Annotated in this window: 33 protein-coding genes and 4 tRNA genes; 24 read left to right on the top strand and 13 right to left on the bottom strand. The window is 38.4% G+C overall.

Going from position 1 to position 42,546, the window contains the following annotated elements; all coding sequences use genetic code 11:
* Nucleotides 1-1,249 precede the first annotated feature (1,249 nt).
* The 3 genes from tadA to K0B81_07050 form a co-directional block, all read right to left on the bottom strand.
* Nucleotides 1,250-2,797: a Flp pilus assembly complex ATPase component TadA gene (gene tadA / locus K0B81_07060; GenBank protein ID MBW6516355.1), complete on the bottom strand. Its 1,548-nt coding sequence runs from the start codon at nt 2,795-2,797 to the stop codon at nt 1,250-1,252.
* Between the two features lie 368 nt (nt 2,798-3,165).
* Complete coding sequence (locus K0B81_07055) at nt 3,166-4,953, bottom strand: GspE/PulE family protein (GenBank protein MBW6516354.1); 1,788 nt, start codon at nt 4,951-4,953, stop codon at nt 3,166-3,168.
* 6 nt (nt 4,954-4,959) lie between these two features.
* Nucleotides 4,960-6,306, bottom strand: a complete 1,347-nt coding sequence (locus tag K0B81_07050; protein MBW6516353.1) for a type II secretion system F family protein — start codon at nt 6,304-6,306, stop codon at nt 4,960-4,962.
* A gap of 1,589 nt (nt 6,307-7,895) precedes the next feature.
* Between K0B81_07050 and K0B81_07045 the strand changes: the two genes are divergently transcribed.
* Nucleotides 7,896-8,309: a hypothetical protein gene (locus K0B81_07045; GenBank protein ID MBW6516352.1), complete on the top strand. Its 414-nt coding sequence runs from the start codon at nt 7,896-7,898 to the stop codon at nt 8,307-8,309.
* A gap of 462 nt (nt 8,310-8,771) precedes the next feature.
* Complete coding sequence (locus K0B81_07040) at nt 8,772-9,221, top strand: hypothetical protein (protein MBW6516351.1); 450 nt, start codon at nt 8,772-8,774, stop codon at nt 9,219-9,221.
* Between the two features lie 1,114 nt (nt 9,222-10,335).
* Here K0B81_07040 and K0B81_07035 read toward each other — a convergent pair.
* Complete coding sequence (locus K0B81_07035) at nt 10,336-10,779, bottom strand: hypothetical protein (protein ID MBW6516350.1); 444 nt, start codon at nt 10,777-10,779, stop codon at nt 10,336-10,338.
* Between the two features lie 794 nt (nt 10,780-11,573).
* A complete protein-coding gene (locus K0B81_07030; protein MBW6516349.1) occupies nt 11,574-11,795 on the bottom strand; it encodes a hypothetical protein in 222 nt (73 codons plus the stop codon).
* A 129-nt stretch (nt 11,796-11,924) separates the two neighbouring features.
* Here K0B81_07030 and K0B81_07025 point away from each other — a divergent pair, with 129 nt between their 5' ends.
* The 5 genes from K0B81_07025 (at nt 11,925) to K0B81_07005 (ending at nt 17,581) form a co-directional block, all read left to right on the top strand.
* A complete protein-coding gene (locus K0B81_07025; GenBank protein ID MBW6516348.1) occupies nt 11,925-12,116 on the top strand; it encodes a hypothetical protein in 192 nt (63 codons plus the stop codon).
* Between the two features lie 329 nt (nt 12,117-12,445).
* Nucleotides 12,446-13,666, top strand: coding sequence for a type IV pilus twitching motility protein PilT (locus tag K0B81_07020; GenBank protein MBW6516347.1), 1,221 nt, complete (start codon nt 12,446-12,448; stop codon nt 13,664-13,666).
* Between the two features lie 9 nt (nt 13,667-13,675).
* A complete protein-coding gene (locus K0B81_07015) occupies nt 13,676-15,424 on the top strand; it encodes a hypothetical protein (GenBank protein ID MBW6516346.1) in 1,749 nt (582 codons plus the stop codon).
* A gap of 4 nt (nt 15,425-15,428) precedes the next feature.
* A complete protein-coding gene (locus tag K0B81_07010) occupies nt 15,429-16,343 on the top strand; it encodes a hypothetical protein (protein MBW6516345.1) in 915 nt (304 codons plus the stop codon).
* Between the two features lie 50 nt (nt 16,344-16,393).
* Nucleotides 16,394-17,581: a type II and III secretion system protein gene (locus K0B81_07005; GenBank protein MBW6516344.1), complete on the top strand. Its 1,188-nt coding sequence runs from the start codon at nt 16,394-16,396 to the stop codon at nt 17,579-17,581.
* 726 nt (nt 17,582-18,307) lie between these two features.
* Here the strand turns inward: K0B81_07005 and K0B81_07000 are convergent.
* Nucleotides 18,308-21,358 (bottom strand): PAS domain S-box protein, encoded by a 3,051-nt coding sequence (locus K0B81_07000; GenBank protein ID MBW6516343.1) that lies wholly within the window; start codon nt 21,356-21,358, stop codon nt 18,308-18,310.
* Between the two features lie 845 nt (nt 21,359-22,203).
* Between K0B81_07000 and K0B81_06995 the strand changes: the two genes are divergently transcribed.
* Nucleotides 22,204-22,280 (top strand) — tRNA-Arg (locus K0B81_06995).
* A 100-nt stretch (nt 22,281-22,380) separates the two neighbouring features.
* Nucleotides 22,381-23,157, top strand: coding sequence for an EFR1 family ferrodoxin (locus K0B81_06990; protein MBW6516342.1), 777 nt, complete (start codon nt 22,381-22,383; stop codon nt 23,155-23,157).
* A gap of 221 nt (nt 23,158-23,378) precedes the next feature.
* Here the strand turns inward: K0B81_06990 and K0B81_06985 are convergent, their stop codons facing one another.
* Nucleotides 23,379-26,588: a PDZ domain-containing protein gene (locus K0B81_06985; protein MBW6516341.1), complete on the bottom strand. Its 3,210-nt coding sequence runs from the start codon at nt 26,586-26,588 to the stop codon at nt 23,379-23,381.
* Nucleotides 26,589-26,717: 129 nt separating this feature from the next.
* The gene (locus tag K0B81_06980; protein MBW6516340.1) at nt 26,718-26,915 is read right to left on the bottom strand and encodes a hypothetical protein; all 198 of its coding nucleotides are present in this window, start codon (nt 26,913-26,915) and stop codon (nt 26,718-26,720) included.
* A 339-nt stretch (nt 26,916-27,254) separates the two neighbouring features.
* On the opposite strand from K0B81_06980, the gene K0B81_06975 reads away from it, so the two are divergent.
* From K0B81_06975 to K0B81_06935, 9 genes are all read left to right on the top strand, one after another.
* The gene (locus K0B81_06975; GenBank protein MBW6516339.1) at nt 27,255-27,620 is read left to right on the top strand and encodes a (2Fe-2S) ferredoxin domain-containing protein; all 366 of its coding nucleotides are present in this window, start codon (nt 27,255-27,257) and stop codon (nt 27,618-27,620) included.
* Nucleotides 27,621-27,680: 60 nt separating this feature from the next.
* Nucleotides 27,681-28,139: an NADH-quinone oxidoreductase subunit NuoE gene (nuoE, locus tag K0B81_06970; GenBank protein ID MBW6516338.1), complete on the top strand. Its 459-nt coding sequence runs from the start codon at nt 27,681-27,683 to the stop codon at nt 28,137-28,139.
* Entirely contained in the window at nt 28,136-29,719 is a 1,584-nt protein-coding gene (nuoF, locus tag K0B81_06965; GenBank protein MBW6516337.1) for an NADH-quinone oxidoreductase subunit NuoF, read from the top strand. Before nuoE ends, nuoF begins: the two co-directional genes overlap by 4 nt.
* A 14-nt stretch (nt 29,720-29,733) precedes the next feature.
* Entirely contained in the window at nt 29,734-31,515 is a 1,782-nt protein-coding gene (locus tag K0B81_06960; GenBank protein MBW6516336.1) for a [FeFe] hydrogenase, group A, read from the top strand.
* Between the two features lie 127 nt (nt 31,516-31,642).
* On the top strand, nt 31,643-33,046 hold the full coding sequence (gene hydG, locus K0B81_06955) for a [FeFe] hydrogenase H-cluster radical SAM maturase HydG (protein MBW6516335.1): 1,404 nt from the start codon (nt 31,643-31,645) through the stop codon (nt 33,044-33,046).
* 4 nt (nt 33,047-33,050) lie between these two features.
* Nucleotides 33,051-34,292 carry a [FeFe] hydrogenase H-cluster maturation GTPase HydF gene (gene hydF / locus K0B81_06950; protein ID MBW6516334.1) on the top strand — a complete coding sequence of 414 codons (1,242 nt, stop codon included), beginning with the start codon at nt 33,051-33,053 and terminating at the stop codon, nt 34,290-34,292.
* Between the two features lie 163 nt (nt 34,293-34,455).
* On the top strand, nt 34,456-35,013 hold the full coding sequence (locus K0B81_06945) for a sigma-70 family RNA polymerase sigma factor (protein ID MBW6516333.1): 558 nt from the start codon (nt 34,456-34,458) through the stop codon (nt 35,011-35,013).
* Nucleotides 34,991-35,500, top strand: a complete 510-nt coding sequence (locus tag K0B81_06940; GenBank protein ID MBW6516332.1) for a hypothetical protein — start codon at nt 34,991-34,993, stop codon at nt 35,498-35,500. The genes K0B81_06945 and K0B81_06940 overlap by 23 nt, the downstream gene beginning before the upstream one ends.
* 16 nt (nt 35,501-35,516) lie before the next feature.
* On the top strand, nt 35,517-36,386 hold the full coding sequence (locus tag K0B81_06935) for a PDZ domain-containing protein (protein MBW6516331.1): 870 nt from the start codon (nt 35,517-35,519) through the stop codon (nt 36,384-36,386).
* Between the two features lie 14 nt (nt 36,387-36,400).
* Here K0B81_06935 and K0B81_06930 read toward each other — a convergent pair whose 3' ends face one another.
* The 3 genes from K0B81_06930 to K0B81_06920 are packed head-to-tail and all read right to left on the bottom strand — an operon-like array spanning nt 36,401 to nt 39,001.
* Nucleotides 36,401-37,294, bottom strand: a complete 894-nt coding sequence (locus tag K0B81_06930) for a hypothetical protein (GenBank protein ID MBW6516330.1) — start codon at nt 37,292-37,294, stop codon at nt 36,401-36,403.
* On the bottom strand, nt 37,278-38,249 hold the full coding sequence (gene dusB / locus K0B81_06925) for a tRNA dihydrouridine synthase DusB (protein MBW6516329.1): 972 nt from the start codon (nt 38,247-38,249) through the stop codon (nt 37,278-37,280). Before dusB ends, K0B81_06930 begins: the two co-directional genes overlap by 17 nt.
* A complete protein-coding gene (locus K0B81_06920) occupies nt 38,249-39,001 on the bottom strand; it encodes an RNA methyltransferase (protein MBW6516328.1) in 753 nt (250 codons plus the stop codon). Before K0B81_06920 ends, dusB begins: the two co-directional genes overlap by 1 nt.
* A 116-nt stretch (nt 39,002-39,117) precedes the next feature.
* Between K0B81_06920 and K0B81_06915 the strand changes: the two genes are divergently transcribed.
* The 6 genes from K0B81_06915 (at nt 39,118) to K0B81_06890 (ending at nt 41,411) form a co-directional block, all read left to right on the top strand.
* Nucleotides 39,118-39,663 carry an isochorismatase family protein gene (locus K0B81_06915; GenBank protein ID MBW6516327.1) on the top strand — a complete coding sequence of 182 codons (546 nt, stop codon included), beginning with the start codon at nt 39,118-39,120 and terminating at the stop codon, nt 39,661-39,663.
* 37 nt (nt 39,664-39,700) lie between these two features.
* A complete protein-coding gene (gene amrB, locus K0B81_06910) occupies nt 39,701-40,531 on the top strand; it encodes an AmmeMemoRadiSam system protein B (GenBank protein MBW6516326.1) in 831 nt (276 codons plus the stop codon).
* 21 nt (nt 40,532-40,552) lie between these two features.
* A complete protein-coding gene (amrA, locus tag K0B81_06905) occupies nt 40,553-41,104 on the top strand; it encodes an AmmeMemoRadiSam system protein A (GenBank protein MBW6516325.1) in 552 nt (183 codons plus the stop codon).
* A gap of 53 nt (nt 41,105-41,157) precedes the next feature.
* A tRNA-Gly gene (locus tag K0B81_06900) sits at nt 41,158-41,232 on the top strand.
* An 8-nt stretch (nt 41,233-41,240) separates the two neighbouring features.
* A tRNA-Cys gene (locus tag K0B81_06895) sits at nt 41,241-41,314 on the top strand.
* A gap of 9 nt (nt 41,315-41,323) precedes the next feature.
* A tRNA-Leu gene (locus K0B81_06890) sits at nt 41,324-41,411 on the top strand.
* Between the two features lie 23 nt (nt 41,412-41,434).
* Here K0B81_06890 and K0B81_06885 read toward each other — a convergent pair.
* Entirely contained in the window at nt 41,435-42,121 is a 687-nt protein-coding gene (locus K0B81_06885; protein MBW6516324.1) for an endonuclease III domain-containing protein, read from the bottom strand.
* On the bottom strand, nt 42,114-42,546 hold a 433-nt coding region (locus K0B81_06880), incomplete at its 5' end, for an SIS domain-containing protein (GenBank protein ID MBW6516323.1). The genes K0B81_06880 and K0B81_06885, both read right to left, overlap by 8 nt.

Raw genomic sequence — 42,546 nt, 5'->3', positions numbered from 1 at the left:
TTTTTATTTGATGTGTTTCCTATTCCCAGACATTGAAATGTCTGGCTATTATATTTCATACCCCTATCGGGGCATGATCTTATATTGATGGGGATAGAAGTAAGTCGGTGATGAGATCTCTCCATTACGCTTCGCTCCAGTCGAGATGACAAAGAGGAAGGATGCTCCAGTCGAGATGACAATGAAAAGGAAGCTTCAATCCGGATGACAAAAATAATATCTTGCTTTACTCCGACAGCACCCTTTATGGGTGCTATATAATAGCCTGCGACTTCAGTCGCAGGTATGGAGCTACACTCCATTTGGGTGGTGGGCGGGAATAGATCATCCGGCATTACAGTTAACGGTGTGAAGAAAACCGTACGAGGATCTGCTTCGCAGCTACTGTTAGACGAGCGGAGCGAGGAGTTTAGCGAAGAAGCAGAGACGAGAAGGTTTTTAACCGTTAATTGTAGAGCCGGGAGGTTTTCTTTGTTACTTTCTTTTTCCGATGAAAAAGAAAGTAATTTAAAGTAAGTCGGGAGGTTTTCTTTGTTACGTTGGCTTCGCCGCTCTCGGAAGCAGCCACGAAGAAGTCAATTCCTCGGGTCTTTTGTCGGTACAAAAGAAAGTAGTTTAATATAACTAAGTCTGTTATGAGATCTCTCCATTACGCTTCGCTCCAGTCGAGATGACAAAGAGGAAGGATGCTCCAGTCGAGATGACAAAGAGGAAGGATACTTCAGTCGAGATGACAAAGAGGAAGGATACTTCAGTCGAGATGACAAAAGGCTTGTATAATATTTGTCGACCCTTCGATACATTCTGCAGGGTTGAGCAAGTAGTAATTGCAGAACACTCAGGGTGACAGTACTAGAGGGAGAGATGATGAGACAGAGAGACTGAGAGAGGGAGAGATTAGGAGTCTGAGCGAAAAAGAAAAATTTAAGTAGTAGATAGTATGTAGTAAGTATAAAAAACCTGAGGAATGATAGCAAGTCCATTGGATGCAAATCAAGAAGAAAAAATATTTCACCACGGAGACACGGAGAACACAGAGGAAAAAAAACAATATGACGCTTCGGCGGAAGAAAAGTAAGTCCATTGGAAGGTTAACAAGCCGGAACGCTGGCTTTAGCCGGCTGGATCACCGGCTTCAGCCGGTTTTTGGATATGAAAAAACATTGACTCTCATTGCTACAAACAAAGAAAAAACCCCGTCGAAAGACGGGGTTTTAACACTAACTAATTCTATTGATATATCAAATCATCATTCCGATGATGTATATTGCATCAAGTCCTTCAAGAGTTTAGGGCGGTTAGCTGCTTCCATAGCAATTTCAGTGCTTAATATTCCTGCTTTCATATTCATCAATAGATCTTGTTCCATTGTTTGCAGCCCTAATTTCCTGTTTCTTTGGATCATAGGATAGATCTCTTCGATATTACCAGAATAGACTACCTGTGATAACTGATCATTCGTTACGAATATTTCCTTCACCGGCAGCATCTTATTATTTGTTGTTGGCAATAATTGCAGGCAGATAATGACTGATAAAGTTCTCGCCAGATGCCTTCTAACCAGATCGTGTGATTCCGGTGGATAGAAGGATAGTAATTTATAGATCACTTCAGTTACGCTTTGGTTTTTCAGAGTAGCAACAACCAAACAACCGGTATCAATGAGTTTCAGTGCTGCATCAAGTATCTCACAAGAGGTAATATCCTCTATAACGACCATATTGGGATGATAATCGAGACATCGTTCTAAAGCATCAGTGACACTATTTACATCCCGATAAAGTTTCTGATGCCTGACAACACTATTCTTTGACTCATGGATATATTCTAACGAGTCGGCAACGAGCACAATATTTCCGGAGAGATGACTATTGTTAAGATTGATAATTGCATCAACTAAACTACTCTTTCCTGAGCCCGGGGGTCCGGACACAATGATCAAACCAGAATTTTCGTTCTTGAAAGTTAAATTATTAAGAACTTGATTGCTAAACTTCATCTGTTCCAGATTGATGATCGATCTTCTTGTTGTTTTGACACCAATGACCAGTTCATCCATATCAAAGAAAATATTTAGCCGATAACGGTATAGGACTTCATTAGCTGTGAATTCAAAATTGGCTTTAATTGACTTCTGATCAATTAACGTTTCTAACTGAGAATTACTCAAAATACTCAAGATCATGATATTGATCTCATCCTGAACAAAGCCGCTCTCAAAGGGGATCGGTTTGAAGTTAGAAAAGAATTTACCCCAAATCTTGTCTTTAGAACCGGGTCCACCGATCTCTAAATAGTTCGGCTGTTTTTCTTCCATACTGAGCAAAAAGTTTTGAAATTTATTGAAGACCCTTGCTCGTAATTCTACATTAGTATTAAGCTTTTGCTTCATTCTCAAGAGCTTTTCGGAGGTGCTTGACTGGAACAGTTTCTTACGTTCCAATAATCCGAGATCTACTGCTGAACGGAACTCAGCCAGCTTGACCGGTTTGGTCATGAACCGAAAGGCACCATACTCAAGAGCTTGTTTAGTATATTCCATCTTATCATAGCCGGTAATGATGATCACTACAGCATCGGGATCAAATGTTTTCAAAACCTTAAGAAATTCGATACCGTTCATCTCCGGCATAAAAATATCCGTGATGTAGAGATCAAAGATCTCGTTACTGACCAGATTAAATGCTTCCTGTCCGTTCTCAGCTTCGACTATTTCGTAATCTTCCCCTTCCAAGAAACTTTTAAACAAATCCCTTGCTTCTTTTTCGTCGTCGATAATAAGAATTCTGGGCTTCATAACTTTACCTCTTTATTTTCTTTGTTTTTTACTTCTGTTTCAATTTTTAATCAAATCTAATTAACCACGGAGGCACAGAGTACACGGAGAAAAAAAAGAGAACACAGAGAAAAGTGTACTTTGTTTAAGGAATCGTATTCTCGCGTAACATCTGATTGTACAATTATCTATTCCCCCTTTACTGATATCTGTTTTAACCTGGAGACTTGAAAAATAGTAGTGAGTTATGAGTCTTGAGTTGTGAGTTTCTCAAGTTTATCCTCCTTGCTTGTCTTTGCTCTCTGCCCTCAGCTCTTAGCCCTTAGCTCTCCGCCCTTAGCTATCTCTCCGTAGGTTTTTCACTAATCATTAATAGCTAATCACTACTTTTAAGCTATAGTAGTCGTATAGATCACTTCTTCAATAGTCGTCATTCCTTGACGGACAAGCTCAATACCCGCTTCACGAAGAGAAAGCATTCCTTGTCCTTTAGCTATCTCACGGATCAGATCTTCATTAATATCAGTTTTGGCACTTACTATCGCTTGGCGGATCTCTTTTGTAAAGAGGATCACTTCATGGATAGCTACACGCCCACTATATCCGGTTGTCCGGCATTTCTCACATCCAACCACTTCGAAGACCTTACCGGCTTGTAACTCCTCTTCTGTGATCCCATTCCGCATTAGATACTGATGTTTGTCAGCACCAACTACCCTTTTACAGTGCTTACAGAGTTTTCTGACCAATCGTTGGGCAACGATAATATTGATCGCATAAGCGAGCAGGAAGGTCTCAATTTCCATTTTATAGAGACGGGAGATGGCACTCGGGGCATCATTGGTATGGAGTGTCGAGAAGGTTAAGTGACCTGTATTAGCTAATTTGATTGCCACTTCAGCTGTTTCCTTGTCGCGCATCTCACCGACCATAACAATATCGGGGTCATGACGGAGTATAGATCTGATTGCCCAGTTAAAATCGAGCTTGGGACTGATCTTGATCTGTCTTGCTCCTTTGATGACATACTCAACCGGATCTTCAACTGTCAGGATATTCTTCTCAGGTGTAATCACATGATACAGAGCTGCCAAGAGGGTCGTACTTTTACCACTACCGGTCGGACCTGTAACTATGACCAATCCCTGGGGCTTAGTAACGGCTTCTTCAAAGTCCTGTCGTGCTCTTGGCAGAAAACCTAACTTGTCAATATTATCAATGACATTCCTATCGTCCAATATTCTGATAACGATACTTTCATAATGCCGGCTATGCTCTCTGGAAACGATCGGCAAGATCGAGACTCGGAACCTGATAGTATGCCCTTCGATCTCTCTCTGAATAAAACCGTCTTGGGCTTCATCTACCTTAAAACGGTCAACATTGCTGGAACGGTCCTTGACGACTGAAAGAAAAGATTGTGGATTGATACCCTCTTTTCTTTTCCAAAGACGCAATCTACCATCCTGCCTGAATCTGATATCTACACTTGTATGGTTGAAAGGTATCACGTGAACATCACTGACCTGTGACTTAACGCCATCAATGAGTGCGGCTTCAAAGAGATAGACCAGAGCACCCTTATTGATCTCCTGTTCGATCAGATCTTCAGATTCGTCCTCTAAAGTTTGATCCGGTATTTCCAGCTCAGACTCGGATTTATCGAGCATATCTTCCAGATATTTTTCCTCTTCTTTGCTCGATATATGAGAGATCAACTTATCAATTTTGTCCCAGGGGCAATAGTAAACATCGAATCTTTTTATCTTAAGGGCATTAGCCAGTGTTCTGGTAAAATTATCAGTTGGTATTGACGAGAGGATTATCAAGGACTCATTCTTTTTCTTCTGAATTTTATAGGGGATGATCCTTTTCTGAAAGACCTCTTCTTTTATATCTTTAGGCAGACTGAAGATCAACTCTCGTGCTTCTTCGATATCTCCTGCTGTCATATTCTCTATATTGACAGTAGTCTTCGGAATAGCATATATCTTGGCTATCTCTGTATAAACTGCATCTCTATCGATATGATATTCATCAATGAGGATCTCTTCTACTTTAGATTTGTTGCCTAAAGTATTGGTCTTGGTAATTACCGCATTATAGATATCTTCACTGATGATATTCTTTAGTTTCAGAAGTTTGGCTACTAATTGATTATCATTCATCTCATTCATATTTTATTAGAATCCGTGTGTTGGCGGACGGATAAAGGCACTCTCAGAGGAAACAATGATCAGGAAAGTCATCACGACCATGATGATTATGGCAGTGGTTACATCTATTGAGTTAAGAATTGTCCGGAACCTATAACCGGTTTCTTTCTCATAATAGATCGCTATCTGCTCGGCTGACTTTTTTACAGATCCGGTAGCCGAACCGGCATTTAATCTAGAGATCACAGTTTCTGTAAAGACTCCTGATTGAGCTAATGCCTCAATCAATCCAGCACCATCTTTTAACATTCTCGGTATGGTTATCTCCTTCACCTGTTTCTCCATATATTGATTACCACAAGCTTCGGCTGAAAGCTGAATTACTTCCATATTATTACCGGCACCTGTATAAACCGTCGAGAATACTCTAAAGAATATCTCGATACTCATTTTATGAAGCAAGGTTCCTACCAACGGGAGTTTTAAAATCATTCTGTCCCTAAATAATCTCCCTTTGGGAGTACTGAACCAATAACCTATGGCAAAAATGGGAGTGAAAAACAAGAGAATCATCCACCACCAGTTATCCTGCAGAAAATAACTCACTTGAAGAGTTGCTGCTGTCATTGGCGGAAGATCAATATTGTATTGGATAAACATCTCGGTTATCTGAGGAAAAAGAACCCCGACATAGTATGCAATAGCGATTATGATGGCTATCATGGTTATTGTCGGCATAACAAGTGCCTGTTTTACATTCTTCCTGAATTCATGCTGTCGTTCCAGATATTTTGCCGTATTATCATAGATCTGTGCCATGTTACCCGATTTTGATGCCAGTCCAAGCATATAGGAAGTGAAGCGTCCAAAGATATCGGAATACTTCATAAACACAACAGCACCGTCCTGCCCCTGTTTCAAGTCCCGTGAAATATATTTGATCGTCCGCTTCAGGGTCTTGTTCTGCATATCCATCCCTAAGATCTTTAAGACTTCATCATATCTCATGTTTTCTTTGAGCATTTCGGAAGAGAGAGTGATGAACATGACAACATCGGCAAAGGGCGGTTTTATTCTGATATCGAGGAGCATCGGCTCGATCTTGATGTTGCTCATATTGAGCCCTTCCAGAACTCGATACAATTCCTCTTTGGAATACGCCTCCTGCTCGCCGCTTACTTTGTTTCCCATGGAGGTTATTCCCTTATATAAGAACATTTTTTTCTTTTCAATACTGTTGACTACAAAATTGTTTTTTACTGCTAACTCATTGATCTTGTGACGGGCTGTTGATAAATTATTTGCCGGACAGACACCCCTAACAGTTGCCCCATTGTCTAATCTTGTACCTGTGTAACGAAACTCTTTAAACATCTTGGCCTCACAGCTTATTTTTCTACCGCTGGCTCTTCCAACGGCGATTTATGATGCTACGTTGTTGTTCTCATTCTAAGAGTGCATAATTTAACCGCTTTTAAGTTAGTCAATAAAAATCTTTGTTTTACCCTTATTTTTCTGACTTTTATCAACCTTTAAGATATAAAATTACTCCCCATGACCCTTGTGAGAATAATGCTACCTGTCGCACTATGGGACACTCTTTTAACTTGTTCTTTGGTATCTTCTATATTGGAACCCGAGTATTTCCTTATATGAAATATTTATTTATTGGATTATACCTTTATCAATGCAGATATGAGCTTTTCATGTTAAAAAAGTTTTGCCTGACAATCTTTTTTCTCTTATTATAGTACATTATTATTTAATAGATAACAACTTTTCCTCACCATCTTTGGCATTTTTCTACCTACTACTTTCTACTTACTACCTACTTTTTCCCCTCCCTCCATTACCTAACAACTGTCACTCTGAGTGATCCTTGGAATGACTTCTTGCTTATTTTACCAAGGATTGCATCGAAGGGTACCATGATCAAAAAGTCGGTTAAGTATTCTGACTCCTTCGATACATTCTACCGACAAGAATAGCAAGAAGCCAACGATAGAACACTCAGGATGACAATATTTTGATGTCTTTAAGCTGTCAATGTCCTGTGACTTCCTCGAGTTCGGAAGCAGCCACGAGGAAGCACTATCCTCGTTTCTGTCACCCTGAGTGACCCTTGGAATCGCTTCTTGCTTCTTTTTTTACCAAGGATTGTATCGAAGGGTAAACAAATAATGATCTGCATTTTGTCATCTCGACTGGAGAAAATATCACGTTAGTGATGTTTCGTAACGGAGAGATCTCATCACGGACTATGTAAATGGCAGTTGAAATTGGTACAAGGAATCTAATAGTTAATCTATCAGTATATAGAATGGTTTAAAATGATAGTGAATATTTGTACCATACAATCCTGATCTTAGAATTTTTTGTAGTTAGTCAGAGACCGGCTGAAGCCAGTGAACCAGCCGGCTGAAGCCAGCGTTCCGGTTTGCTAACCCTCCCTTTGGCTTTTTCTACTTACTACTTACTACCTACTTTTTTCCCCCTCCCTACATTACCTAACAACTGTCACCCTGAGTGATCCTTAGAATCGCTTCTTGCTTCTTTTTTTACCAAGGATTGTATCGAAAGGTAAACAAATAATGATCTGCATTTTGTCATCTCGACTGGAGAAAATATCACGTTAGTGATGTTTTCGTAACGGAGAGATCTCATCACGAACAAAAGTCTATCCCCTTGCATATCATACTCTTAACATTAGGAAGGGATATAGTCGGATATATCCGACTATATCCCTTCCTAATGATCACCTATTAATTCAAATCATTTTTTGCTCCTTCCAGCCGGGCAACCGCCGGTCGCCCCTACAAAAAACCCTATCACCATTTCACCTTTCCACCCTATCACCATTTTTCCTTTCTTTGGCATTTTTTACAGATAACTTATTAAATAATAAGCAATTGGCACATATAATGCATCTCTTAATAAGAAATATGATTTTTGTGAGGTGAATTATGGGACAACAGCAGATTCTTTTACTTGTTTTAGTTATTATCCTGGTTGCAATAGCAATTGTGATCGGTATTACTACATTTCGTGTTCAAACGGTGCAAAGTAATATTGATGCAATGATAACCGATCTGAACAATCTCGGTATAATGGCATATCAATACCGAATGAGACAAACTGCCGAATTAGGCAGTGCAGCTTCATATGACGGTTTTGACGAATACTTTATTGATTTACCTGATGGATTGACAGACAATATTAATGGGACCTATACGATTCATACTCTCCTTCCTGATCTTGTGGTCATTCAAGGAGTTTCGAAAATGCATCAGGAAAACAATGAACCGATAATACGCTGGCTTTCGGTTGATAATGACGGCAAGTTTGACTTATTTATTACTGAACCACCTACTCAATGATCTAAATATCATTACTATAAGTTATACCATTGTCAGACCACATTTCCATGTGGTCTTTTTTATTAACTAATCCTTCCTTATCCTTTATCATTCACTTTGCTGAAAGTATTAGCTTTATAAAATGAATTGCTGTGCAAGATCTAAATAAGTTACTTTTCCCTTCTTACTGATTACTGATCACAGATCAAGCCCATATCTTCTTACTATATTCCAACAGTTTTGTCATATTATGATGTCATCTATATTTATATTGTAATGAACTGATGTCATAGTCACTTAACTTTGGGCTCTATAAAGTATTACTTTTGCTCAGATCTTTCTCATTTTTTCACTTTTCTGTCTTACCAAATACTATATTCATACTCTATCTGCTTTATTTTCAATCTTATAGAATATCAATAAATAGTTTTGGCACGACCCTTGCATATGTATCTGGCAACCAAAAAAATATTGGAGGATATTATGGGACAACAACAAATCCTATTGATCGTTTTAAGTGTGATCTTAGTTGGTATCGCCATTGCGGTCGGTATCACAATGTTCAGAGCACAAGCTAGACAGAGTAATCTTGATGCAATTATTGCAGACCTTAATAACTTAGGTGCTATCGCTTATCAGCACAAACTGAGACCAGTCAGCATGGGTGGCGGTGGCGGTGTTTATGATGCTTCAGCACTACCTACTCCGGGTATGGGTTTCGAAGCATATTTTGATACTCTGCCATATGATATGCAAGTGAATCAGAATGGTTATTATGTTATCGGTACAGTAACTGATATTTCAGTAGAAATTCATGGATGGAATGCTACTTACTTACATGGTCGTACTATTACTATAGATGAAAATGGCCTAATGTCGATAACGGATTTAACTGCATCTCCTGGTGAGCCCCCAGAACCACCAACTAACTAATCATAGCAATTATTAACAAACTAATAAAACCCACACAGCAATGTGTGGGTTTTTTTGTTTGTATTTTTTTTATTCGACTTCCCAGACACTGAAGTGTCTGGCTATCTTATTTTCATACCCCTATCAGGGCATGATCTTTTAGCTTGCTCTACCTCATCTAAAACCCGGAGCGTAGCGAACCGAGGAAATTGCTTCATTGTGGCTGCTACCGAGCTCGACGAAGTCATTAACTAATCGCTACATAGCTAATAACTAATTCCTCTTGCTTCCACTTCCTCTGGTTTTTCGTACCATAGACTTCAGTCTGTGTTTTTTATCCGTAACTTACACAGGCTAAAGCCTATGTTACAAGTAGAGAATGACTTCAGTCTGTGGCTCATTATCCCCATGCTTAACCCCGGCAGCACCCTGAGCTGCAGGCGATGGGTGCAATATAATAGCCTGGCACTTCAGTGCCAGGTAATGGAGCTCTGCTCCAATTTGGGTGGTGGGTGGGATTCGATCTCAAACCAGACATTGAAATGTCTGGCTATCATATTCCATACCCCTACGGGGCATGATTTATTTTTTATCTTTCTCTACCTATGCCTATGCGTGTCATATTGAGCGTAGTCGAGATATCCCATCTTTGCTTGCTTTGCTTTATGTTAATCCGTGATGAGATCTCTCCATTTCGAAAGCATCACTAATGTGACTCTTTCTCCAGTCGAGATGACATAGGAGAAAAGATTCGCTTCAACCTCAGGTATGGGACGAAGTCCCATTTGGGTGGCGGGTGGGTTGAGATCATCTTTATCCCAGACACTGAAGAGTCTGGCTATCTTATTTCATACCCCTGCGGGGCATGATCTTTATAGCTTGCTCTTCCCCATTAAAAAACCCGGAGCCGAAGGCGATGGGTGACATAATATAGCCTGCGACTTCAGTCGCAGGTATGGGACAAAGTCCCATTTGGGTGGCGGGGTGGGTTGAGATAATCTTTTATCCCAGACACTGAAGTGTCTGGCTATCTTATTTCATACCCCTGCACGGCATGATCTTTATTTTAGATTAGTTTGCCAAAAAAACTGGGAATGCAGCAGATGATATAATTAATATGCATCTATATTTGGAACTACCAACCTTCCCAGAAAAAAAAACTCTCTCTGTCACTCCCGATCGGAGAAAGAATATGTCTCTCTCCCTCTTCAGTTGCGGCTAAGAAATTCAATTGCCGGTCAAAATGAGCATAAATAGAAGCACCAACTACTAACTGGGATAGACCTTTGATCGTTATAACTTCACCATCATCTGATATGGAAACCTGATACAGGGCATTGGATGTGAAATTATAGTTTTGTGGTATTTCAAAACCGGTATAGAGAGCTACACCATCCTGAGTCTGCCCCTGCTCAACTCTATATTTATAGGCAGCATCAGCGATCCTCATAATATCAAATATGATGTCGTCCTGATGGGCATCTATTTTATAGGATTGATACATATACCTACAAATAAATGCAGTTGCAACTATTAAAATGATACCCAGAAAAATTAGTAAAAATTGTTTCTTCCCCATTTTATCATCCTCTATTACCTAATATACTACCTTAATTACTATGAAAAAAATCTAATAGCATATTCTTTATGGAGATTGTTTTTGTCAAATAGATTAATTAGGTATTAGGGATTAGGGATTAGGAAAACTTACGGAAGCAGAGCAAGCACTATCCACTGAACCGAGGAAATCACTTCTTCGTGGCTGCTTCCGAGCTCGGCGAAGCCATTGACACAGATAAAAAAAGGGTGGAAGGGTGGAAGGGTGGAAGGGTGATAAGGATGAAATAGAACACGGATTCAACGGTAAAAGTGGATCTTACGGAAAAACAACTTTAGTTTATATATAATAATGTATAATAATAGTAAGGAGCCATCACAAAATATTTGGCTTAGGGAAAAAACATAAAAAGCAAAGTGTCTGGTTGGTAATTCTTGCTTATTTTGATAGTTGGTCAGTGCTGAGATCTCTCCATTACGCTGCGCTACAGTCGAGATGACAAAGGGTTGGGTGGGTTGAGATCATCTTTATTCCAGACACTGAAGTGTCTGGCGATCTTATTGCATACCCCTACGGGGCATGATCTTTTAGCTTGCTCACCCCACAAATTGTCATATCGAGCGTAGTCGAGATATCCCATCTTTGCTTGCTTTGCTTTATGTTAGCCCGTAATGAGATCTCTCCATTACGCTGCGCTCCAGTCGAGATGACAAAGATTTATAGATATAGACTTCAGTCTTTGTCTTGTTTTTGCTTGGCTGTTTTTAAAAAAAAGCCAATATTCCATAAAAGTTGTTATGTTTCACCGGTATTTGTTACCTTATATTCCAAATCCGTTTCAATCCTGTTTTTCCGTTTAATCCGTGTTCTATTAATTTCCTGCTATACCTTCCAATGAACTTGCTATTCTTCCGTCGGAGCGTCATGTTATTTTTATTTTCCTCTGTGCTCTCCGTGTCTCCGTGGTGAAATATTTTTCCTTCTTGCTTTGCTTTCAATGGACTTGCTTCTCCTCCTACCGGTTCTCTCTCAGTCACTTAGTCTCTCCCTCGCCCCCTCGCTCTCTCGTATTTACTCCTCTTCTTGATTATTTTCCTTCCATTGGCAGTCTTCTTGCATCTAATATTAATAAATGACGCATTATAAGCGATTTTAAGGAGTTTATTATGATGAAGAACAATCCGCTGGAAGAATTATTCAAGGATGACAGATCAAGAGTAGAACCTGCTAAAGAGAGTTGGGGCAAACATGGCTTAATAATGGCACTCTCCCTGTCATTGTTGATCTCGTTAGTAGTAACAGTTCTCTTTAACAGTAATTTTATGACAAATAACAAGCAGAAAGAGCAACTATCCTGATCGTAGATCAAGTTATCAATACTTATTTAATTCGCCTGTTATAGAGAAGAAAAAATGAAAAAAAATGCTTATTCCTGTTTGTTAGAAGCAACCTTGACAATGTCAGACGCTATCTCATTGTTAATCAGTCAAATAGAAATAATGTTATTTTGCCTGAAAGTACTGAAAATGCCTGAGAGCAGAGATAAAAATAAGCTTAACAATGATTTAGTTCTTGACATTAAAGTGGGGTTGTTGTATGCGATAACCTGTAACTTAATTTATGGGGCAACTTGTGAAAAAGGGAGTATAAATAGGAGTATGAAATTGGCTTTTAGAGGTTGGTTTAGATGAAATTCTCATTTTCCACGAAACTGAAGGAGTTACCCTATTATATTCAGGGTATAGATCGAGTAGCCGAGATAAACCGGATTATCTCAGAAAATCCGGATTATCGTTTAGAAGCGCAAAAGACAATTAACACATTTCTAAATAAGATGATCGAATTAGAGGCATCGGATATTGATTTCGGTGGGATGGGTGCCAACAGAAGAGTCTGGTATAGAGTTTTCAGCCGTAAATTCCCCTTCAATGAATTTTCCCAGTTAGAACATGATGACTCGACTGCTTTGATTTGCAGTATCCTTTCCGAGAAGAAGATAGACTCAATAATTCTCTCTCAGAATGCTGATTTTTCTTATCAGATAGAGCAGGATGGTCTGCTGCACCGTTTCCGAGCAGATGCCTATATGGACCTCGATTTTTTAGCTTGTAACTTCCGTCATATCAACCCACAACCTTTTACTATGGAATCTTTGGGCTTTCCGGCACCAATAGTGAGAAAACTCGATCTCGATTTCGAGAAGAAGGGGTTGATCCTGGTAACTGGTATCACTGGTTCCGGTAAGAGTACAACTCTCGATGCGATCATCAATATGAACAATAATCATAATGAAGGACATGTTACTATCATTGGTTCCCCGATCGAATTTTTCCATAAATCTAATAAATGTATCGTCCGTCATCGTGAAGTGGGAAGAGATACACTCTCTTTTAAAGATGGTACGATAGAATCTTTACGTCAGGATCCGGATATTATAGTTATCGGTGAGATGCGAGACCCGGACACGATCATGACCGCATTGGAGATCACCGATAGTGGTCATAAGGTCTTCTCGACTCTCCATACCGGTTCGGCATCGGAGAGTATCCACCGTATTGTAGCCGAGTGCCCCGTTGAAGAGCAACAAAGAGTAAGAATGCGACTGGCAGATGTCTTGAGTGTAGTAATATCCCAGAAGTTAGTCCCTTCTACCGATGGTAAGAGAATAATGGCGAAAGAGATCCTTAATGTAACTGCCAATGTAGCGGCAGCAATTATAAATAATAATGTAGGTGAGATTTACCAAATGATTACTGAAGGTAAAGACCTTGGTATGGTAACGATGGAGCAGGACCTGCTTCGTCTATATATGAACAAGATAATAACTAGAAAGAATGCTATTGCGTACGCTAACAACAAAAAAAGGATGGTCGATCTTATTCAGTATTATCAGAATAAGATGGCTTAAGAGAATGGTATGGCAAAAAAAATAAGATCTTTTGGTTTGATGCAGGACGGTTCTGCAATCAAGATAGCTTATCTGGAGGCGGATAAAGAACGGCTTCGGATAGTTGATCTGCAGACGGTAAGGTTACCGGAAGGGGATGTTCCGACAACCCCGGACGGTATGTTCGATGAAACCCTGACAGATCTGGACTTTGATTTTGATTTTGAGACCGGTGGTGATAAACCATCGGGAGCAGAGTCCGATTCACAACAGGATTTTGGTATTCCCAAAGAAGCCGAACCTCTTCAGGCAAAATCGGAAGAACGAACCCTGGAAAAAGTGGCACGGGAATTAAAATTTGAAAATGGAACAGTTTCACTTAATCTGGATATCTCCAATATAAGTTACAAAGAATTGAAGATCCCGGAAAAAGCGAGTAAGAAAAAGGTCTATTCGGAGATTAAAAAGCTATTTTTTGATGCTGAATCTCCGGCAGTAATGACTTTCTCTCATTTGGAGCGGCACGACGGAACAGTTGTTGGTGTCAGTCATGAAGGAAAAATGGAGCTGTTGGAGAATCTGATCAATCTTAATCGCACCCTCTCCAAGAAACGTTATCATTATTCTTACATTCAGCCAAATGAATTTGCTCTGATCAATGCCCTTCGTTTCAATTATAACATCAAACCAGGAGATGTATCGGCAATCATGTTTATCGGTATGGATTATAGCCGTATCACTCTGGTTAAGGGGTACGATTTCTTGGTCGATCTGCCGATCATCAATGAGGGTTATAAATCGAAAGATGCCATCAAGACGATCTTCTCCCGCCTGATGTTGGAGAGTTCACATCTCAATCTGTCGGTAGTGAATAATTATTTCTTAGCCGGAGAAGGATTAAATGATTCGATGTTGGAGTTTATCGCTGACAGGCAACCGGAATCGAGAGTGGAGTATTTATTGCCGAATAAGCTGATCGATATGATTGACTATTCTGAGATCTATGACGATAAGACACTTGCTGAATATATTGTCCCGATCATGCTGGCTGTTACTGCAGCCCTACCCAAAGCATCTTCGCTAATTCGTTCGAATTTCCTGCCCCGCCAGTTGAGGGAACAGCAAAACTTTTTCTCGATCAATCCGGCAGGATTAGTTGCTCTGGGATTGATTTTGATCGTCATACTGATCGGGATAAATAACATCTTAGGCAACCAAACCCAGAACAGCAGGATCAGGTTGGAAATCAACCGCACACAATCACAGATCGAAGTTAACCGGGTCCGACTTGATTCACTTAATGTGATCAGAGACGAGATCGCTACAATCGAGACAAATATTGCCCGGACTAATCTGCTGATCGGTAGTCGTAATCAATGGCACTACATAATGGAGCGGATAGCCAATTCTTTCCATCGTAACAGACTCAGTTGGGTAGTATCGTTGCGAGAGGAACGAACAGGATTTGCTGTCTCGGGTAAAACTACTAACCGGTTACATATCATAGCACTTTCCAAACTTTTCCCCGATGCAGTTATAAGATTCTTCACTGAAGATCCGATCCAAGAACATACTGTCTGGGATTATGAGATCTTTTTCAATATGCCCGATCCGCTGGAAACGAAACGGCTCAACTATCTACGCGAGTCACGTATAACGAATATAAGCATGCCTAATCGTCGTAATGAGGTAATAGAAGCAATTATTATCGAAAAAGCAGATGTTGATAAATCCTATCTCTCAGATTTAGAGGGAAATAACGAATTAAGCGGGAGATAGAAAGATGGGAGAATATAAATTAACGTTTTTGTACAAGAAAGGTCTCGATTACAAGACCCGTAATCTAATCGTATTGGTGGTCTTCTTAGTTATTATCATCATCTTAACCGTTGTGATCAGCAAAAATCTACGCACAACACGGGAAGAGTTGTTAGCTCAAAACGCGCAAAAACAGCAGGAATTGATGAGGATCATGACCGAGCTGGCATCAGAAGATGCCTTAAGAGCGAGATTAGCAGAGCTGCAAGAGGAATTGTTCCTGACCGATAAAGTAATGCCGAACCTGAATAACTCAACAATAACCCTTTCCTACATTTTCGATATCTTCTGGAAATATAAGAACAATTTCTATTTCAACTACAGGATCGTTTCTTCGGGAACAGTCAATGAAGATCAAGAGGTGTTTTATCACAAGTATGAGTTAACAGGTAAAGCGTATGTGAATCTCTTATATATCTTTATTGATCAGTTAGAAAGGCAACCGGCTTTTTATAGTATTGAAAAAATCAATCTGGGGACTTTACCACCTGAAGAACAAGGAAAGGTGAGTTTCACGATAGAATTTAATGCTTATTATACTAAGACCGGTGTTCCTCACGAAGATATTGCTTTAAAAGATCTGCGCGAAAGAAGATTGGTCTATAATATATTCTATCCCCGTATTCATGATCCGATGAGAATAGAAACAGAAGAGTTCAGACAAATGCTGGATCTTTCGGAGATCATCATTGTCGGCATGACGCAGGAAAGAGTATTTATCAGAAACCGCCGTACAGGAAACATAGAGGTTATGCACGTCGGCGATCAGATTAGATATGGTAGGTTACAAAGTATTGATTGGAACAATCAAGAGGTTGTATTCCGTATGAATCTAACAGGTATAGCTGAAGATATCCGTCTTCAGATCCAACCTCAATAATAATTTAAATAGAGGTAATGAATGAATTACCCTCAAAGGAGTTCTTTATAATGAGAAGTAAATCAATCTATTCATTAGTGGTAGCATTCATGATCTGTTTGGCTACCTTCTGTCTGTTTGCCGCTCCACAGGGAGAAAGAGATCTGATCAGTTTATCGGAAAATGTCCAGTTTGCCGATGCTGTTAGGATCTTTGATCCCTATTATCGTCAGTATGAGAACAAAGTTCTCCTCGATATGTCGGACTATGTCGGTCCTATTGGGATCAATCTCGACCGCATCCACTGGAAAGCCGCTTTTAACAGTATCTTGAAGAAAAATGAGCTTGTTCTTCAAGAAAGGGATAATGCCTTTCTTGTTCGCAAAGAGAGTGACCTGAAAGCCCCAACTAAAGAAGAAGCTGCTGTTGAATACATAGACGATATACTGATCGAGGCGACTTTCTTCGAAATTGATTTTCGCACTGTGCGAGAATTAGGTATTGACTGGAGTTCTTTTATTGGTGGAAGAGTTAAGATTAATGCAGATTTATCGAGTACTGATCGATTAACCTCAGATTTGTTAACTGTCTCAACTGGAGACCGTGCCTTTGATATCGGAGATACTACTATTGAAGTCAATGCTCTCTTTAAGGCATTAGCAAGTACTAATCAAGGTCATTTCCTCGCTACTCCACAGGTTACTGTTTCATCCGGAGAGACCGGAACTGTTCAGGACGGCAGAGACTTCACGATCTTACTTGCCGGGATAACTACTGCTGGAACAGAAGTTGAAAGAGCCAGAGAAATTGATGTGCAGTCTGGAACAATTGTCAGAGTTACACCTCTTGTTATTCTTGATGAAGAAGGTGAAAAAGCTATTAAGCTTAATATCAAGGTTGAGCGTAGTGAAGCATTTCCTAACCCAACCGGATATGAAAAATTGACTTCAGAAGTAACTAGCTTTAAAACTCTGTACAATGGAGAAGAGACAATTATCGGTGGTTTGACAACTTCCAAAACTAGAAGTGATCGCTATGGAATACCTTTCTTGAAGGATTTACCGTGGTGGGTCTTTGGTATCAGATATCTTACCGGTTATAACAAACACGAGATCGAAACAAAGGAACTGATTATTCTTCTTAAAGCTTCTATCTTGCCCGCCATCCATGAAAGAAAGCTCATAAGACAAGATGTAGCCGAGGAGATTGAAATCAAACGTCAACGTCAACCTGAACTGGAACCGAAACTACTGCCGTAAAAAGAATAAATTAAAAGTTTAACGGCGAATTACACTGATAGACGCGAATTAAATGCTTACTAACAAGCATTTCGTAAGATCAGTGTAATTCGCTTTTTTGTAGGGGCGGTTAAGTAATTTATCATTTATCAGATTTCTTAACATATCATCCAATCTGCCCGTGTCACCCTGAGTGTCACTTGGTCTTGCTTCTTGCTTATCTATCCAAGTGATGTATCGAAGGGTAAATTGGTCTTAAAAACCGTTTCAGAATAGACCATCCTTCGATACATTCTGCTACAAGATTAGCAAGAAGCCAACAGCAGAACACTCAGGATGACAAAAGCCATAGATTGAGGTCTATGTCTTAGCTTTGCTTGCTCTTTTCTTATTTTTGACATGTGACTTCGTAAACCCTGTCCTGAGCTTGACGAAGGATCGGAAGCAGCGACAAAGAAGTATTATTTTAGGTTCATGAACCGCCCCTACACTGCATGATCAAGCTGTTTAGAACATAAATACAATTCAATATTATTACAAAACCTTACTAATCTATTCCCGTTTCACCCTGAGTGTCACTTGGTCCTGCTTCTTGCTTATCTATCCAAGTGATGTATCGAAGGCTAAATTGGTCTTAAAAAACCGTTTCAGAATGGGCCATCAATCTATACATTCTGACAGGTAAAGCAAGAAGCCATTGCAGAACACTCAGGATGACATATATTCAATTTGTTAACGTATTTTTTACTAATTTACTACTTGCTTAACGTTTGAAGTGACCTCTTTGATAACCTTGATCAAATTACTAATTGTATAAGGTTTTTCAATCACTCCATTAAAGCCGTATCTGGCATAATTAGCAACTACCGGATCACTGTAATAACCACTGGAAACGATCGCTTTGATATCAGGGTCAATCTCTCTTAGCTTCATGATCGTTTCTTTTCCACCCATTCCGTGAGGTACAATAAGATCAAGAATTGTACAAACAAGATTCTCTTTATTCTCTCTTAGTTTTTCTAATTCATTAATTGTTTCCTCACCTTTTTCAGTACAAATGACAGTAAATCCTAAAGACTCTAACATGCTGCCGAGGGTATTCCTGATCTCTATCTCATCATCCATCAGGATAATGTAGCCCTCACCACGATAAGGGATAACCTCTTCCTGTACTTTCTCAGGAACGAATTCTTTCCCGGAGGCAGGTAAATAGATAGTGAAAATTGATCCTTTCCCTTCTTCAGAAACAGCATGGAGATAACCATGATGACGAGCTAAAACATTGAAGCTGATAGCCAAACCTAAGCCGGTACCATCTTGCTTGGTTGTATAGAAGGGATCAAAGATATGATTAATATGTTGTGGTGATATTCCGGTTCCGGTATCTATAACTTCAACTTTAACATATTCTCCATTTTCTATTGGCAAGTTGAAGGTATCAGTTTTAGTTATATTCTCGGCATTTATTAACAATAAGCCACCATCAGGCATAGCTTGCTTGGCATTGATCAATAAATTACTAATAACTTGGCTGATCTGACTTTCATCAACTTCAACAGGTCGCAGATTTCTTGATATGTTTAGCTTACACTCTATATCAGAGCCCTTTAGAGAGAAAAGAACTGCGTCTTCGATCATCTTGTTCAATAGGACAACTTTCTTAACCGGTTCTCCCCCTTTAGCAAATGTGAGAAGTTGTCTGGTCAGATCACGAGCTCGGAAACAGGCCTTTTCTGCTATAAATAATCTATTTCTTAACTTCTCATCTGGCATCTTCCTGATAACCATTGAAACATTGCCCAATATGGCAGTCATAATATTATTGAAATCGTGGGCTATCCCACCTGCCAATGCCCCGACTGTCTCCAATTTCTGTATTTTGATCAGCTCATGTTCGATCTGTTTTTTGGCAGTTATATCGCTGAATGCAATAACAACACCTATTATCTGACCTTCCTTGTTAAAAATAGGTGCTCCATTGTGAGCTATATAAATCTTCTTTCCTGATCTGTTTAACAGAATAGGACTATGCTCGGTGCCAATGATCCTGCCTGTTCTTAATACAAGTGAAAAAGTGCTCTCCAACTCCTCTCGTGTATGAGAATCAAGCAATTTATAAACCTGATCTATATGTTCACCGAATGCTTCTTCTTTCTGCCAACCGGTCATTTCTTCCGCCGCTTTATTGATCAGGACTATTCTTCCGTCTGTATCGGTAGAGATAACTCCGTCCCCGATAGAACTCAATGTTACTGATAGAAGCTCTTTCTCTTGAGATAGAGCGATCTCAGTATCCAACCTTTTCTCTTCCATCCGTTTTTCTAAGGTTACATCCCTACCACAGCCGACAAGACCGATCATATTTTGATTTTCAACCCAGAAGGGGGCTTTATAAACATCAAAATAGACAAATTCATCTCTGATATTACCAAACTCAAGATAACGCCCCGCTTGTCGTCTTTCCAAAGTGATACTATCGGAATCGGGTAAGTCTTCAGCAAAAGTAAACCAAAATTTATCATCTTTGTGTGACTCTTTTTCTCTTTGGAAAAAAAACGCATCAGTTTTACCGATTGGTTCTTCCGGATCTGAGGTATTGAGCAGTATCTGACAGGTCGCCTTATTGGCAAAAATGTACCTTTTCTCCAGATCTTTAGCCCAGATCAGATCGGGTACATTATCACACATTAACCTGACCATAGTATAGAGTTCACGGAACTTTTTCTCGCTGTTGCGTAACGCCTCTTCCAGCATTTTCTCATACCTGATGTCATACCCGACGATTATTGTTCCTAAAGTATCGCCGGCATCATCTTTTACTTCTGCTGAAGAGAGATTGAATAATACAATATCTCTATTTTTTTTGCGCAAAAAATACTCATGCGGTTTTATCTCTTCTAAAGTGTCTTCGATGGCAAGTATCTTGCGGGCTTTTTCCTTATCAACCAAAAAACTATTGAATTGTTGGTTGATTATTTCTGAAGATTCATAACCTAATAACTCTTCCGTGAACTGATTGATCTTAATTATCTTACCTTCTGTATCGAGAAAGAATAAAAGTTCCTTCATGTTGGCAATGATCTCACTCGCTGCTGTTTGAGGATTTAAAACCAAAAATTTATATCTCACTATTGCTAATCCAAAGCCTGCAACCCAGAAAAAGGATGTTATGTGGATTAATCCGGGAAATTCTACAGGACTAACAACCGGTATTATGTAGTTACTGACCAGAATCCCAGCAAAGTATAGGAAGAGGGTGATCATGATGATCTTGGACTGGATCTTTTCTTTATTGACCTTAGTCTTCAAGCTCCAAGAAATGAGCAGATAGAAACTGATCATTACTGCTAAAACGAGATATACGACAAAGGATATATACCAAGCAGAAGCAAAATTAGGTTTAAAGATCCATCTTTCTGCTACATAAAGGTAATCATTGCTCAATAGATGTCCCAACAATGACTGGATAAAGAAGACTAAACCAGCTAAATAAAAACCAAGCTGAGTTATTGTTCTGAATAGTGATTTGGCTTGTTTTTTTAGTACAAAAAAGAAATTAACCAGCAGTGCTGGGAAGATTATCCAGCCGAAGGAAGAGATCCGTTCCCAAAAAAGAAAAGTATCTATATTGTTCGAGGCATGGATAAAAACATAACCAAATGACCAGATCACTAAACTAATGGAGAGATAGAAAAATGCCCGGTTGACTTTGGAACGTGGTTTATTGAAAAGTACATACAATCCTAACTGCATGTATAAAAAGAAAGCAATGAAGGAGAGGAATATATCTAAGATCATAACTTTATCCTGTAGTAGTCTCTTAGTGAGTTGCGATGAAATGTAGTTCTGTCTTGATCAGACAGATGATTACTGCCATTAGATATCAACAAATCCTACTCTCTAAACTGATAGAAGTGATACATCCTGGCTGACACCTTTTTTTTATCATTCTCTGAAACCTTGATTATATTTAAGTTTACTATGTACTTAATATGTAGTGATGCTTTTTGGCAAGACTTTTTTAAAAGAAAACCTAAGGAAGTAGAGAATGATCAAGACTAACTACAGGGAGACAAAGAACACAGAGAAAAAAAATAGGTTGTAGGTTTTATTAGGTGTTAGATAATTAGGTAAAAAAGGTCAGTACAGTATTTTGGTAGCGAAATTGTAAATAATCATTACTATATCATCCTGAGTGTCCTGCTGATTACCTCTTGCTTAAGCAGGCAGCAGAACGTATCGAAGGAGAAAGATCAGCAAGTCCATTGGGGGGTGTAGCAAGCAAAATAAATGACCACGGAGGCACAGAGAACACAGAGAAAAGAAAAAAAAGCTATGTGCAAAAGATAAAGAGGCGACCACCAGTCGCTCTTCTTGTTTCATAGACTTTAATTTTTGTAGTTATAATTAATCTCGTGCCCGGTCATCCCGAGTGTTCTGCTGATTACTTCTTGCTTAAGCAGGCAGCAGGTTGTATCGAAGGAAGAAGAGTAGCTAGTTCATTGGAAGGAGTAGCAAGTTTCGATCACTCACCAACGAAATCATTATTCGGTTTTCATGATTCACAAACTATCTGACGGTTTAGATCATTTTTCACAATCTGCTTGACAAGGTAGTCATTTTATATTTCTGGAATATGGTGTGCGCCTGTAGCTCAATTGGATAGAGCATCTGACTACGGATCAGACGGTTTGGGGTTCGAATCCCTTCAGGCGTACCATTTTTTTGCATATGACTTTAACCCTATCAATCTAGAAAATATTCGATTGAATATAGATCAGTAAAATATGTTGATATTTTCAAACGAAAGGAGATACATAATGAAAAACAAGAAAGTCGCCCTTTATTATTTCACCGGAACCGGAAATACTCTGCTAATTGTCAAAAAAATGGCTGAAATTTTTAGTTCTTTGGGTGTAGAGATAGATACACATAACTTAGTTAATACAGATCCCCAAGATATAAGTAAAGACAGTACAATCGGTCTTGCTTTCCCTGTAGCTTGTTTCTCTACCTATCCTTTGGTTTGGGACTTTATAGAAGGAATGCCCGACGGTCAAGGAACTGAGATCTTTATGGTAGATACTTTTGGTTCTTTTTCGGGAGTGGTAACAAGTCAGATCAGAAATCTACTAGTAAAAAAAAATTACCAACCAATCGGTGCAAAAGAGATCAAAATGCCTAATAATATTAGTAATAAGAGTCTTTACGAACAGAAAAATCAACAAATTATCAGCTCCGGATTACAAAAAGCCAAATACTACACTCATGATCTTGTTTATGGTATTACCAAATGGAAACCAATATTGTTATTCCCCTCTATTTTTAATAAACTAAATCTCAGAAAAAGAGCTTGGGATATTTTGGCTAAAAAATGGAAACTTACGGTAGATAACATCAAGTGTATCCGTTGTGGTTACTGCTATAAACTCTGCCCGACAGGAAATGTCGAGATGGAGGAGTATCCTGAATTTCTTGATAAATGTCAATTCTGTATGAGATGTATCTCTTTCTGCCCGACACAGGCGATCAGGTTTAATAATAGAGATGATTTTTACCCCTATCAGGCACAAGAAGCGGAAGAAGTGATGAAGTGAGTGATTTCGAGGGAGAGAGGAAGAGACTAAGAGACTGAGAGAAAACCGGAGGAAGTATAGCAAGCAGGTCAAAACTACCACGAAGACACAGAGGGCACAGAGAAAAGAAGGGGGAAAAAATAGCTTTGTGCTAAAGATAAAGGGCGACCAGCGGTCGCCCTTTATCTTTTTTTTAATCTGTGTCAATCAGCGTTTTTTCTGTGTGTATCAGTGGATACTTCTTACGGTAAAGTCAGCTTCGGTTTCTTATCAAATTTCGGTTTGAGATACTTGAATTGCTTCATCTCTTTGGCTATAACTTCCAATGCCTTTTCCATTTGTGGATCCTTATTCTTAGCATAATCCTGTGGTGTTATATCCACTTCAATATCAGGATCAGTTCCGTAATTTTCGACATTCCAACCGACATCTTTAAACCAGAAAGAGAATTCCGGCTGAGTTGTGATACCACCGTCAACCAGTCTGTTACGGGGACTAATCCCTATTACCCCACCCCAAGTCCTTTTACCGATCAACTTGCCGAGTTTCATTAATTTAAAGGAATGGCTGAAGATATCTCCATCAGAACCGGCAAACTCATTAGTAATAACAACTATAGGACCCTTAACGGAATATTCTGGATAGGGATCATAGCCATACCAACGAGTAAGGTCATATCCGATCCTCTTACGGGCTAATTTCTCCAAGAGCAGTTGAGAAACATGACCGCCTCCATTATAGCGTACATCAACGATCAGAGCATCATGATCATATTCTGTCAGGAAATGACGATGGAATTCTGCATACCCTTCACCCATCATATCGGGAATATGGATATATCCAACCTTTCCTTTTGTCTTCTGATGAACATACTCTTTATTTCGTTCTACCCATTCACGATAGCGAAGATTAATATCGTTTCTTAAGGTTTTGACTGTAACCTGACGCTCTTTCTTGCCGTCATTTTCTGCTATTAGCAACTGTACTTCTTGACCGGCATAATTCACCAATGCCTGTTCAGGTGTTATCATACGAGACAATTTTGTTCCATTAATGGCTTTAAGTAACATCCCAACTTTAATATTCAACCCCGGTTTTTTAAGAGGTGGAGAATGCTTTTTGTCCCAAACATCTCCTTCTACAATATGCTTGATGATATAAGAATCGCTCTTTGGATCATACTGGAAATCTGCTCCCAGTTGACCGACTAAATACCAAGGACGTTTTTTGTAATCTCCACCAAACTCATAAGCATGAGAAGTCCCTAATTCTCCCTGCATCTCCCAGACCAAATCTGCAAACTCAGTGCGAGTAGCTATTCTATCAAGCAGAGGAAAATAACGTTTGTAAATTTTCTTCCAGTCAATACCTGACATATCCTCTACCCAGAAATAGTCACGCTGTAACCGCCAAGCTTCTGCATACATCTGTTTCCATTCAGCGGGTGGATTGATAGATATTCTCACCCGGTTCAGATTGATCCAGCCGGTTTCCCGATTATTACCATCTTCTTTAGAGAGACTTTCAGGATCACTCTTTGTAGATAACACTCGCAATTTTTTCCCCATAAAGATTCCAATGGCAGAGCCGTCAGCTGATAAACGGTATCCGGAAACATTGTTGGCCATAACGATCTCTTTCCGCTTTTCAAGATCATAGAACTTTAAAACTGACTTCGGAGACTGATTCAACCAATCATCATTATCAAGAACACCGGAAACGGGGTAAACTAAGTAGAATATTCTGTTATTGGTAACAGAAAGACCATAATAGTTTGCCTCTTTGAGAGGAAAAGGTGTAATTCTATCTTCAATGCCTTCCAGATCAATCTTAACTCTGAGCTCTTCTTTTTTCTTATCTTTCTTCTCCGATTTCTTCTCGTCTTTCTCTGTTGGGTTAAAACCTTTCGGTTCCATCTCAAATGGATCTTTGGTATCCTTGGTCAGAGTTATTACATAAGGCAAACTCCCTTGAGGAAAGCCGAGATCGAAATGCATGGCATCATAAACCGGATTAAAAATCCTGCTAGATACAAAATAAAGATATTTTCCATCACTACTGAAATATGGATCCGAATCAGACATGATAGGTTTGGTTATCTGATGGATCGCTTTTTTCTCTAAATTGTAGAGTTTTAATGCTCTTGTTGTTTTAGAAACATCAATGCTATAGGCAATCCATCTGCCATCAGGAGACCAGACAGCATCATCGAGAGAACCAAACTCATTCTTATCGATCTTAACCGGTTTATTTCCTTTCAGATCCAACCAATAGAGTTCATTACGATGATTACAATACACAACGATGTCTTCTTTCTTGGTTGGAGATACTTCTAAAAAAACAAAACGACCGGGATTTTGGATCTTAATTGTTTTAAGGAGCTTATTGCTCTCTGCTTCGTATATTTCTAAGTGTTCTTCTCCACTTTCATCACTTACCGTTATGATACGTTTGTTATCATTAAGCCAGCGTCCTAAACGATAACGTACACCATCAGAATTACCACATTGAATCACACCCCCTTCCCAGTTACCCATGTTAAAGAGTTTACCACGACATTCAAGTGCTATTTTGCTCCCGTCAGCATTTAAATCACAATCTTCCAAATACTCAAAGCCAGTAACAAATTTCCTCTGTCTCTGGATGAAAGGAGAACGATAATCTATTTTTACTATCCTATCCTGATCTTTTTTAATATCGTAGCAGTAAATATCTGCTCCGGCGTGATATACTATAGATTGTCCGTCTGTAGTAGCATTTCTTACATAATAATCCTTTTGCTTGGTATGTTTTATTATGTCCTTACCGGAAGGATTGACCGAATAGATATTAGCTATCCCTTCATAATCCGAAACAAAGAAGATCCTGTCACCTAACCACATCGGATTAGCAAAATTACCTTTCAGGTCGATCAGCTTAGTGAACTTCCCTTTCCCTTCCGTATCGATCCATATCTCACCGGCTGTACCACCCCTATACCTTTTCCAAGTAGCTAAATCCATTGCTTTTCGACCTAAAACTACCCCTTTCTTGCCGAAACTGATACTCGTCGCTAGACCATAAGGTAGTTTTTGGGGCTCTCCCCCATCAGGACTGATAGCATAGATCATGAAGTTTTGCCTAAATGGTTGTCCATGATTACTAAAAAAGAGAATTTTACCATCTTTCCAACCAATAACGCGACAAGCACTATTAAGATAAGTCAGTCTTTTGGCAGTTCCACCCTCAACCGGCATCACATATACCTCCGGAGTACCCTCTTCACTGCCGATAAATGCTATTAACTGACCATTATCAGAAATAAAAGGATTTGATACCTGACCGAGATTAGCTGTTAATCTTGTCGCTGTCCCTCCAGAGATTTTTACTTTCCATAGGTCATCCTCTGCAACAAAGACTATCTGATCCTTATATACTGTAGCGTGACGATAATAACCTTGATTTTGCTTCATAATTCCTCCATGTTCTTGTCTTTCTTACCCGCTAAAAAGTATGTTGATTGTGCTAAAAAAATCACATGGTGTTAAAACAATAGAAATGAGATATTTTGTCAAATATATTGCTGAGTTGATTATTTTTTTTTAAGTTTGTTTGAATATCATGTAAGTCAGTGTTGAGATCTCTCCATTACGCTTCGCTTCAGTCGAGATGACAAAATAGATTTCTTGCTTGGCTCCGACAGCACCCTGAAGGGGTGAAATATGATAGCCTGCGACTTCAGTCGCAGGTATGGAGCTACGCTCTATTTGGGTGGCGGGAAAGAATAGATAATCCGGCATTACAATTAACGGTGTGAAGAAAACCGAACGAGGATCTGCTTCGAAGCTACTGTTAGACGAGCGAAGCGAGGAGTTTAGCGAAAGAAGCAGAGACGAGAAGGTTTTTAACTATTAATTGTAGAGCCGGGAGGTTTTATTTGTTACTTTCTTTTGTCGGTACAAAAGAAAGCAATTTACTAAAAGTTAGTCCGTAATGAGATCTCTCCATTACGAAAGATTCTCTTCGTGGTTCTTTCTTCAGTTGAGATGATAAAATGGTTGACATCTATTGCTAATTTCTTGGTTTTGACACAGATTTGGAGAAAAACTAAAGAAATATATAAAAGAAAGGAGTCTATTATGAAATCATTAGAAGAATTACGAATGATACGGGAAAAGGCACAACAAGAGATGAAACTCAGAGGTAGTGACTACCGTATCAAGGTCGTTGTAGGAATGGGTACATCCGGAATTGCTATGGGTGCCCGAGATGTAATGAAAACCTTTTTAGAAGAAATTGAAAAACGATCACTAAAAGATATTCAAGTAACTCAAACCGGAGAAAAAGGATTGTCTTCAATGGAACCAGTTGTTGACTTGATCGAGAAAGGTAAACCGACAATAACCTATGGATATTTAACTCCGGAAAAAGTAAGAAGAATAGTTGCGGAACACATAGTCAATGGACAAATAGTATCCGACTTTGTTGTTGCTTCCCAAGAGTAATCGAACAACCTTCTTGCTTGTAAAATAAAATTATAATGAGAACGAATATAGGAGAAAAGTATGTATCAAAAGATATTTGAGAATTACAAACCCACAAAAGATAATCTGATCTATATTTTGCATGACATTCAGGACAAACATCCCCAGCATTATGTCTCAGAAGAAGCAGTTCAAGCCGTATCTGAGTTTTTAAAAATTCCGGCTAATCATATTTATGGTGTTCTGACTTTCTATACTATGTATAGTACTAAACCGAGAGGAAAGTACATCATTAGACTCTGTGAATCACCACCATGTTATTTGAAGGGTTCTAATAATATTTTGAAGAAATTGAAAGACATTTTAAACATCAAGACCGGTGAAACAACAACAGACGGTCTATTTACTCTCGAGTTATGTGCTTGTTTAGGTTTGTGCGGTAATGCTCCGGTAATGATGATCAATGATGATTTCTATGGTGATCTGACAGAAGATAAGGTGAAATCTATTATTGCTAAACTTCGGGAGGCCAAGCTATGAAGTACTTTCGAAGTCATATCTTAGTCGAACTTGATGAATCATCTACCCAAAGAGGTGCAAAAGAAGTACTGGAAGCAATAAAGGAAGAATTAAATGATAGAAATCTATTAGATGAGATCAATGTTTTACAAACGGGATCTCTTGGTTTCTTTAATCAAGGCATATGCTTAGTAATATACCCTGATAACATTGTATATGGCAACATGACTGTCGATATGGTCCCTAAATTGATTGAAGAACATATCGTTAAAGGAAGAATATTAAAAAATCTGGTACTGGACAGGGAAGAAAGAAAAGATATTCCTTTAGAGTATGACAAAAGGATCGTTCTCAGTAATTCTGGAATCATTAATCCGGATAAGATCGAAGACTATTTAGGTTATGGTGGCTATGAAGCGTGGGAAAAAGTCCTGTTAACTATGAAACCGGAAGATGTTGTACAAACAGTAAAAGATTCAAGATTAAGAGGACGCGGTGGAGCAGGATTCCCAGCCGGTCTAAAATGGAGTTTTACCGCCCCGATCCAATCAGACTACAAATGCGTTGTCATCAATGCCGACGAAGGAGAGCCGGGTACTTTTAAAGACAGATTGATCATGGAAGGAGATCCGCATAAATTGCTGGAAGGGACAATGATTGCCGCTTATGCAGTCGCTGCGCATAAGGCATATATCTATATCAGAGGGGAATATAAACTCTGTATTGCCCGCTTGCAGAATGCTATTGATCAAGCTTATGATTATGGGCTGTTGGGTAAGAATATATTCAATTCCGGCTTTGATCTCGATATTTCAATTAAAATCGGTGCCGGTGCCTATGTTTGTGGTGAAGAAACTGCATTGATCGAATCGATGGAAGGAAATCGCGGTAACCCCAGAAGCAAACCACCTTATCCGGGACAACGAGGATATCAATCTGTACCAACAGTGGTGAATAATGTCGAAACGATCGCCAATGTACCTGGTATTATCCTGAACGGAGCTGATTGGTTCTGGAATATTGGAACCGAAGAAAGTCCGGGAACTAAAGTTTTTACTATTTTGGGCGATGTCATGGTGCCTGGTCTCTGTGAAGTTGAGATGGGAACTACTTTACGGACTATTATCGAGAAATATGGTGGTGGTATGAAAAAATCGGGCAAATTCAAAGCTGCCCTTGTTGGTGGAGCTGCCGGTGTTTTTCTTGCAGAAGACATGTTAGATGTAAAAATGGATTTTCATAACCTCGCTGAATACAAGGCAGTTCTTGGCTCCGGAGCAATATTGGTTATGGATGATACAGTTAATATTGCTGATATGTTAGAATCGATCATCCGCTTCTTCCGTCACGAATCATGCGGAAAGTGCATCCCTTGCAGTAATGGTAATGAAAATCTCTATGAATCGATAAAAGCCATAAAAAATGGTAGGACAGATGAAAGTGAACTCGAAAAGATGATATTGTTAGCCAGCACAATGTATCAAACATCTTTCTGTGCTTTGGGACAATCATTACTCCTTGTCGTTAAGAGTGCAATAGAGAATTTTAGAGAAGATTTTCTTTTCTATCTTAACCAAAACAGAGAAGCAGTAAATAAATAAGAGGTGATAAGAAAATGGAAAAATTAATAAATGTCTGGATAGATGGTAATCATGTACAAACAAAAGAAGAAACAACAATAATAGAAGCTGCAGCTGAAATTGGGATCAAGATTCCTTCACTTTGTTATCATAAAGATCTAAAACCTTCTTCTGGTTGTGGGATCTGTATCGTAGAAATTGAAGGGATGGAACTTCCTAAAAGAGCTTGTTGCACCCCTGTTTATGAAGGTATGAAAATCCGTACTAATAGCGTTCAATTGAGAAAATTGAGAAAAAAGCTGCTGGAACTTATTTTAACAGACCATTATGTTGATTGTCTGACCTGTATTGCGAACAATAAATGCGAATTACAAGATCTGGCATATTACATGGGTGTAAAAACCGATGAGATCGCTTCTTTAGTAAAGAAAAAACCGATCGATGATAGTAGCGTTTCTATCATTAGAGATCCTAATAAATGTATCGCCTGTGGTCGTTGTGTGACTGTCTGTAATGATATTCAAACTGTTTATGCCCTGACGCATGTAAATCGTGGTTTTGAAGTAGAGATTAATACACCTTTTAGTAAAGGTATGGCAGATAGTACTTGTATCAACTGTGGTCAGTGTGCAGTTTATTGCCCAACTGCTGCCTTAACCGAAAAAACCGAAACTGATCAAGTTTGGGAAGAACTGTTGAATCCGGAAAAACACGTAGTTATCCAAGCTGCCCCAGCTGTAAGAGCTACTTTAGGTGAAGAGTTCGGTATGGAAGAGGGTACTCTTACAGTGGGTAAAATGTATGCTGCTTTCCGTAAACTTGGTTTTAATGCAATATTCGATACAAACTTTACAGCTGATCTAACAATCATGGAAGAAGGAACTGAATTTGTTAAACGATTTAAAGAAGGGGGAACGCTCCCCTTGATCACTTCTTGCTCACCCGGTTGGATCAAATTCATGGAAACTTATTACTCTGATCTGGCAGATAATGTTTCAACCTGTAAATCACCCCAGCAGATGTTTGGTGCTTTAGTAAAAACCTATTATGCAAAAGAGAAAGATATTGCTCCTCAGGATATTGTGTCGGTCTCTATCATGCCCTGTACGGCTAAGAAATTTGAAGCACGACGACCGGAGATGACAGATTCAGGTTATCAGGATGTTGATTATGTCTTAACTACCCGTGAAATTGCGAGGATGATAAAAGAAGCGGGGATAGATTTTAAGAACTTAGAAGATGATAAAGCCGATGATTTCATGGGTCTTTACACTGGTGCAGCTACTATCTTTGGTACAACCGGTGGAGTTATGGAAGCTGCTTTAAGGTCCGCCTATTTCCTGATCACAGGTAAAAACCTGCCTGATGTCGAGATTCATGCAGTCCGTGGTATGGAAGGTATAAAGGAAGCTGTTGTTGATGTAGAGGGAATAAAGGTTAAGATCGCTGTTGCCCATAGTCTCGGTCAGGCACGGAAGTTGATGGATATTGTGAGAAATCAGATCCAAACAACTGGCAAATCAGGTTATCATTTTATTGAAGTTATGGCTTGTCCCGGCGGTTGTGTTGGCGGTGGAGGACAACCATTCGGCAGTAGCTTGGCTACCAGAGCAAGACGAGGTGAGACTCTTTATAAAGAAGATAAAGCCCTGTCTATTAGATTATCTCATGAGAATCCGGCAGTTGCAGCTCTATATGAAAAGTTTCTCGGCTCTCCCGGATCAGAAATTGCTCATAAACTACTGCATACTAGTTACTATCATAGAGATAAATCTGACGGCAAGATTTTAAAAGAAGCAACTTCTAAACACCATTAAGAAATGATTTCATAAAAGACCGCTTTATGCGGTCTTTTATTTCAGTAAAAAGTTTTATACTTTCTATGGAAGATTTAATCAGAGAATGTGTATTAGATAGTAAAAAATTGCAACAGAACTAAAAATAATGAAAAAAAATAGAGAAAAGAGTTTCATGGATAATGAGTTTTTGGAGCATTTACTCAGCAATAACTTGAAACCTGACACTGAGCTAATCAAAGATATTTTAGCAAAAGCATCTGAGAAAAAGGGTCTTGATCTTAACGAAGTAGCTCTATTGTTGAAATTAGAAGATCCTGAACTTATTAACCAACTCTATCAAACTGCCTATAAGATCAAACAAGAGATTTATGGAAACCGGATCGTTATCTTTGTACCTCTGTATCTCTCTAATGAGTGCTCAAATATTTGCGAATATTGCGGTTTTAGAGCCGATAACAAAGGACTGTTGAGAAGAACACTCTCTATAGAGGAGATCAAGGAAGAGACTAAGATCTTAATAAGTCAAGGACATAAAAGACTATTATTGGTTTATGGTGAACATCCACGTTTCGATGGTAAATGGATAGCTGAAACAGTCAATGCAGTCTATTCGCAAGCGATAACTCATAACAACATCAGAAGGGTAAATATCAATTCAGCCCCTTTATCTATAGAAGACTTCAAGATAGTCAAAGAAGCAGGCATTGGAACATATCAATGTTTTCAAGAGACATACCATCGTGATACCTACAAGAAAATGCATCTGAAAGGGAAGAAGAGAGATTATGATTATCGTCTCTTGACACATGATAAGGCATTTTCTGCCGGTCTTGATGATGTAGGATTGGGGGTACTATTTGGACTCTATGATTGGAGATTTGAACTGCTCGCCTTAATACAGCATTCTCAACATCTGGAAAATAATTATGGAATCGGACCTCATACCATATCCTTCCCACGGATCGAGCCAGCTTTAAATGCTCCGGTGAGTGAATGCCCACCTTTTCAGGTTTCTGATGAAGATCTAAAAATGATTGTTGCTGTCTTAAGGATAGCAATCCCTTACACTGGTATAATTCTAACAACAAGAGAAAACATAGCTCTTCGAAACATACTATTAAAATTGGGGGTATCGCAAATATCTGCCGGATCAAAAACATATCCGGGAGCATATCATGATGAGATAAATCACCAACCGGATAAGCAACAATTTACAATCGGTGATACCCGTTCTCTTGATGAAGTTATAAAAGATCTCAGCAACCAAGGATTTATCCCTTCCTTTTGTACCTCTTGTTATCGAAAAGGTCGAACCGGATATAAATTCATGAACTACGCTAAACCTGGTAATATTCACAAATTCTGCCAACCAAACGCTATTTTGACTTATCTTGAGTATATACTTGATTTTGCATCTCCTGAAACTAAACAGATTGGATTAAACCTCATTAAGAAAGAAATTGCCGGTTATAAAGACTCTAAATACCGGAAATTCCTGCTTGATCAATACGACAGAATTATTAATGGTGAACGAGATTTGATACAATAATAATATGAAAAAAACACCAGTTTCTATGCGACCCCATATTGGGATCTTTGGGAAAAGAAATGTCGGCAAGTCCTCTTTGATCAACGCCTTGACCAATCAAGAGACAGCTATTGTGTCTAATATTGCTGGGACTACTACTGATCCTGTAGGAAAAGCAATGGAAATCCTTCCCTTAGGTCCGGTCTTCATTATAGATACAGCTGGTCTGGATGATATTGGAGAACTTGGCGAAAAGAGAGTAAAAAAAACCATAGCTACTCTGAAAAGAACCGACTTAGTTATTCTGGTCACTACTTACAGTGATTTTGATGAAGTAGAAAAAGAATTTCTGAGTTATAATAAGAATGCGATAGTGGTGTTAAACAAATCAGATGTAGATCATAGTTCGGAAATAGCAAATAATACAGAACAATTTTTATCTGAGAGCAGTATAGATTTTATAAGAGTCTCAGCAAAGACAGGGTTTAATATACCTGAACTTCGGTTAATGATTGCTCAAAAAGTCCCTGAAGTAATTAGTTCTGATATTATTCTGCGAGACTTAATCAAACCTCACGATATAGTTATTCACATCATACCTATTGATTCGGCAGCTCCTAAAGGGCGAATTATACTACCACAAGAGCAAGCTTTGAGAGAAACATTAGACAACCACTCTCTATCAATATGTATTCAGCCGGAAGAATTATCTTTAACGCTTGATCTTTTAAAAGTAAAACCCAAGCTGATAATTACCGATTCACAAGCTATAGGACTTATCTCAAAAAACACTCCAGAAGATACTTTGCTAACTACTTATTCTATCCTTTTCTCGAGATTGAAAGGTGAACTAAATCCCTTTATTGATGGACTAACCGTTCTCAAAGAACTGCAATCAGGAGATAAAGTGCTCATCGCTGAAGCGTGCACTCATCACAGCCAGCCGGACGATATCGGAAGAGTTAAAATACCACATTGGTTAGATCAATATACGGGAAAGAAACTCCAGTATATTATTAATGCCGGCAAGATGATTCATCAGGATCTGGAGAACATCAAGTTGATCATTCAATGTGGCGGCTGTATGATAAACAGAAAAGAGATGCTTCATAGAATAAAAACAGCTTCTGAAAATAATATTCCCATTACGAATTATGGAATACTAATATCACATATTCATGACTCATTGAGTAGAACATTAAAACCTTTTCCTGATAGTTATCGTAAATATGTAAAACTATTCTCATCTTTTAATACTTCAGATTAATCAAGCGGTATGTTAAAAATTTGCTTGACTCAAGAATCAAGCAGTAGTATATTATTGATTAGAAATAAGATATGAAGTGATAGTCTTTTTTCTATAAGCAGAAGATATCACTACATGAAACTAATAAGATAAAGCACCGTTAAGAGAGGTGAATGAGGTGAAGATGAACGAAAAAGATTTAATCCTCAAAGCACAATATGATGTGTCAGCATTTGAGTGTCTGTATGATAAGTACTTCTTACAGATATACAAATTTGTAATGCTGAGAGTAAAAAACAGAGATATTGCTCATGATATCGTATCAGATGTCTTCTATAAGGCGATGAGTAAATTACATCTCTTCAAATGGCGTTCAATACCTTTTTCTTCATGGCTATACAGAATTGCTGTGAATGAGATAAGTAACCATTACCGGCGAGAAAAGAAGAAACATAAATTAGTAGGAGAACTGTTGATAGAAAAAGACACTTTTGAATCTCCACCAGAGATGGAAGAAACAATGAATTACGAATTCCTTGGTGAATATATCAAGAAATTACCCCAGAGAGATCAGGATGTCATCGTATTACGGTACTTCGAAAAGAAGAGTTTTCAAGAAATATCGCAAATTATCGGTAAGAAAGAGGGTTACATTAGAGTTATCTTACATAGAGCATTAAAAAAATTAGAACAAACTCTACCAAAAGAGGTCTTGGAATATGTCGGTCGAAAAGTATCTTGAGAATATTGAAACTCCGGAAATTGATCCGGGTCCTTTCTCTGTCAGATTGAAATACAATCTGAAAAACTATTTGTACGAGAGAAGAAGAAAGAGAGAGACCTTTCTCAAATTGACGAGTAATGTTGGTATCTTTTTATTTATTATGACATCAATTATGATTTACAAACCTGATTTAGCTGCGTCATTGCATGATAATCTACTTTGCAAAACAGGTATTATTTCTACTGGTCAGATAGACGAAGAACAATTGATGGCTGAAAGACGACAAGCAGAGATTGATTTACCAGAGGAAGGGACTTATCTAGGATGGCGATATTATACATCATCTTCCATGAATTCTAGTAGTCCTTACCAAATAATGGAGTTATCAGACCTACCGGAAGAAACACCCTATGTTATCCGAAAAGTGAGAGATAGAAATAACCGTTATGTTTATATAGTTAGTGAGATGGAGGCTAATCAGAACAGTCGTCATTCACTTTATTAATTCGAGCAACACTTCAATGGCTAAAACACTTCAATTATTATCTATATTATTATTGCTGCTTATTGCATCTACACTTTATTCAACAAACAATGCTTATTTAGGTGTTTATCTTGAAGATTTAACAGAGTTAGAGAGAAGAGACCTACAACTGGATAATGGTGTTCGTATCAATATGGTAATTGCCGGTTCACCGGCTGATGAAAACGGACTAATGCCCAATGATATCATTGTCAAAATCAATGATATGCCGATTACTTCTCAAGACCAAGTTCGAACGATTATTCAGTATGCTAATCCGGGTGATATACTCAAAATCTATGTCTTTTCTGCCGGTCATAACAAAGTCTTAGAAGTGACATTAGGTAATCTGCAAACAGCAGATACATCCAGAATCAAATTTATAGATACAAAAACAAAACATATAGGGGTTAAGTTTCAGCACCTTACCGACCAATTAAAGGATTTCTTTCAGATAAAACATGGAGTTCTTATCGTTGAAGTTTTTCCTGATTCTCCAGCAGAGCAAGCAGGTTTGAAAGCCGGTGATGTAATTGTTATGGTTGAAAGAAAACCAATCTACTCGATCAGAGATATCAAAGAGATAATTAAGAGTAAGAAAGCAGGCGAGATTATTGTTATTGACTTCGTCAGAAACGGAACAAACCATCAAACTAAGGTTGTTGTAGTAGAAGCTGACGAATTTTTTAGTCTGGATATGAGCAATGAAATTATCATCCTTGGGAAACAAGAATTTGATATTTCCGATATTAATAGATGGCTCGATTCGGTATTCTCCGATACAGAACGTAAAGAAATGGAAAGAAGAATAAAGATGTTACAAGAAGAAATCAACCAAATACAAAGAAAACTCCAAGAAGAAAAGTAATTTAATTATATCCTCTATTTGTCCTCTTTTTTATCCCTCATCGAGTTAAACACATTATCAAACAGCTGTCCTTCACTTCCGCTTATTTCAAAGAGTGTAATACCTAACTTGTAGAGTTTGTCGACTATTTTTAAGGCATCAGAATAGCGATTGTACATGATAAATATTTTTACCAGATCATAATATGCACCATAAAAGGGGGGATATTTTTCTATACTCCTCAGAAGAATCTCAATTGCTTTATCTGTTTTACCGATCTTTTCACAGGTCAGAGCATACATCCGATAATATGTCGGTGTATCTGATACCGTTTCTTCAACATCCATAAAATCGACATAAGCTTTTAACCATTGACGGGTATGGAAAAACGCCGTTCCTCTGATAAACGTTAATTCATTGACCTTCCCAAAGATCTTTTGGGCAGTCTCGACTAATTCAAATACCTTCTGAAACCGTTCGTATTCCAGATAAAGTTTTCCCAATAAAACATACGGCTTTTCCGAATAGTTGCTATAAATGATCAGATCTTCCAGTAGTTCAATAGCTTTGTAACCCTTGTTCAATTTATATAAGGCAACACACTTATTATAAGTTGCTTCAGGAATGATCTCTGATATCATATCAAAATAATGCTCTGCTAACTCGAAATCTCTATTGATGAGATGACAGTAAGCGAGTTTAAATATTACATCTGCATTGCGGAAATCTAAGTCTAATGCTTGTTTATAATATCCGGCTGCTTGTTCAAAGGCATCTTTATAGAAATAGAGGTTACCCAATTCGTCGAATAACCTCATTTCTTGAGGATAAAGTTGAATGGCTTCTTGCAAAGTTTGAGTAGCTTTTATCCAATTCGTTTCTGCCTCATACTTAGCTTGCCAGATCATTCTCTCAAGTTCTTTCTTCATAAAGATATCCTAACAGAGAAATAATTTCCTTGTGATTAGTTGAGTTGTTGAGTAAATTACGAATTCTACTTCCTCCTTTAAAGCCTTTAGTATAATGGCAATAATGAGTTCGCATCTCTTTTATTGCACGTGATTCATCATTCTCAAGAAGTGATAACTCCACATGCTTTTTGATTATCTCATACTTTTCCTTATAAGATAATTTGAAATAACTGCCTGTCAATAGGTAAGATTTAATTTCATTGAACAACCAAGGTCTTCCTAATACACCACGACCAATCATAATCGAATCGCACTTTGTAGTTTCAAACATATTAACTGCATCAGCAAATGATGTAATATCACCATTGCCAACTACCGGAATTGTAACCGTTTCTTTTACACGAGTAATCACTGACCAGTCACTTTTTCCCGAATATAGTTGGGTACGGGTTCGTGGATGTACTATTATTATATCAGCCCCGGCATTTTCTAACAATTGAGCAAACTCCACTGCCACTATATTGTTCTGATCCCAACCGGACCTGATTTTAACAGATAATGGGATTCCGGTTTCTTGGAGTTCATTCTTAATAGCTTGCACAATATCATAAGCGAGTGAACTATCTCTCATAAGAGCTGATCCTGCACCGCGATTGACAACTTTCTTAACCGGACACCCCATATTTATATCTATGAAATCGGGATTTAAAGATATCAATAATCGGCAAGCTTGTGCCATAACTTCCGGTTTGGAGCCGAACAATTGGATACCAATAGGTCTCTCTGCTTCACTAAATAAAGCATAGCGTAAACTTCTTTTATAATCATAGACTAAACCGTCGGAGCTGACCATTTCAGAGACTACGACATCTGCCCCATTCTGCTTACAGATCAGACGAAAAGCTTTATCCGTCAATCCCGCTAAAGGGGCTAACCAGAGTTTTTGTTTAGTTAATTTTGTTATAGAAGACATTAGGTTAAGATATCTCTGTTCAAAAAATACAGGCAAATACTGGTAGCTACTGCTACATTCAATGATTCAATTCCACCAGCCATGGGAATAGTTATCATCTTATCGGCAATCTGAACTAATTCCTCATTTATACCTGTCGCCTCAGAACCAACTACCAATACATAGGGGTGTTCATTTGATTCAATATCGTAAATTGAAACTCCCTTGCTTAAACTTGTAATGATCACTTTATTAGGAATTCCCTTCAGATATTGATAATCACTGATCATGCTTGGAAGAGCGAATACTGTACCCATAGATGCTCTTACTACTTTCGGGTTATAAATGTCACAGCACTCGGGAGATAGTATTATGCCGTCTATCAAAGCAGCTTTTGCCACTCGAAAAATTGTCCCTAAATTACCAGGATTAGAAACTCTATCGATAAATAATAACCGCTCATTATCCACAAACTCTGGTGTTTTCATTTCTACCAAGGCAATGAGACTTTGTGGAGTTTCAGCAGATGATAACTGTTTTAGTTGAAAATCTTTGGCAATAAATACACTCTCTGAAGATATTTGAGAAATAATGTCGCTATAATGTTCAATCTCTTCCTCAGTGCAGTAAATTTCCAGAAGAGGGATCTGATAAGTTGATAACTGCTTTATGGTCCTGATACCTTCTACTAACAGCAGTTTTCTCTGATCACGGTATTTCTTCATAAGTAGTTTCTTTAACTCTTTGCTTTTCTCTTTGGATAAATACTGCATATTAACTCCTTGCTCGTTTAGAACTCATTCTCAATATTATCATTGACAAATCGTGCAATGCTATGATAATAAATCAAGATAAAGGACAAAATCCGTCAATAGTTTTAGGAGGTTGTATGCGTATCTTGATAGATAATACTATCTTCGTAATGGTTGATATACAACAAAAGTTTCAACCTCATATCAATGATATAGATCAAGTAATTAAAAAAGCTGCCATACTCAATAAAGCTACTGAAATATTGGGTTTACCGCTCATTGTAACAGAACAGAACCCCAAAGGATTAGGCCAAACCATTGATGAGATCTATCTACCTCAACAATATGAGAGATTTGAGAAAACAAAATTTAGTATCTTGGATGATGAAATCGAAGCTTACATCCGAACAATGAAGAAAGATACCCTAATACTATACGGCATAGAAGCACATATCTGTATTATGCAGTCAGTAATCGAAGCCCTTACTAAGGAGTTTATTCCAGTTGTTGTTGAAGATGCTGTCTCCTCAATATCTTTACGTAATAAACAGATCGCTCTTGATCGCATTATCAGAGAAGGTGGTATAGTAGTATCAACTGAAATGCTTCTCTTTGAGCTTATTAAAGATGCCATCCATCCTGATTTTAAATCAATCAGTAAACTCATTAGACATGGTGTTTAAATCAATTTGATGATAGTTATTTTATGGGAGGTGTTTGATGAAATCAATTTGTAAACCGGTAGTAGCGGGTAGTTTTTACTCTAGTAATCCTGATATATTAAAAAAGGAAATTCAGGGTTATATAGATAATATTACTGACTCTATGCCTGACAACTTGGTTGATATTTTAGGTGTTATATCTCCACATGCGGGATATATCTACTCTGGACAATGTGCTGCCTACTCTTATAAAGCTCTGAAGAGTAAGGATTTTAATACTGCAGTAATTATAGCTCCTTCACATCAAAGTGGAGATTTTTACTACTCGGTGGGAGATTATGATTCGTGCGAAACCCCTTTAGGAGAAGTAGAAGTTGATCGTGATCTTGTAAAAAAAATGCTCAGTGATTCAAAATTCGTCTTTTATCATTATGCTCACTCTCGGGAACACTCTCTGGAAGTTCAACTCCCTTTTTTACAGATAATAAACCCCCAAGCAAAAATTTTACCTATCTTGATTGGTTATCAATACGATCAGAGCAGTTTATATCTTAGTCAAAAACTTGCCGAACTCTTTAAAGATAAAATGGATAAAACGGTTTTCATTATCAGTTCTGATCTTTCACATTATCATAGCCATACTCAAGCTGAACAGATGGATAAAAGATTAGCCGAAGCAATAGAAAAACTTGAAATAGAAACGGTTGACCAACTTGTCAAAGAAAGGAAAAGTGAAGCATGTGGTTTTGGGGGTATTTTGACGATAATGAATCTAACCAAGCTGCTCAACTACACTAAAGTAAAAACCTTAAAATATATGCATTCCGGCACTACGAGCGGGGATTATAACCATGTGGTTGGTTATTTATCGACACTATTTTATAAGTAACAAAAAAAAAGGTGAGAAGTCATGTTAACTGAAGAGCAAAAGAAATTTTTACTCAGATTAGCAAGGGAATCTATATTGGCACATCTGGAAAGGAGAGAGATAGCTCTTAAAGATCCAACTGATCAGATCCTTAAGGAAAAAAGAGGTGCGTTTGTTACTCTACATAAAAAAGATGCCTTAAGGGGTTGTATTGGATACATAAAACCTTATAAACCACTCTTACAAACAATAAAAGAGATGGCTCGAGCAGCTGCCTTTCAAGACCCTCGTTTCCCATCAGTAACTCTAAAAGAAATAGATGATATTTACATAGAGATTTCAATTCTCTCGGAATTGATCCCTGTCAGCAAGGAAGAATTGGACGATATAACTGTAGGAAGAGATGGTCTATATATTGAAGGACTTTATGGATCAGGACTTCTGCTACCGCAGGTTGCAGTGGAGTGGAACTGGGACAGGGAAACATTCTTGAAAGAGACTTGTCATAAAGCCGGACTATCTGCTAACAGCTATCTTGACCCTAAATATCAAGTTTACCGCTTTACAGCCGAGATTTTTTCAGAAGAAAAGTGAATTTTATTGACATTACTGAAGTCTGAAAAATATTGACCAACAGCTAAAGCTGTGCGGGAATAGCTCAGTGGTAGAGCGCTACCTTGCCAAGGTAGATGTCGCGGGTTCGACCCCCGTTTCCCGCTCCATTTTTTTTGGCGACATCGCCAAGCGGTAAGGCAAGGGTCTGCAAAATCCTCATCCCCGGTTCGAATCCGGGTGTCGCCTCCAAGGCATTTCGCCGGAGTGGTGGAATTGGTAGACACAAGGGACTTAAAATCCCTCGAGCTTCCAGCTCGTGCCGGTTCGAGTCCGGCCTCTGGTACCATAAATCAACAGTCTGATTGAATATCAGTCAGACTGTTTTTTTCTATTTGAAAGATGATATAAACATTCAGAATTTATAGGACAGTTATCACAGAGCGGTTTTCTTCTGCAAAATGATTTACAATGCTGTACAATCAAGGCATGGTATTCGTTATAGAGATCACTTTCCTTAGTGAGCTGATTCATAAATAAACTTTGATAATATGAATAGTTTTTACCGGAAGATATGCAGAAAAACCTATTTAACAATCTGATAGTATAGGTATCTATCACAAACACAGGAATATGAAAGGCGTAGAGAAGAATTGAATCTGCTGTTTCCGGACCAATCCCTTTAATAGCGAGTAAATATCTTCTTGCTTCCTCAAATGTCAATGAAGCAGGTTGCCAATCTTTAAGGAAGTGAGCACAATTCTGTAACCTATCAGCTTTAAGATTATAATATCCGCTTGGCTTGATTAGTTCAGATATAGTTGCTTTTGAAGCAGATGCTAATTTGTGCAAAGAACACAGGTTATTCTTCTTTAGATTTTGCAGAGCACGAGTAACATTTAACCAGTTTGTATTCTGAGTCAGTATCGCTCCGATAATGACCTCTTCCCTATCATCGGCAGGCCACCATTGTTGGTTACCATAACAGGAAAAGAGTTTATGATAAATGTCTGTTAATTCATTAGCTGAAGGGATCTTTTCTGAACCAGATTTACTCATAATTTGCCGGAAAGAGTATTCTCTCGGTCATTTCGATTATAATATGGAGGATAATCATGTGTACCTCTTGGATGCGATCGGTGGTTTTGCCTGCCACTATCAATTCCACATCGACCAACTCCTTCATTTTACCACCATCTTTACCTAATAATCCGATAGTAAACAATCCCAAATTATGCGCTTTTTCAACTGCTCTGATGACGTTTTCAGAGTTACCGCTGGTAGAGATAGCTATCAGGATATCCCCCTCTGTCCCGTATGCTTCAACTCCTCTGGCAAAAACTTCACTAAATCCGTAATCGTTAGCAACACAAGTTATATGGCTGGAATCGGAAATAGCTATAACAGGTAATGGTTGTCTATCTTTTCTATATCTTCCGGTAAACTCTTCGGCAAAATGAATGGCATCACAGTTACTCCCGCCC

The organism is Candidatus Cloacimonadota bacterium (assembly GCA_019429305.1).
Taxonomy (GTDB): domain Bacteria; phylum Cloacimonadota; class Cloacimonadia; order Cloacimonadales; family JAJBBL01; genus JAHYIR01.
The sequence above is the reverse complement of the archived record's forward strand: the minus strand, read 5'-3'. Positions and strand labels throughout refer to the sequence as shown.

Coding starts and splice junctions, on each gene's coding strand:
- K0B81_06885 (MBW6516324.1), bottom strand. CDS start 42,121: ATGAGTAAATCTGGTTCAGAAAAGATCCCTTCAGCTAATGAATTAACA.
- K0B81_07045 (MBW6516352.1), top strand. CDS start 7,896: ATGGGACAACAGCAGATTCTTTTACTTGTTTTAGTTATTATCCTGGTT.
- dusB (MBW6516329.1), bottom strand. CDS start 38,249: ATGTCTTCTATAACAAAATTAACTAAACAAAAACTCTGGTTAGCCCCT.
- K0B81_06945 (MBW6516333.1), top strand. CDS start 34,456: ATGAACGAAAAAGATTTAATCCTCAAAGCACAATATGATGTGTCAGCA.
- K0B81_06960 (MBW6516336.1), top strand. CDS start 29,734: ATGGAAAAATTAATAAATGTCTGGATAGATGGTAATCATGTACAAACA.
- K0B81_07035 (MBW6516350.1), bottom strand. CDS start 10,779: ATGGGGAAGAAACAATTTTTACTAATTTTTCTGGGTATCATTTTAATA.
- amrB (MBW6516326.1), top strand. CDS start 39,701: ATGAAATCAATTTGTAAACCGGTAGTAGCGGGTAGTTTTTACTCTAGT.
- K0B81_06990 (MBW6516342.1), top strand. CDS start 22,381: ATGAAAAACAAGAAAGTCGCCCTTTATTATTTCACCGGAACCGGAAAT.
- K0B81_06940 (MBW6516332.1), top strand. CDS start 34,991: ATGTCGGTCGAAAAGTATCTTGAGAATATTGAAACTCCGGAAATTGAT.
- nuoE (MBW6516338.1), top strand. CDS start 27,681: ATGTATCAAAAGATATTTGAGAATTACAAACCCACAAAAGATAATCTG.
- K0B81_07005 (MBW6516344.1), top strand. CDS start 16,394: ATGAGAAGTAAATCAATCTATTCATTAGTGGTAGCATTCATGATCTGT.
- K0B81_06935 (MBW6516331.1), top strand. CDS start 35,517: ATGGCTAAAACACTTCAATTATTATCTATATTATTATTGCTGCTTATT.
- K0B81_06915 (MBW6516327.1), top strand. CDS start 39,118: ATGCGTATCTTGATAGATAATACTATCTTCGTAATGGTTGATATACAA.
- K0B81_07040 (MBW6516351.1), top strand. CDS start 8,772: ATGGGACAACAACAAATCCTATTGATCGTTTTAAGTGTGATCTTAGTT.
- K0B81_06930 (MBW6516330.1), bottom strand. CDS start 37,294: ATGAAGAAAGAACTTGAGAGAATGATCTGGCAAGCTAAGTATGAGGCA.
- K0B81_06985 (MBW6516341.1), bottom strand. CDS start 26,588: ATGAAGCAAAATCAAGGTTATTATCGTCACGCTACAGTATATAAGGAT.
- K0B81_07025 (MBW6516348.1), top strand. CDS start 11,925: ATGATGAAGAACAATCCGCTGGAAGAATTATTCAAGGATGACAGATCA.
- hydG (MBW6516335.1), top strand. CDS start 31,643: ATGAAAAAAAATAGAGAAAAGAGTTTCATGGATAATGAGTTTTTGGAG.
- tadA (MBW6516355.1), bottom strand. CDS start 2,797: ATGAAGCCCAGAATTCTTATTATCGACGACGAAAAAGAAGCAAGGGAT.
- K0B81_07050 (MBW6516353.1), bottom strand. CDS start 6,306: ATGTTTAAAGAGTTTCGTTACACAGGTACAAGATTAGACAATGGGGCA.
- amrA (MBW6516325.1), top strand. CDS start 40,553: ATGTTAACTGAAGAGCAAAAGAAATTTTTACTCAGATTAGCAAGGGAA.
- nuoF (MBW6516337.1), top strand. CDS start 28,136: ATGAAGTACTTTCGAAGTCATATCTTAGTCGAACTTGATGAATCATCT.
- K0B81_06980 (MBW6516340.1), bottom strand. CDS start 26,915: ATGCCGGATTATCTATTCTTTCCCGCCACCCAAATAGAGCGTAGCTCC.
- K0B81_07055 (MBW6516354.1), bottom strand. CDS start 4,953: ATGAATGAGATGAATGATAATCAATTAGTAGCCAAACTTCTGAAACTA.
- K0B81_07020 (MBW6516347.1), top strand. CDS start 12,446: ATGAAATTCTCATTTTCCACGAAACTGAAGGAGTTACCCTATTATATT.
- K0B81_07000 (MBW6516343.1), bottom strand. CDS start 21,358: ATGATCTTAGATATATTCCTCTCCTTCATTGCTTTCTTTTTATACATG.
- K0B81_07010 (MBW6516345.1), top strand. CDS start 15,429: ATGGGAGAATATAAATTAACGTTTTTGTACAAGAAAGGTCTCGATTAC.
- K0B81_06920 (MBW6516328.1), bottom strand. CDS start 39,001: ATGCAGTATTTATCCAAAGAGAAAAGCAAAGAGTTAAAGAAACTACTT.
- K0B81_07015 (MBW6516346.1), top strand. CDS start 13,676: ATGGCAAAAAAAATAAGATCTTTTGGTTTGATGCAGGACGGTTCTGCA.
- K0B81_06975 (MBW6516339.1), top strand. CDS start 27,255: ATGAAATCATTAGAAGAATTACGAATGATACGGGAAAAGGCACAACAA.
- hydF (MBW6516334.1), top strand. CDS start 33,051: ATGAAAAAAACACCAGTTTCTATGCGACCCCATATTGGGATCTTTGGG.